A 55,384-nucleotide genomic window follows, 5' to 3' on the forward strand; every position below is an offset into this window, starting at 1 on the left:
TATCCTTGTGTTGTTGATTGTTTTTGTGGAGCGAACCGCCGGCAGGACCTCAGCGCATACTGGCCTGCCAGGCGTCCGCGTCGATCTCGATCAGCAGGGGGCCATCGGTGGGGCGAGTGGCCAGGGCATGCGCCAGCTCGCCGGGCGCGCCGATGCGGGTGGCCAGGCAGCCGAAGCCCTGGGCCACGGTCAGGAAGTCCGGCGCCTTCAGGTCGACACCCAGGCGAGTGACGCCGGCGTCGTCCATGAAGCGGCGGATCTCCTCGTAGCCCCGGTTGTGCCAGAGCAGGATCACCACCGGCAGCCGCTCTTCCACCGCGCAGGCCAGTTCGCTGAGGGTGAACATGATGCCGCCGTCGCCGACCATCGCGACCACCGGCAGGTCGGGCCGGGCGAGGCTGGCGCCCAGGGCCGCCGGCAGGCCGTAGCCGAGGGTGCCGTAGCCGGTGGAGGCGTTGAAGAAGCGCCGCGGGGCCGGCTGGGCGACCAGGTGATTGGCGGCATAGGTGGTGGCACAGGAGTCGCCGACCAGGATCGCCTCGGGCAGGGCCTCACGCAGGGTCGAAAACAGCGGCACATAGGCGGCGAAGGCCGAATCCCGTGCCAGGTCCAGGGCGGCGAGGGTCGCGCGGGTGCGCTCGGCGCCGCCGCGGCTGAGACGCTGCCCGCCGAAGCGCGCCGCCAGGGCCTCGAGGGCCTGGCAGGCGTCGGCCACCAGGGCCAGGTCGGCGGCCTGATTGCGAGCCAGCTGCTGGGGGTCGACGTCCACCCGTATCAGCCGGCCGTCCAGGTGGAAGCCGTCGTCGAACACCACGTCGTAGTCGGTCTCGCCGAGCTCGGTGCCGATGGCCAGCACCACGTCGGCCTCCCGGGCCAGCGCCCGCACCGCGGGCAGCGAGGCGTTGGCGCCCAGGTCCAGAGGGTGGTCGCGGCCGAGCAGGCCCTTGGCGTTGATGGTGGTGACGGTGGGCGCGTCCAGTGCCTCGACCAGGCTGCGGGCGGCCTCGGGGGCCGCGACGCAGCCGCCGCCCAGCAGCACCAGCGGACGCTCGGCGCCGCCGAGCCACTCGCCGGCCCGGTCCAGCGCCGCCGGGTCGGGGGCGGCCTTGGCCAGAGCTGCGCGCTGCCAGTGCCGCGGCGTGCGTACCGGGGCATCGAACAGGTCGATGGGGATCTCGATATGCACCGGTCCCGGGCGGGCCCCCTCGAACACCGCGAAGGCACGGGCCAGGGTCTCCGGCAGCGCGTCAGGGTCGAGCAACGTATGGCTGAAGCGAGCGACCCCGGCGATCAGCTGCTGCTGGCTCGGCAGCTCATGCAGCCGGCCCTGGCCGCGCCCCAGGGTGTCGCGGCGGCTGACGCTGGAGATCACCAGCATCGGCACCGAGTCGGCCAGCGCCTGACCCATGGCGGTGGCGATGTTGGTCATGCCGGGCCCGGTGATGATGAAGCACACCCCGGGCTTGCCGGTGGCCCGGGCATAGCCGTCGGCCATGAAGCCGGCGCCCTGTTCGTGGCGCGGCGTGACGTGGCGGATGCCGCTCGCCTCGCCGCCCGCCAGGCCGCGGTAGAGCTCCACGGTATGCACCCCGGGAATGCCGAACACGGTGTCGGTGGCGTAGGTGTCGCGCAGCAGGCGGATCAGCAGCTCGGCGCAGGTCATCGGCGTCTCTCCATAAAGCGTCATCGCGATTCCCTCAGCCCACCAGCCAGTGGGCCATGAGCACGATGATCGGCAGGGTGATCGCGGTGCGCAGCAGGAAGATGGCCACCAGCTCCCAGAGCTTGAGCGGGATCTTGGATTTCATCAGCAGGGCACCGATCTCGGACATGTAGATCAGCTGGGTCAGCGACAGGCAGGCGATCACGAAGCGCGTCAGCTCGCTTTCGATGTCGCTCGCCAGCACCGCCGGCAGGAACATGTCGGCGAAGCCGACCAGGGTCGCCGGCGCCGCGGCTGCGGCCTCGGGGATCTGCATCCACTCGAGCACCGGCACCATGGGGTAGGAGAGCCAGGTGAACAGCGGCGTGAACTCGGCCAGCACCAGGGCCACGGTGCCGATGGCGATCACCAGCGGCAGCAGGCCGAAGAAGATGTCGGCGACGTTGAAGAGCGCCAGCTTGGCCAGCTTGGCCGGCCCCGGGGCCTTCTCGGCGCGGGCCACGGCGACGCCCAGGCTGTAGCGCAGCAGGTTCTGGTTGCCGGTGTTCTCTTCCTGGATCTGGCAGCCGACCGGTTCGTAGTAGCTGTTCGGCTTGCGCGATAGCGGCGGCAGCCTCGGCACGATGACGGCGGCGACGAGGCCGGCGACCACCACGGTGAGGTAGAAGGGCACGAACAGGTGGTTGATGCCGATGAAGCTGGTGACCAGCAGCGCGAAGGCGATGGAGACGATCGAGAAGTTGGTGGCGATCGCCGAGGCCTCGCGGCGGTTGTAGAAGCCCTGCTCGTACTGCTGGGTGGTGATCAGCACGCCGACGGTACCGGAACCCATCCAGGAGGCCGTGGCGTCGATGGCGCTGCGCCCCGGCAGACCGAAGATGATGCGAAAGGGCGTGCGCACCAGGCTGCCGATGAACTCCATGAAGCCGAAGTCGACCAGGAAGGGCAGCAGGATGGCGGCGAAGAAGAAGAAGGTCAGCAGCACCGGCGCCAGGTCATTGAGCATCACGCCGCCGGTGAAGGAGGCGGTGATGAAGGCCGGGCCGACCTGGAAATAGGTCATCAGCGCGAACAGTGCGCCGAGGGCGCGCATGATCACCCACAGGGGAGCCACGTCGAACAGCTCATGCAGCATGCCCGCGCGGGCCCACGTCGGCCTGGCCAGCTTGACGATGCCGGTCAGCAGGACCGACAGGCAGAGCACCAGGGTGGCGATGGCGGGCAGCGCCTCGCCGAGCAGGGTCTTGAGGCCATCGGCCATCAGGCCCATGCCGATGTTGATGGTGTCGCCGGTGGAGAAGGGCACCAGGAACAGCAGCACGCCCAGGATGGACGGCACGAGGAACTTGATTAGGCCGTGGGTACTGAGCGGCGCGCCCTCGGTGTTGATGTTGTCGGCGGATCGAAGATGGGAGGACATGGGGGTCTCACTGTTGGTGTTGTAGTCGTGGTCGGTGAAGAGCGCCCGTGACCGGGCGCTTGCGGCGTCGGCCCGTCAGTCGCGGCGCCGCACGCCGGGCAGCACGCAGAGCATCTCGTAGAGCAGGGTGGCGCCCATCAGGGCGGTATTGCCGCTGGTGTCGTAGGGCGGCGCGACCTCGACCAGGTCGCCGCCGACCACGTTGAGGCCCCAGGCGCCGCGGACGATCTCCAGGCCCTGCTGGGCGGTGAGACCGCCCATCTCGACGGTGCCGGTGCCGGGCGCCACCGAGGGGTCCAGGCCGTCGATGTCGAAGGAGATGTAGACCGGGGCGTCGCCCATCTGCTCGCGCACCTCGGCCATCAGCGGGGCCAGCGAGGTGTACCAGCACTGCTCGGCGGTGACCACGCGGAAGCCCTGGTCGCGACACCAGTCGAAGTCGTCGGCGGCGTAGCCGGTGCCGCGCAGGCCGATCTGCACCACCCGGTTGCTGTCCAGCAGCCCTTCCTCCTGGGCGCGCCGGAACGGACAGCCGTGGGCGACCTCCTCGCCGAACATCTGCTCGTTGACGTCGGCGTGGGCATCGATATGGATCAGCCCGACCGGGCCGTGCTTCTTGGCGATGGCGCGCAGGATCGGCCAGGTCAGGGTGTGATCGCCGCCGAGGGTCAGCGGCACGCAGTCCTCCGCCAGCACCCTGTCGTAGAACTCGCTGATGATGTCGAGGTTCTTGGGCAGGTTGAAGGTGTTGATCGGCACGTCGCCGATATCCGCGACCTGCAGGCTGTCGAAGGGGGCGGCGCGGGTCGCCATGTTGTAGGGGCGCAGCATGCGCGACTCGTCGCGGATCTGGCGCGGCCCGAGGCGAGTGCCGGGGCGGTTCGAGGTGCCGATGTCCATGGGCACGCCGATGAAGGCGGCGTCCAGGCCGGCGGCACTGGTCTGGGTCGGCAGGCGCATCATGGTGGCGGGGCCGCCGAAACGCGGCATCTCGTTGCCGCCCAAGGGTTGGTTGAAATCGCTCACGAAAGGCTCCGTCTCGGATGGGGGTGTCTGGTATGCCGAAGCAGGAAACGTGCCAAGTTATAACGCGTTGATATGGCGTATATTGCCGAGTCGTTGATGCAGGAGTGAATCATGATGGCCCGGGTGATGATACACTTCTGCATCAATGATCCATTTGTGTATCGAGGGGCCGCATGGGCGACATCGACAGCGATATCCTGCGCACCATCATCGACACGGCGCACGATCACTTCTTCGTGGTCGACGCCGGCGGGCATGTGCGGGATGTCAGTCCCGCGGCGGCGGCGGTCTATGGCATGTCCCGGGAGGACCTGTGCCGAACCACCGTCCAGGCCCTCGAGGCCCAGGGCGTGCTCAGGCCCTCGGTCAGCCTCGAGGTCATCCGCACCGGCAAGCCGGCGCAGCTGATGCAGGTGACGGGGACCGGGCGGCGAGTCATCGCCCAGGCGCATCCGGTCTTCCGCGAGGGCCGGCTGGCCGCCGTGGTCAGCCGCTCCATGGACCTGACCGACCTGCAGCTGCTGCAGGAGGAGTACGCCTTGCTGCAGCGGCGCTTCAGCGATCATCTGCGGCGCAGTGGCATCGCCGACGAGCCCGGCTTCGAGGCCGAGCTGGGCGACCTGGAGGTGCGCAGCGAGGTGATGCGTGAGGTGGCCCTGCTGCTCAAGCGGGTGGCGCCGACCGATGCCACCGTGCTGATGCTCGGCGAGTCCGGCGTCGGCAAGACCGCCTTCGCCCGGCAGCTGCATCGTTGGGGGGCTCGTCATGCCGGTTCCTTCATCGAGGTCAATTGCGGGGCGATTCCCGAGAGCCTGTTCGAGTCCGAAATGTTCGGTTACCGGCACGGCGCCTTCAGCGGCGCCGCGCCGGGCGGCAAGGCGGGGCTGATCGAGCAGGCCGAGGGCGGCACGCTGTTTCTCGACGAGATCGGTGAGCTGCCCCTGGCGGTGCAGGCCAAGCTGCTCAAGGTCATCCAGGACAGCAGTGTCACGCGGCTGGGCGATACGCGCCCACGGCGCGTCGACTTCCGCCTGGTGGTGGCGACCAACCAGGACCTGGCGCGTCGCGTAGAGGCCGGGGAGTTTCGCCTGGACCTCTACTATCGCGTCAATGTCATCCCGGTGACCCTGCCGCCGCTGCGCGAACGCCGCGAGGATATCCCGGGGCTGGTCGAGCGCCAGCTGAGGCGCCTCAATGGCCGCTATGGCCGCGACAAGATCATGGCGCGGGACCTCTGGCAGCAGCTGATGGGCCGGGACTGGCCCGGCAACGTGCGCGAACTGGAGAACTGGCTCGAGCGGGCCTGGCTGTCGGCGGCGGACGATGTCATCCGCAGCGACGTTCCGGCCCGTGAACCCGGGGCAGTGACCGTCACGGCCGGCGACGATGCGGTGCACCCCGCGCCCGACGGCGAGGGGCTGCGCGATGGCGAGTCGCTCAAGGCGGCCCTGGCGCGCACCGAACGCGCGATCCTGGCCGAGATATGCGGCGAGGGGACCTCGACCTACGCCATCGCCGAGCGCCTGGGCATCAGCCAGCCCAGCGTGGTGCGCAAGCTTCGCCGGCACGGGCTGCGGGTCGGCGCGAAGGCTCCGTCGTGAAGAAAGCCCCGTCGTGATGGCGGCTAGCCGTCGGATCGATCCCGTCGCACAACGTAAAACGGCCACCGCTCCGATGAGCTAAGTGGCCGTTTTTACTATGTTCTGTGGTCGGAGTAGCAGGATTCTAACCTACGACCTCTGCCTCCCGAAGGCATGATCTGTGTATTTCAAAAGAAACGGCCAGCAACAAAGAGAAATAAAATAGATAGAAAAAACAGGGGATTATGGTGTGTTTGCGCTGTGCCGCTTGTTGCTGGTTTGAGCTCGTTATATCCTCCGCTTGCTACCTATTTGCTACCTGAATGAGAGCGGGCATGGCAGGCACGATCAAGCGGAAGCTGACAAGCAAGGCGTTGGAGGGGCTAGTTAATACGCCGCCTACAGAGGACGTCTACGACACCGAGCTACCTGGCTTTCACGTCCGGCCCAGCAGACGTGGCCTGACCTTCCGGCTCTACTACCGCACCAGAACAGGCCGTCAGCGTGTCCTGACGCTCGGTCGCTACGGCACCTTGACGGCCGCCCAGGCCCGTAAGGGTGCCACCGAGGCGCTGGCCATCGTCGCTCAAGGGGGGGACCCTCGCGCCGAAATTGAGGGTGCTAGGGCTGATGCAGAGCGTCAGCAGCAGCAGACTATCCGGGCCTATCTGAATGGTCCCTATGCAGTCACCCAGCGCAGGAAGAAGGATGGCGCTGCCACCCTGCGGCGAATCTACAACGCCTTCGCTGACTGGCTTGACAGGCCGATGTACGAGATCAGCCGGGCGGACATCGAGCGCTGGCAGGGCGAGCGTGAGGCAAAGGGCGAGGCCTACACCACCAGCAAGCGTAGCCTTGGAGCGCTCAAGACGATGCTGGCGCACGCGGCCGACCGCAAGGTGATACCCGCCAACCCCCTGGCACGGATCAATCTGCAACGGCCGGCCATGACCGAGGAGGCGATGGCCGAGCAAGGATCACAGCGCCGCTACCTGGAAGACGACGAAGTCAAGGCGCTGTTTAGCGGCCTGGAAGCGTACCAAGAACGTAAGCGAGCTCAGCGCCGTAGCAGCCGTTCTCATGGAAAGCCGTATCTGCCGGACTTAGATGGCGTCGCCTACGTGGATCACGTCATGCCCTGGCTTCTGACCATGTACTACACGGGCCTCAGGCCGGGCGATCTGTTCGGGTTGCGCTGGGAGCATGTCAACCTGGACTTCCGCACGATTCGCAAGGTGGTCGAAAAAACCGCCCACTACCGCCCTGAACCGACGACCTTCCCCCTGTCTACACCGGCTGTGGACGTGCTCAGAGCATGGCACCGGCTGCAAGGCAAGCCCAAGACCGGCCACGTCTTCCCTTCGGGGCGCAACGGCAAGCGCATGAGCGACACTGCAATGCAGAGGCCTTGGGCGACTGTTCGCAAGCTTGCCGGGCTACCCGATGACCTGCAGTTGTACACTCTGCGTCACAATTTCGCATCACAACTTGTCATGGCTGGCATTGACCTGCTGACCGTTTCCAGGCTGATGGGGCACACGGATATCCAGACGACCATCGAGTACTACGCCCACCTTAGACCCGACCATTCCCGGGATGCAGTTGAGGTGTTTGCAAAACGAACTCATTTCGTGGAGGAAGGCTGTCAGCAAGCTGGATGAACGTGGGAGGCATTTTCCGTTATCGGGATGGCAAATTGAGGAATCCAAGCATTTAGACGAACCCTCTTCAATGAGGCCTTGGCGAAGATAGGGCTTGGTTTTAGGGAGGTTCGCCATGGATGCTTCACTGTCAAACGCATTAGTCTTGTTCAAATCTGGATACGATCCAGCTCTGATCGAGTTGCCTGAAAAATCGGTGTTTCCGTTTCTGATTCCTGCAGCGCCAGCCACTGCACGGAAATCTCGCTGCACCGGAATCCTACTAGGGCGTCCCGCCCCGCAGTTTGTTCGTCGAGGGCGCTCCGTTCGCTACAGACTGTCAGATATTCTCAGTTGGGTTTCAGAGGGCGATGGATATCGTTCGACCGCTGAGGCATTTCTGGCTGGAAAAGTGTTCGGTTAAACAAGTCTCACGCCACTTTCGGAGTCGTATTGCCAAATTGGGGGTGTGACGAGATCGAGCAGGCTTACGCATATCCGGCCTCGGCAATGTGGTCGAGGTATGCATGAACTTCGCTGGCGCGGCCTTGTGTTAGCAGCTCTTCGGCGGTGAGACCGCCTAGGGGTGAGATGGGGTACGAACGGTACCAAGACCAAGCTGCTCCGAGGCTGCCTGCCCAAGGCTCAATGTGCTTGAGTATCTCAATGACTTGGTACAGTCGCTGCTGAGCAACCGCGGACTTCAGGTGATGCTTGTGGATGGTTGACTCACAGCGGAGCCCGAGTGCCGCGGCGAACTCTTCCTTCGTGATGTGCAGCTCGTCAACCAGTATATCCGGCACGATGTGTTCGATTGACTTGAACTCGTCATTAATCTTCATCGACATATTCTCTGAGCTAGCACATTTTACGTCAGTATAGATGGTTGTTGGTTGTGCCGCGACTCCCACTTCCGGTGCAGGTAGAACATCGCCTGTTAGGCTTTTCCTCGGTCGGGAGTCGACAGTGGTTTTTGCTGGTGGGTTTTTGCATAAAATAACTTTCTTGTTAGGGGGTTAGGTGCGTGCGCGAAGCGTGAGTCATCGACTTCTGGGCACATAAAAATTAGATAATCAGCCAGTTGCATCTCTAGGATCATGGGATATGTTGATCTTGCCTCATGTGAGGCGGAAAACTAGGGAGTTACGAAGATGACGATTCGTGAGCTGCATGATGCTATCCAAAGCGGTGACCTGTCGGTGATTTCTGAGGTGGCTGATGTACTGGGTGAGTTGGCAGATGTGATTGATCTGCTTAGGGACGCTGACTGGAACGAACAGCAGGAAGCCATTGCGCATGTGAAGCAGTTGGATTTCTGCTGCTACTATAGCTCGAAGGTCAATTTCCCGCTTGCCGATGAAAACGTTTGGTTCTGATTTGATGGCACGCTGCATAATGTTCGCATTATGTGGCGTGCCATCAATCATTTTCTATAATACTTCTTGCTTTTCACTACACGGCTGACCCTGGGGCGACCCCCGGGGCCTTTGGCTCTGATTTTTAATGGGCCGAACCAGTGATCCTTCCTTCCGAGTGCCTCAATCAATAGTTTCAAAGAGTTAATGTAGTCCGCGCGAGTGGCAGGCTTGTAGTTCTGGGATTCTAGCCAGTGGTTAACAACCCAATTCACATGCTTTAGTTTTATTTTTTCAGGACGGTTTGTAGTGGGGAAGCGCTCCTCAATAGCACTTGCAATTCTGCTGATCCTGTTTTGATGCCGAGCAGGATGAGGGGCCTGCATTTCATTAAATTTTATTCTGATGAAAATAGGTTTCAGGTTCATATTTCTATCCAATATACGCGCGCGAGACGTTGGCCCGATAGTGGCCGAGTCGTCGAGCTGTCAATTTCTGTGCCCGAAGGTGTGCCTCGTGATTTGTTGGTGTGCACTTGATAGGTGCTAAATGCCCAGCTTCTGACTCATAGGTGTCAATGGCAAATGCTGCCCGCATCTCCCGATAGGAGATCAAGCCATGCGCTTGAAGTACTAGGCGGCCAGGGGTGACACACTTCCTTAGGAAAGCGATATAAGTTTCATTATTTGCTAGTAGATTTTTGCTATCTTTAGGAGAGTGTTGTAGAGCGTAATTTAGTGCCTCCCATTGTTCTTCGCCCATGGGAATAGTCCGATCATCACTCTTTCTTCCCCCCTTTGTTCCCTCTAGTATTCGGCATTCGCCTTTTTGTAACGCTTCGCTTTTCAATCTCTCCAGATTGGCCAATGACGCTTCTCTCACTCGCATACCGAACGCCCTGGTGAGTAGAAGAACTGCCGCTGCGCGAGGGTTTTGCACTTCTTGCAGCTCCTCAGCGGCATCTTTGACAATTTCTTTCTCGCCCTGTGGAACGGTCTGCCTGACGTGAATACGACGCCCAACCAATTCTGATGGTGAAACTCTGATACGACGGTCATGACGCAGGCAACGCAGAACGATATTCACTGTCGAGAGCAGATTCTGTGCGTACGCGACACTGTATTCCTCGTCCTTGACTGATTCTAACAAGTATTCTCCGTATGCAAGGATATGTTCTTGCTTGATTTCCCGGGCATCTCTTATCTGATAATACTCCCTGATCCACCTCACGAAATTCCCAAATCGTGCATGGTGCGTGAATTTCGTTTGGTGGTGCTCACTGTGGCCATAGTGGTCATGCAACGCCGACAGCGCTGCGTACCCGAGGCGACGGCCGTAGCCGAAGTTGCGCCTCTTTTCTGACCACCCTAAGTGACCCCTTGGTACCGACATAGTTTCCTCTCTGTAGTTTTCATCGATTGAATGCAGCTATGCGTGGCTAGGTCTGCGACTGTTCAGGCAGATCTACCCCCCACGCTGACGACCTGCCCGTAGTCGCAGTCAGTGTTCACCCCTCTAGTCTGGGGCCCTGGTCGTCGGTTGTGCCGCTGCTGTGCACGGTTTTCGCCACTATTCACCTGATAGCCGATGGGGCCCGGGCGGGTGTCGCGTGATCAACGCGTTAATAGTGTCGTTGGTGGCCGGGTAGGCCGTAGTGGTCGGCAACGGACAGTCGAGCATGTCAGGGATGATGCCCTGATGGCGTATTGTTACGCCGCGCGTTGGGTTTTTGTTCCCGTTTTTGTCCGGAATCCCTTGTGTGGTCGATGTAAAGTCATTGATTTCAATGTGTTTTTTATCAACCCTTGGTTTTATCTCATGTTTTATTGGTTTGTGTGTCGCATGGTCTGGACACGTTTTTTCTGCGCTACGTTTGAAGCAGCGTTACTCCGTATTAACCCTTTATACTTCGAGGTGGCTGAAAAGCACTATTATTCGTAGCGGCCCATGGCCGGTATTTGATTTCTGTTTGTTTCTCATCGCCAGCTGCGATGCCACACAGCGTGTGGTTGGCAGGGGCAATATCTCACAAGTGGGTTCGAGTAACAGGCGCCTATTTCGTGAAAAAGTGCAATTACACTATATTCGCGAAACCAAGCAGCCTTGAATGGCCATTTTTCGTTACATGAGGTGGCTAGCTAAAAAGTACACTGAGTGTACTTTTGGTGACCTTCTATAGGCTGTCTAGAGCCTCTCTATGCGCCACAAGTACACTGAGTGTACCTGTGGATACACTCAGTGTATTTGAGAGGTGTAACAGGTATGGGGTAACGTCTGTGGAGCTTTACTCAATTTCCCACGCCTGCTTCAGCCGCTCCACGGTATGGGACCACTTGGGCGTAGTAGGTTTGCAGACGGTGTTCTGGTTGCCGAATAGGCCCACCTCGCTGAAGGCTTCCTTGCGGCTGACAGTGTGCAGCCAGCACACCGGCACCAGGTACTCGGCCTCGTCGTCGTCCCTGGCCGGATCGATCTGCGGGTAGCCTTCGATCAGCGCCATCTCCGGAAGCGCTATGGCCCCCTTGCAGGTGTTGATGTGGTACTCATCGGCTCGGCAGCATTCCCCACTACGTGTCGCCCGCTAGGGCTCTCAGCTGCTGGCGTTGCTCCGCCGCGATGACGTCGAAGTCGAAAGTCTCCAGCGTTTTGCCCACCGGCAACCGAGCCTCCTTGAGATGCCGGGCCAGCCGGCGTCGATCACGCTCGGTCAGCTCGTGCTCGCACAGGGCGGCCAGCGCTAGTAGCAGGCTCCAGTTTGCGCCCCGGGTGCGGGTCTACAACTGTGTCCAGCAGGCGGCCATGGTGGGCAGGCGGAGCTGCCGCAGCAGTAGTGGCCGGGTCTGGGCATCAGGCATGGCAGCGCATCTCCGTGACCGGCACGCTGGGCTCAAGATAGTCGTAGCTGGCGATCTCATGCTGAGTCACCCGGGGGAACGCGATCATGTGGCTCGGGGTGGTGGCGAAGTGGGCCTGACGGTCGGCCAGCGCCAGGGCTCTGACGAAGCGCTTGCAGGCCTCGGCGACCGGCAAGGCGGTGGTGAGCCGAGCGTACAGCTTGCACCAGTCCGCGCTCGGCAACAGTTCGTCGCGGAACGTTAAACCCGCGAGCGCTCGGGGCATGCGGACCAGTCAGCCGATCTCACGGAGGTAGTCGATGGCCCGCAGCAGGCCGCTTTCCGGCGTCGACATCGCCGCAGCGTCAGCAACTCCTGCTGCGCGTGATGTAGCACCAAGCGATCGTCGCAAAGGTGTACACGCATCTGCTCGCCGATCAGCCGGGAGGGCACCGAGTTAGAGAACCTTGCGCACCTGGATGGTGCTGGAGGTGGTGGCGCGCTCCGTCACCTCGCTGTAGTCGGTACCGGGCCGGCTGGGCAGTTGTTGGAGGGCGTCACGCTCGACGATGATAAGGGCCGCGCCCCGGATTGCTGCGAGTGGCTGTCATGCCGTAGTGAATGATCAGAGCGGCATAGCGCTCGGTGAGGTCCACCTAGGCCTCCCCTCATAGGTTACTGAAGACCGTCCACCGGCTGTCCGCTGTGTGCTCCGCGGGGACCACGCCGAGACGCTCCAGCGCACGCTTCAGGTCTTCGGCCAGTTCTAGGTAGCTCTCGACACCGAGCACCACCCGCACGTCGCATCAGCCGCTATCGGCCAGGCGGAAGTAGTCGAGCCGGTGATCCAGTGGCTTATCGGCGAGCGTAATGACTAACCCCTTGAGCTCGATGAAGTCGGAGGGGCCGCGTAGCCCGGGCCATGGGCCTGCTGAAACATCACTTCCTTCTATGGGCGGTGCGCGGTTCGCCAGCCCTTAACCCAGTATTGCAGGTTACGCAGCAGGCTGTCCCGGTACTGGCCGGGGAGCTGCTCATGCAGCCACTCCCGCAGGACCAGTGCCTGCAAGTCCGGGGCTGCGGCCAGTTGTGGGGCTAGAGTGGTCTTCCACACACCGGCGAAGAAGTCGGGTTGGGTTCGCCAGTGCCGTGGTGCATGCTGCTCTGAGGACTCGGCCCTGCGTTCGAGTCGACGAGCGGTTCTGACGGAGAGGTCGGCCTTGGCGGCTGTGACCTCCTGGGTCTGGTCTTGTTGGTGTCGCTACATATAGAGCATGACCTGTTGGTGGTGGCCGCCATACTAGCTCCCCAGTGGGTCGGGACAAGCGGTAAAACTTAGGCAACCAGCCACAATAGTTGTCGTTCGATGGCTAGGGTAATTGTCTCCCTATAGTTCAGTTGGCTACTGAATCTCAGTGAAAGTGTTATCTGTACACAGCCATTTAAATAGTTTCTTCATTGTTAGCTGTTGTTCTTGGAACGATCTGCTGCGAATAGAGCACTCCCATACAATACACACCCTCCATCTTAGATTTATAAGTTCCTCATAATTCCTTTTGTCCCGAAGCATTGTTTCCGTAATTTTGTGTTTCCAAAAGTCTTTACGAGTTTTTGGCCATTTAAATAAGGAGCAGTCGTGGCCATGCCAAAAACAGCCGTTAACATATATGACAGCTCGGTGTTTCGAAAGTACGATATCAGGTTTTCCAGGCAGGTCTCTTCGATGTAACCTGAACCGAAAGCCGCTCGCGTGTAAGGCAGAACGCACGATCTTTTCGGGCTTTGTATTTTTCCCTTTGATTTTCGACATCATCCGAGAACGGGTAGCTTTATCGACAATGTCAGTCATGGACTCCACCCCCTGGTTTTGAGTAGGATTGGTGGTATCCTAAGCACTTTACATCAAAAATTTGGGTCGCAATGAGCTCTAACATATTGATATTTGACCTTTTTGCCGGTCCGGGGGGGTTGGGGGAGGGCTTCTCATCTTTCTCAGAGTCCGGTCGTCGACCCTTCAAGTTGGCAGCCTCCGTTGAACGTGATGCCAGTGCCCATATGACGCTAACTCTTCGCGCCTTCTTTCGCCAATTTGATGAGGCTCCCGATGAGTACTATGAATATGTAAGATCAGGGGAGCCAGAACTTCGACAGGAACTGTTTGGACAATTCAAGGCTGAAAGTGAAGCAGCAATCGCAGAGTCTTTAGGCGGCCCGCGGGTTCTTGGTGATGACAAAGATCATGGTGAAATAATACGTCGAATAAAAGAGGCGGCTGTTGGCCATAATGGGCCAAAAGTCTTGATTGGAGGCCCTCCCTGCCAAGCATACAGTGTTGTGGGCAGGGCTCGCAACAGGGGAATCAACGGCTACACGCCTGAGACTGATGAAAGGCATTTTCTTTACAGAGAGTATCTCGAAATAATTGATGAAGTGAAGCCTGAAGTTTTCGTCATGGAAAACGTTAAGGGTATCCTCACTGCCAAAGTCCATGGCAAGCGAATCTTTGATGCCATTCTTAAAGATTTAAGAAAACCGGGTAAGGTTGTAGGCGGAGTCAACGATACAGAATATGAGATATTTTCATTGGTTGCCCCGCTTCCTGAACCGGACGCACTTGGAGAACGCTCATATTTATCAAGTTATGACTACCTGATAAAGGCTGAGGAGTACGGTGTTCCACAGGCCCGACATCGGGTAATTCTGCTAGGTGTTCGTAGAGACATACTTAAGAGCCGTACGCCATCGGTCGTACAGCCAGAGCCATCGCGGAATCTCACCACTTATGATGTAATTGAGGGTCTTCCCGCGCTTCGTAGTGGCCTCACCAAAATTGCCAATACTCATTCTAGCTGGGCAGAAAACCTCCATCAGGCCGCATATGCAGTTCGAAAAGCGCTTTCTGAGAAGGGATATGAGATGCCTCCTTCATTCCCCCTAGATGGAACTGTTGAGTTGCCTGTATCTCAAGGTGGGAATTTCGTCAATACGCAGGATACAGTGAAAAATCACAGCGTATTAAATGAAGATTTGTTAAAATGGTATGTTGATCCGCGCATTGGAGGTTATCTTAATCATAGTGCACGTAGCCATATGCCAGCGGACATATACCGCTACATGTTTGCCTGTTCTTTCGCTCTTCTTAATTCGGGTGCGTCACCAACTGCAAAGGATTTTCCGGAATTGTTTGTGCCCAAGCATAAGAACTGGAAATCGGGACATTTTGCAGACCGATTTAAGGTTCAAGCGCGGAACCGCACACCCAGTACGGTGACCAGTCATATAGCTAAGGATGGTCATTACTTTATACATTACGACCCTAGGCAATGCCGCAGCCTCACGGTGAGAGAGGCCGCTCGAATTCAGACTTTTCCGGATAATTACTACTTTGAAGGAAACAGAACCCAGCAATACGTTCAAGTTGGTAACGCTGTTCCGCCTTTGCTAGCAAAAAAAATCGCAGGTGTGGTATATGATTTACTGAAACCTTGATCGTTGATAAGGTAACAATTACTGTAAGCTATACTTCGGAGAAGACGTAGGCTGCAGTGTATAGAGGCGTCATAATTGGAAGGCAGCTATATGGACCGTATCAATTTACCTCCACATGCCGGCCCTTTTGTAGATAGTCTGAGAAGTATTGGATATTCGTTGGATGCGGCAACAGCGGATGTTGTCGACAATTCCATTTCTGCTGGAGCTTCTGCAATCGATATTTTCGCTGATTGGGGTAGCGGCGCTCCACGAGTTGCGATCAAAGATGATGGTAAGGGAATGGAACCCAAAGAACTCGAAGAAGCTATGCGTTTGGGTGGCGTGAGTTCGAGCGTTACTAGATCTAAGACCGACCTTGGCCGATTTGGACTGGGCCTGAAAACAGCCTCTTTCTCACAGTGCAAAAGTCTAACTGTTATATCTCGAACCCAAGCTGGGGCTTCATGGTACGGGCTACGGTGGAACCTGGATTTGATTGAAAGAGAAAATATTTGGGCTGTACAAGTTTTACCGATTTCCATATGCGAACAAATATTAAAAAAGATAGATTATGGGCTTGAAACCGGGACTGCAGTTGTTTGGGAAAATCTTGATAGAATCATGGATCAAACTTCCCTTGATGCCCAAGCTTTCTTTGAGAAGCGTATAATACAGTTGAAAGAACACTTGGCATTGACATTTCATCGTTTTATTTCAGGTGTTGAAGTCAAACGAGTAAAAATTTCTGTCAATGATCAAATTATCTCCGCAGTGGACCCTTTCGGTACCCGGCCTCCTCCAGATGCACCTGCTTCAACGCTGCTGTCCGATGAAAATTTACGAGTTGGAAGCCACAGGATAAGAGTGAGAAGTTATCTCCTTCCGCACCCTTCAAAGCTCAGTCATGACCATTTGAACTCAATCTGCAGAAACGGAGACTATCATTCAGCACAGGGACTTTATATCTATCGCGCTGGAAGGCTTATTCTTCACGGCGGTTGGCAAAGGCTTATCCGAGCATCTGAAGCTAACAAGCTTGCCAGAGTCCAGGTAGATTTTGACAATGATTCTGACCACCTCTGGCGTCTAGACGTCAAAAAATCCCGAGTGGAATTGCCAGCGACCCTTAGGGATCAGCTGAAGCGAATTATTCGAAATGTATGTCAGAAGTCTAACTCTACCTTTACTAAGAGAGCGAAGATGCCCTCTTTGGACTCTCAGCCTATTTGGCAAAGAGTTTTCGACAGGGAACGAAGTCAGATTCAGTATCGAATAGACAGGAATCATTCTCTCGTTAAACATTTAATTAATGAAGAAGACGGCTTGGGAAATAAATTTGCACTACTCTCTTTGATCGAAGAATCACTACCTCTAGAGCTTATAAAGAATGATTTTTCTTCTGATGATATTTTCGTAGGCCATTCAGATAACGAGGATGAGTTACAGCAGCTTATACGGAATTTGATCCTTGTTGGCATTGAAGAAGAAATTATAGCAAATACGATTTCTAGCGATAGCAACTTTGGTTTTTCTTTTGAAAAAATTATGGTTTTAATACAACGGATTAAGAGTTCTGAGTATGAACATTAATGATAAAGTAATAGAGATGGTGGCAAATCAGATAGAAAAAGATTCATTTGATGTGCCTGGAGATGTTACAAAGGATTGGCTCGACGAACAGCTGCTAGGCTATGCTGATCAGCTTAATCTTAACAAAGATTCGGTTGATGAAATAGAGGCTAAAGTACGACAAAGAATTGCAATAACAGTTGGTGAAGCATCATTTTTGATTGATCCAGAAGACCAAGAAGAATGGCTTACTGAAGAAAGAATAGACGCTACAGAATGGAAATTCTGGACACGATATGAGGATTACTTCAAGACGAAAGGCATTCCGGGAAACGTTCTGAGGCGTACTCACACAGACACTAATCGTATACTTGGGCTTATTGGTGATCCTTTGTCTGAGAACTCTTTTCGTCGTAGGGGCATGGTCATTGGTGACGTCCAAGCAGGAAAAACCAACAACTACACCGCGTTGATAAATAAAGCAGCGGATGTAGGGTACAAGCTCATCATTGTATTAACTGGCACTGTTGAAGATCTCAGGCAGCAAACACAAGAAAGGCTCGATGAGGACTTTGTTGGAAGTATTTCTCACGCGGGTAGCAGTGGTAATAACTCTCCTACAAGAACCATAGGCGTTGGCCGTTGGGTTGGTGCTGATTTGCCATTCTGCATCACTGATCAAAATGAGGATATAAGGACGAACCCCAGATACAGAATATCTGGAATCAATGGACCTATTCTGGCAGTCACAAAGAAAAATAAATTTATGCTGGAACGATTAGTAAATTGGTTGAGATCAGATGTAAATAGCAATGAAAGAATGGTATCAGAACCTGTTCTCCTAATTGATGACGAGGCTGACAATGCGTCAGTAAACACAGGTGAAGCTGAGGAGAATCCGAAAACGATAAACCGCCTGATTAGAGAGGTGATTCATTCGTGTAAAAAAATCAGTTATGTTGCCTATACCGCGACTCCGTTTGCTAATATTTTTATTCATCCGGATTCAGAAGGCGATGTTGCTGAAACGGATGATCTTTTCCCCAAAGATTTCCTTGTAGCATTAGAGCCGCCGAACAACTATTGTGGCGCGAGATTCTTTTTCAGAAATGATGCCCGCTCAAAGAGCATCTGCGAAGTAATTAACGATGCAGATCAGCACTTACCATTAGTTCACAGGCCAGGGACAGCTGTTGAGTCAATCCCTGAGTCCCTGAAAGAGGCTGTTCGTGTATTTCTCCTTGCTTGCGCAGTAAAAGATCTAAGGCGAAAGAAAGGAGTCATAAAAAAGGCTCATGACTCTATGCTAATCAATATGTCGCGGTTGACATCTGTTCAGTCAGATATAGCTCCCCATGTTGAGGCTTATCTGGATGATATATGGAGCGCAATTGAGCTTTATATATGCAAATCGACACCGCAAGAGCGGTCTAATAAACTAAGTAGACTGTTTGGTGATTGGAATAAACACTATTCGGAACTCGATGGTCAAGAGTCTTGGTCCGACGTATGCCAAGCGCTGGCAGATATGAAAAGGCCAGTCGTAGTAACCGTGCATAGCAGGTCGGGTGACTCTCTCACATATAAAGATGGAGGACCTGAAAAACAAATTGCTGTCGGTGGTTTGAAACTTAGTCGAGGTCTTACTTTGGAGGGGCTGGTTGTCAGTTACTTTTATCGAAGGTCTGTGATGTATGACAGTCTGATGCAAATGGGGCGATGGTACGGATACAGAGATGGGTATCAAGATCTCTTGAAGCTCTGGATAACCGGAGAGTCATTAGATTGGTATGCTCATATCTCAGAAGCATCGGACAACCTCCGAGAACAAGCAGCTGAAATGCAAAAAAAGAAAATGACGCCGAGCGAGTTTGGTCTTCGTGTTCAGGCCTCACCGGACGCATTAATGGTTACGGCACCCAATAAAATGAGAACAGCAAGGACCATGAAGACAAGAATGCGTTTCGATGATCGGTTATTGCAGACTGATTGTGTGTATTCTGAGCAAGAGATAATTGATGCCAACCTACACGTTTTTTTGGATTTCATTGATGCAGTATCTGAAAAAGCTATCGACAGAATGAAACTGGTCGATGATCACCAGCATCACTTAGGTTTTGAAAATATCTCATCTGCCGAGATAATTGAATGTTTGTCCAAGTTGGCAAACCATCCAAGCTGTGGTTTCTGGTCCGAAAATGACCTTTTTCTGAAGTTTCTCAAAGAAGGAGCTGTTGATGAGTTCCCCAATTGGGACGTGTTCGTATACCAGCCTAAGAACAATCGAGAAGGCTCTTGGGATGGCTTTGGTAGAGGGGACTATCGAAAGATTATGCGTTCCGTGCATGATGAGCCTAAAAATCCCAAAAATTCCAATGAGCTGAGGCTTAGCCGCAGGCAGAATATTGTAGATCCAGGTGTTGAGGCTCTTGGTTTAGGGAGTCAGGAGTATATGAATGCTCTTGATGAGAATGGCAAGCTCCCTGACAAGAAAGCGAGGCGCTTTCGTAAAAAGCCTTCGTTAATATTTCATATTATTAATGCATGTGAGTTTGACGATGAAGGTAAGCGGGCGAATGAAACTACTGTCCTTGGGTGGGCGATTTCGATTCCTCCACTCAAAAACCCCCAGCCAGATGTTTTGTGGAGCGTGACCATTGATTGGTTCGAGAAGTATGGCACCGAGATTACGGAAGAAGCAGAGTCATGAGTGTTATCAATACGCCTTGGGATCGGCTGGGTAGGCCACAGTCAGCGATACTCAGTACTCTCGCTGTTAGTTCGGATAGTAATAATAATTGGTTCTGGGTGAAAAATGCTCTAGGTGAATACGGGCTTGGTTTTCGAGTTTCTAATACAGATAGATACAAACTTAAAGACACTGATCTCAGTGCTACCAAAAGACTGAAAGAAGTCAAGGTAGAGGATAAAGGATCTATCTATATTGGAGTGGTCATTAGCGAGTCTGAGCTTGCAACTGTGTTTTACAGGCTGTGCCTAGACCTCATAGATAGTTGTTATGGCCTTAAAGAGCCCAATGAAATTGTTGGAATTCTAAAGCGACGCGTCAGATCCTGGCAGAGGCTTTTTGAGTCTGGAGTCAGGCGACTGTCCCTACAACAATGTTTGGGGTTGGTTGCAGAATTAGCTTTTTTGAGGGATTGCTGGTTAAATAGGAGTGATGGGAATGGGGTTCTCGGTTGGTTAGGGCCTTTGGACCGTCCGCAGGACTTCTTGTGCGAGAATGAGGGTTTGGCGGTCGAGGTCAAGGCATACAGCCCAGAAGCGAGAACCATAAGAATCTCTTCCATTCATCAGCTTGAGTCACCTCAAAGTCTATATCTTGCCTGTTATCCGTGCTCGCTTAGTACAGAAATGGAAGGTAAGAGTATCTCTGAATTCATTCAGAGCGTGTATGATAAGCTAAGTGAGAGGGACTGTCCTATCCTTGATGACCTGCTTTTGGCATACGGGTATGTGCATGATCCCTATTATGAGTCGTTGAGTTTTGTGGTGGGAGAGCCTTCGTTCTATTCGGTGCATTCAACATTCCCGCGAATAACACCGACAACAGTCTCACCAGCAATCACTCAAGCCAAATATATGATTGATCTCGAACAAATATCGGGTTTTCAGTGTGACCCTAGTTCTTTCTGAGGTGGCTTTTATGGATGAGCTGACAGAGTATTACGTTTCTCTTGTGGAGCATCTGCATGCGTCCGCAGATGTAGAAGGCAGCGTGATTACCTATGAATACCTATCTTATATTTTGGAGCTCCTTTCTGACGCAGGTGAGTTTGAGGATTTCTCCATAATAGAGGACGGCATCGACGGTGCTGGGCGGTGGGCATTCGATGGCTATTCCTATGATGAAATCAACTTCTGCCTTTCACTATTCATATCGGTTTTGGATATATCAGACGAGCCTAAGCGCTTAGTTAAAGCTGATATTGAGTCGGCAGTTAAGAAGCTTTCTAATTTCTCCGTTCGGGCTGTCAGCTCACATCTGTTGGATTATTTTGAGCCTAGCAGCAACTGTTATCTTGCAGCAAAACATATCAGGGATATCTGGCCGAAAGTTGCGCGCGTTAAGCTTGTGGTTCTTTCAAACAGGCCTCTTGCGGAGAGAGCGTCAGTACCGACATTTGACGATTTGGATGGTAGGCCTTGCACAGTTGATCTCTGGGATTTAAGGCGGATCTACAAGCTGGAGTCGTCACGTAGGGAGCGCGAAGAGATGGTGGTTGATTTTTCTGACGCTCCGCTACCATGTATTGTCTCAAGTCCCCCCGCCAGTGGTGATAGAAGTTTGTCAGTTCTCACAGTATTTCCCGCAGAGTTGCTTGTTGAATTGTATGGAAAATGGGGTAGTCGTCTTCTTGAGCAGAACGTAAGGAGCTTTCTCCAGCACCGCGGCAAGGTGAATAAAGGGATCAGGAATACAATAATCTATGACCCTAAAAACTTTTTTGCATTCAACAATGGGATCACTGCGACTGCAAAGGCTGCAACTGTTCGTGAAGTAGGAACCGGCCAGGTCATTGAGAAAATCGAGGATCTCCAAATCGTAAACGGTGGGCAAACTACTGCGTCTATCTACAGCGCTGCAATTCGTGATAAAGCTGATATGGCGGAAATATCGGTTCAAGTTAAACTGACAGTATTGCCTGAAGAGGATTCTTCATATCTTGTGGCAAAGATTGCCAGATTTGCGAATTCTCAGAATAAGGTTTCTGAAGCAGACCTCTTTTCTAATCACCCGTTCCATGTTCGGTTGGAAGAAATATCCAGACGGGTTTGGGTTCCAATAAAGGCTGGACAAGCATCTCAAACCCATTGGTTTTATGAGCGTGCAAGAGGTCAGTACCTTGATGCCCAGGCTTATCTCACTCCTGCCAAAAAGAAACAGTTCCAAATCGTTAACCCCCGCTCCCAGCTTTTAACTAAAACTGATGTCGCGAAGATTATGAATTCTTGGGATGAGAAACCTCATGAGGTCAGTAAAGGAGCTCAAAAGAACTTTGCCATATTCGCCGACTTTGTGGATATTCAGTGGGAAGCGGATGATACAAAATTCAACGAATTTTTCTTCCGAAAATTGGTCACTAGGGCTAGCATATTTCGTGCCCTTGAGAAAGCAATCCTGCAGGAACCTTGGTACGCTGGATACCGTGCGAACCTTGTGACATACTCCATCGCACGTTTGGCATATGAAATAAGAATACAGGGTCAGGAACTTGATGTGGACGCGATCTGGCGTGGGCAGGTTATTCCCGGCACTATAATCAGGCAGCTACTTAAAGTCGCCTATTCTGTCAACGATTTACTTCTGGACGAAAACAGACCAGTCGGTAACCCCAGCGAATTAGCCAAGAGAAAGGCTTTTTGGGAATCGGTCAAGCAGCTCGATTGTCGCACGGATGATCTCGACGCTATTTTGATCTCTCAAGAGTCAGCCAAGGACAGTGAGAAAGCGGCTCGAAAAAATCAGAGCATCGACAAAGGCATTCAGGCCCAAAGTGAAGTTCTGGCTACATCTAAGGACGTTTGGAGTAGGCTGGAAGCTATACTGTTGGAAGAGGGTGAAGCCACACCCGCATTAGTTGGAATATTGAATGTTGCAAAAACCCCGGGGAAACTGCCTTCTGAAAAACAGGCAAATGTCCTGTTGAAGTTGAAGAAAAAGTACCGAGATTATCTTGATTTATGAGTATTTATAAGCATCACGTTAGGTTTGTTAAGAATCTATATGCACAGAAAACTTGCTAAGCTTAGCTCTCCAAGAGCCCCGGGTAATGGCGAAACATCGAATAGGCTATGGTATCTTTTGATGATTTGCATGCTGATGGTCGCTATTATATTTTGTCATTCCGGCTGGCCTGATTCTAGTATCAATATATAGTGGACAAGACGAATAAGTTGAGAAGGAGGTATAAAAGAATAACTTCATGGAAACGTCGAGCTCTTCCAGTCTATTGCCCCTAGTTACCTTCCTTGATGTCGAGGCATCAGGACTCTATAAGCCGGATAGCTTTCCCATCGAAATCGGTTGGGCCGATACGCTGGGCAACAGTGATGATTTCCTGATCTACCCGATAGATACCTGGTTCCATTGGGACAAACATGCCGAGGCTCTGCATGGCATCACGCATGCCCAGCTTCTCGAAGAAGGCATCAGCGTCATCGATGCAGCCTGTCGACTGAATGACATGCTGGGTGTCGAGAGAGTCTACTGCGACGCATGGTCGTTCGACGGCTTTTGGCTAGATCGGCTTTTCAAGGCAGCAGGAATGTCGCCCTCTTTTTTGCTTGCCGATGTTTTTGAGTTGTACGGTGTGTTGGGTGCCGAGCTGGCAGGAGAGATGGTGAGAAAACTGAGGGAGGTCCCGGCCACGCATCGTGCGCAGGAAGATGCTGAACGGTATGCGACGGCATATTGTGAGGTCATCGCAGGCCACCGCAAGTAGCCGACAGAGACGGGAATCAACGCCATCGCGCGTGCCGTGGTTGGCCAGTTAAGCACAATACCCATGCTGCAGCTGACCGAGTAGCTCCTCTGCGGCCAAGAAACCTGGGGTCGTGAAGGCTGCGCGTATCGCACTTTGGCCACCCAAGGTGTTGCGAGGCTTACGCAACCAAGAAAGCGCCTTCTGACGGCTGCCAAATATCGCTTCGGCCTGCAGGGCGAGCCTGACCACACGATATAGGTGGTCGCCTTCGCGCAAAGTGAGTGTCTTCCCTTGGATACGCCGCTGTCGGAGTGCACGTGAGCTAACGATGCCGATCTCGGTCGGGTCAAGACCGAAATCGCTGAGCCTGTCGAGAGCGGACAGTGGGATGCCATCACGGATCAGAGCATCTGTACTGACGCCGTAGCCTCCGCCCAGGAGTTCCAGCAGCGCACGCTCGATGTCATTTCTATCCGCGATTGAGGTCATGGCTCCCGGTATCCTCGGTGATCCATGGGTCGGAATCAGACCGCCAGCCTTGGTCTGACACTGATGCTCAGCTTACAGCGGTAGATTGGCTTGGGGCATCCTCACGGTAGCTCGCGGGGGAAGGGGCCTTCCAGTCGATCCATGCCGCTAAGAGGCGCCTTGGGTCGGCGGGGGAGGGCTTTCGGCCCGGTCGAGGGGGCTTTGAGTCGTGTCGCATGGGTTGGTCTGGTCAGAAGGCAGGCTTCGCAGCCTGCTACCTATTTGCTACCTGGAATCTCAGCAACGAAAAACGGCCACTGCGATGATTCGCTAAGTGGCCGTTTTTACTGATATTCTTGGTCGGAGTAGCAGGATTCGAACCTACGACCTCTGCCTCCCGAAGGCAGCGCTCTACCAAGCTGAGCTATACTCCGATGTTCGCCGTAACTGCTGGCGACGGATCGGCATTATACGCAAACCGCGGCGACGTGCAAGCCCCTCGCGCGGCTTTCCGTCGCGGCCGTCGCTTCAGCTCTGGCGATCCACCGCCAGGCGGGCCAGCCGCGCCATGCTGTCGCGATAAGGGCTGTCGGGCAGCGCGTCGAGCTGTTCCAGGGCCTTGTCGGCCATCTCCTCGGCGCGAGCCCGGGTGTACTCCAGTGCGCCGGTGTCGCGCACGATCGCGAGCACCTCGTCCAGGTGGTCGAGGCCGCCCTGGCGAATCGCCCGCCGGACCAGCTGTCGCTGCTCCGGCGTGCCGACGACCATGGCCTGGATCAGCGGCAGGGTCGGCTTGCCCTCGGCCAGGTCGTCGCCGACGTTCTTGCCCATGGCCTCGGCGTCGCCCTGGTAGTCGAGCAGATCGTCGATCAGCTGGAAGGCCAGGCCCAGGTAGCGGCCGTAGTGCTGCAGGGCGGCCTCCTGCTCCGGGGTGGCGCCGGCGAGGAGGGCGCCGCTGTGCGAGGCCGCCTCGAAGAGCATGGCGGTCTTGCCCTGGATGGTCTCGAAGTAGGCGGCCTCGTCGGTGTCCGGGTTGCCGACGTTGGTCAGCTGCTGCACCTCGCCCTCGGCGATGGTGCAGGTGGCCTGGGAGAGCACCTCCATGACGCGCATGGAGCCGACCTCGACCATCATCTGGAACGACCGTGAATAGAGGAAGTCACCTACCAGCACCGAGGGGGCGTTGCCCCAGGAGTCGTTGGCCGTGGCCTTGCCGCGGCGCATGTGCGACTCGTCGACCACGTCGTCGTGGAGCAGGGTCGAGGTGTGCATGAACTCGACCAGGGTGGCGAGGGTCACGTGCTTGCCGCCCTCATAGCCCAGCGAGCGCGCCGCCAGCAGCACCAGCAGCGGGCGCAGCCGCTTGCCGCCGCTCTCGATGATGTACTGGCCGATGGTCTCCACCAGAGGGACGCGCGAGGCGAGCTGGTCCAGGATGGTCCGGTTCACGGCGGCGAAGTCGTCGGCGACGACTGCGTGGAGCGACGAGTTGGCGGTGGCGCTGGACGACGGGGGCGGGGCGTTGGCTGGCATGGAGGCGGTATCGACGAGTAGGTGGGGCCGGGGCGCGAGGGCCCGGGTGGCCTTGGGTTGCCGGCCATGCTATGAGCCCCCCATGGGGGCGTCAAGGCGCGCCGTAGGCGTGGGCCGAGTGGTTCCCGGCGGCGCGGCGAGGCACGCGCGGTGCGGGTTGTATGCGATCTCGCGCGCGGTTATAATCCGCGACCCCACTCATCATGCTCCCTGTCAGATGGCTGCCAAGAGCGGCGCCACTCGCAGCAGGTCGATGAAGAGCCAACACCCGATGAGTCCTGGAGAGAAAAGCATGTACGCAGTGATCAAGAGCGGTGGCAAGCAGTACCGCGTTCAGGAAGGCCAGACTCTCAAGCTCGAGAAGCTGGAAGTGCCGACCGGCGACACCATCGAGTTCGATGAGGTCCTGCTGGTGGGCAACGACGAGGACGTCAAGATCGGCGCTCCGCTGGTCGAGGGCGCCAAGGTGGCGGCCGAGATCGTGTCCCACGGCCGTGGCGACAAGGTGACCATCCTCAAGTTCCGTCGCCGTAAGCACAGCATGAAGCGTCAGGGCCACCGTCAGTGGTTCACTGAAGTCAAGATCACCGGGATCTCCGCGTAAGCGGCTGACCCCCTGAACGAGCGAGGTATTTGCAATGGCTCATAAGAAGGCAGCGGGCTCCACACGTAACGGTCGCGATTCCGAATCCAAACGCCTTGGCGTGAAGCTCTTCGGCGGCCAGGTCGTCAACCCGGGCAACATCATCGTGCGTCAGCGTGGCACCAAGTTCCACGCCGGCACCGGCGTCGGTATCGGCAAGGACCATACCCTGTTCGCCCTGGACGAAGGCGTGGTCAAGTTCGAGACCAAGGGCCCGAAGAACCGCAAGTTCGTCAGCGTCGTCTCTGCCTGAGATCGCCGGCACTTGCAGTGAGAAGGCCCCGCCCAGGCGGGGCCTTCTTGTATCATGGCGGCACAGGCCGCCTGGAGAGTGACAGATGCAGTTCGTCGACGAAGCCTCGATCATCGTGGAAGCCGGCAAGGGCGGCAATGGCTGCCTGAGCTTCCGCCGCGAGAAGTACGTGCCCAAGGGTGGCCCCGACGGGGGCGATGGCGGTCACGGCGGCAGCGTCTACCTGATCGGTGACGACGCCCTCAACACCCTCATCGACTTCAAGTACCAGCGCTTCTACAAGGCGCAGAACGGTCAGCCCGGCCAGGGTCGGCAGATGAGCGGGCGCGCCGGCGAGGACCTGCACGTCAAGGTGCCGGTGGGCACCACGGTGATCGACGAGGACACCCTCGAGGTGATCGCCGACGTCACCGAGATCGGCCAGGTGGTGATGGTGGCCCAGGCGGGACGCCGCGGGCTCGGTAACATCCACTTCAAGTCCTCCACCAATCGCGCGCCGCGGCGCACTACGCCGGGCACCGAGGGTGAGCGGCGCAACCTGCGCCTGGAGATGAAGGTGATGGCCGACGTGGGCCTCTTGGGCCTGCCCAATGCCGGCAAGTCGACGCTGATTCGCTCGGTGTCGGCGGCCAAGCCCAAGGTCGCCAACTACCCCTTCACTACCCTGGTGCCGAACCTCGGCGTGGTGAAGCTCGGCCTGCACGAACACTTCGTGATGGCCGACGTGCCCGGCCTGATCGAGGGCGCCTCCGACGGCGCCGGCCTCGGGCTGCGCTTCCTCAAGCACCTGACCCGCACCCGGCTGCTGTTCCACGTGGTGGACGTCGCGCCCTTCGACGAGTCCGACCCGGTCCAGGCCGCCGAGGCGATCATCCACGAGCTGGGCGAGTTCTCGCCGGCGCTGGCCGAGCTGCCGCGCTGGCTGGTGCTCAACAAGCTCGACCTGCTGCCGGCCGAGGAGCGCGAGGCGACGGTCGACGAGATCGTGCGCCGGCTTGGCTGGCAGGGGCCGGTGTTTCGTATCTCGGCGATCTCCAGCGACAATACCGATGCCCTGGTGCAGGCCGCCTACCGCTGGCTCACCGAGCAGCGCCGGCTGGAGCACGAGGACGAGGAGGCCGCCGAGCGGGCGCGCGAGATGCGCGAGCGCATGGAGGAAGAGGCCGTGGCGCGCACCGAGGCCCGCCTGGGTCGCAAGCGCCCGCGCGCCGACGAGGACGACGACTTCGATGACGACGACGATCACGACGTCGAGATCGAGTACGCGCCCTGAGGGTGGCAGGCGGGCCAGCGCCCGCCGACGGTGAACCGAGGGTCGGATGGAACGCAACGAGCAGGTGATCGGTCGCGAGGCGCTCAAGCGCGCCCGCCGGGTGGTGGTGAAGATCGGCAGCGCGCTGCTGACCAACGACGGTCGCGGCCTCGACGAGGCGGCCATCGGCGGCTGGGTCGACCAGATCGCCGAGCTGCACCGCCGCGGCATCGAGGTGGTGCTGGTCTCGTCCGGCGCCGTGGCGGCCGGCATGGTGCGCCTGGGCTGGCAGGTGCGCCCCTCGGCAGTGCACGAGCTGCAGGCCGCGGCGGCGGTGGGGCAGAACGGCCTCACCGAGTGCTATGAGGGCCACTTCGCCCGCCATGACCTGCTGACCGCCCAGGTGCTGCTCACCCACGACGACCTCTCCAACCGCAAGCGCTACCTCAATGCGCGCTCGGCGCTGCGAACCCTGGTGGGCCTGCGGGTGGTGCCGGTGGTCAACGAGAACGACACCGTGGTCACCGACGAGATCCGCTTCGGCGACAACGACACCCTCGGTGCCCTGGTCGCCAACCTGCTCGAGGCGGATGCCCTGGTGATCCTCACCGACCAGGAGGGGCTCTTCGATGCTGACCCGCGCAGCAACCCCGCGGCGACGCTGATCGCCGAAGGGCGCGCCGACGATCCGAGCCTGGCCGCGGTGGCCGGCGGCGGCGGTGCGCTCGGGCGCGGCGGCATGACCACCAAGGTGCGGGCGGCCCGGCTGGCGGCCCGCTCCGGGGCGGTCACGGTGATCGCCAGCGGGCGCCAGCCGACGGTGCTCACGCGGCTGGCCGAGGGCGAGCGGCTGGGCACCCTGCTGCTGCCGGAGCAGGCGCCGATGGCGGCGCGCAAGCGCTGGCTGGCGGGGCAGCTGCAGGTGCGCGGCAGCCTGGTCCTGGACGCCGGGGCGGTCAAGGTGCTCCAGGGCAGCGGCTCCAGCCTGTTGGCAGTGGGTGTGACCGGCGTCAGCGGCGAGTTCCGCCGTGGCGACATGGTGCTCTGCGTCGATGAGCGTGGTCATCGCGTGGCCAAGGGGCTGGTCAACTACGGCGCCGACGAGGCCCGCCTGCTGGTCGGCAAGCCGAGCCACCAGATCGAGGCCATCCTCGGCTACATGGAGGCGCCGGAGCTGATCCACCGCGACAACCTGGTGGTGCTCTAGGGGAGCTCCAGGGCGCCGCCGGGTAACCCGATGCTTCGCCTGGGCCGCGCGCGGCGCGGGCTGGCGGCATTTGGGCTGCCGGCGTTCAGGGCTGGCAAGCCCTGGGGGCGCGTGATAGGATACGCCATCCTCTCAGACACGGCCCGTAGACGATGGCGCACCAGCGCGCCGTCGGGAAAGATGGCCAGGCCGGCGGGGATTTTTTTATTTCCCTGTTGGATCAAAACGTTATCAAATGCCACCCGCAGTCGGTGGCAACAACTTTCTCCAAGGAGACAGTCAGTGGCTAACAGCAAGCAAGCCCGTAAGCGTGCCCGTCAGGCAGAAGGTCGTCGTGTACTGAAGGCGAGCCAGCGCAGCATGGTTCGTACCTACGTCAAGCGCGTCATCAAGGCCATCCAGAGCGGTGACCACGGCCAGGCGATGGACGCCTTCAAGGCGGCGCAGCCGGTCATCGACCGCATCGCCGACAAGGACGTGATGTCCAAGCGCAAGGCCGCTCGCATGAAGAGCCGTCTGAACAAGCGCATCAAGGCACTCGCGGCGTAAGCCGGTCGAGCGCCAGCAGAAAAACCGGCTGCGGCCGGTTTTTTTGTGTCCGCTATTCTTGTCGAGCGCGCCGCATGAGGAGCAGACGGTGATGGATCACGAGCCACCCCCCGAGTCCCGGGACGACAAGCCCACCGCGCCCGGCGCCGCCACCCCGGCGGTCGCCGACGACGACCGCGCCGTGGCGCCCAAGGCGGGCGGCCTGATGCGCTCGGGCCTGGTCGTCAGCGTGATGACCATGCTCTCGCGGGTCATGGGGTTGGTGCGCGACGTGGTGATCGCGACCCTGTTCGGGGCCGGCGACGGCGCGGACGCCTTCTTCGTCGCCTTCAAGATCCCCAACTTCCTGCGCCGGCTGTTCGCCGAGGGCGCCTTCAACCAAGCCTTCGTGCCGGTGCTCTCGGAATACGCCACCCGGGGCAGCAAGCGCGAGGTGAAGGAGCTGCTCGACGCCGTGGCCGGCAGCCTCACGGCGGTGCTGGCGCTGATCACGGCGCTGGCGATGCTGGCCGCCCCCTGGCTGGTGTGGGCCTTCGCGCCCGGTTTCGGCCGCGACCCGGAAAAGCTGGCGCTGACCGCCGACATGCTGCGCCTGACCTTTCCCTACCTGCTGCTGATCTCGCTGACGGCCTTCGCCGGCAGCACGCTCAATACCTGGAACCGCTTCGCCGTGCCGGCCTTCACGCCGGTACTGCTCAACCTGTCGCTGATCGGGGCCGCGCTGCTGCTGACGCCGCTGTTCGCCGAGCCGGCGATGGCGCTTGCCTGGGGCGTGCTGATCGCCGGCGGCGCCCAGCTCGCCTTCCAGGTGCCCTTCCTGGCGCGGCTGGGGTTGCTGCCGCGGCCCTGGCCCGACTTCGCCCACAGCGGGGTGCGGCGCATCCTCAGGCTGATGGCGCCGGCGCTGTTCGGGGTCTCGGTGTCGCAGATCAACCTGCTGCTCGACACGGTGCTGGCCTCGCTCTTGGCCGCGGGCAGCGTCTCCTGGCTCTACTACTCGGATCGCCTGGTGGAGCTGCCGCTCGGCGTGTTCGGCATCGCCATCGGCACGGTGATCCTGCCGGCGCTCTCGAGGCGCCACGCCGAGCAGTCCGGCGAGCACTTCGCGGCGATGCTCGACTGGGCGCTGCGCACCGTGCTGCTGCTCGGCCTGCCCGCCGCCCTGGCGCTGTCCGTGCTGGCCGAGCCGCTGCTGATCTCGCTGTTCCACTACGGTGCCATGACCGAGCGCGACATCACCATGGCCGCCATGAGCCTGCGCGCTTATGCCGTCGGCCTGGTGGCATTCATGCTGATCAAGGTGCTGGCGCCGGGGTTCTTCGCTCGCCAGGACACCAAGACCCCGGTCAAGGTCGGCATCGTCGCCATGGTCGCCAACATGGTCTTCAACCTGATCCTGATCTGGCCGCTGGCCCACGCCGGCCTGGCGCTCGCCACGGCGCTCTCGGCCTTCCTCAACGCCGGACTGCTCGGCTGGCTGCTCAGAAAGCAGGGCGTGCTGGTCTTCCAGCCGGGCTGGGGGCGCTACGCGGTGCAGCTGCTCGGTGGCTGCGCGGTGATGGGCCTGGCGCTCTGGTGGCTGGCCCCGGACTGGCAGGCCTGGCTCGAGTGGAGTGTCTGGAGCCGTGCCGCCTGGATGGCAGCGCTGGTGGCGGCCGGCGCGGCGGTCTACTTCGCCTGGCTGGCGGCCTTCGGGATGCGCCTTCACCACTTCCGGATGAAGGGGTAGCGGTTCGAGCCGGGCCGGGAGCGCCGTCAATCGGCGTGCCGGCACCGATCCCCGAGTGATCGCGGGGAAAGACCAAGCCGCGCCGGCTGTCAAGGGGCCCTCGGTCCGTTATAATCGGACACTTTATTTCCCAGCGTGATGACGCCCATGCGAGTGATTCGAGGTCTGCACAACCTGCGCGACGAGGGTCGCGGCTGCGTGGCCACCATCGGCAACTTCGATGGCGTCCATCGCGGGCACCGGGCGATCCTCGAGCAGTGCCGCGAGCAGGCCGCCCGGCTCGGCCTGCCGGTGACCGTGGTGGTCTTCGAGCCCCAGCCGCGGGAGTTCTTCGCCGGCGCCCAGGCGCCGCCCCGGCTGACCCGGCTGCGCGACAAGGTGGCGCTGCTCGGCGAGTGCGGCGTCGACCGCATCCTCTGCCTGCCCTTCAACGACGCCCTGCGCAGCCTCACCGCCGGCGAGTTCATCGACCGCGTGTTGATCGACGGGCTCGGCGTGCGCCACCTGGTGGTGGGCGACGATTTCCGCTTCGGCTGCGACCGGCGCGGCGACTTCCACCTGCTGACCGAGGTGGGGCAGGCGCGGGGCTTCGGCGTCGAGCACACCCGCACCTTCACCATCGCCGACGAGCGCGTCTCCAGCACCCGGGTGCGCACCCTGCTGGCCAGCGGCAATTTCGCCGCCGCCGCGCGCCTGCTGGGCCGCCCCTATCGGCTGGGCGGCCGGGTGGTGCCGGACCGCCAGCTAGGTCGCACCATCGGCGTGCCCACCGCCAACCTGCCCCAGCCGACCCACGCGTTGGCCCTGCAGGGCGTCTATGCGGTGGTCACCGAGCTGTCCGATGGCCGGAGACGCAATGGCGTGGCCAACATCGGCTGGCGTCCCACGGTGGGAAGCGAGCGGCCGGTGCTCGAGGTGCACCTGTTCGACTTCGAGGGTGACCTCTACGGCGAGCGCCTGACGGTGCTGCCCTGCGCCAAGCTGCGCGGCGAGGTGAAGTTCGCGCACTTCGAGGCGTTGAAGGCGCAGATTCGCGCCGACCTCGCGCGGGCCCGGGACTACTTTCGACGGCACCCCACTGACGGTGCGGACGGTCTACAGCACCCCGCTGCCGGTGCCGATTTTCTACAGCACCCCGCTGCCGGTGCCCAATTGGCGGCTGCCTCGGTGGGCGACACGCACGACGATTCTCTTCCTCTGGCATCGGCGCCGCTGGCGCGCGAGGCCGTGACTTCCGATTCCTCGGCGGGTGAGCCCGCCGACCACGACGACGGCTGACCCCCAGGATATGAGCGACTACAAGCACACTCTGAACCTGCCAGAAACCGACTTCCCCATGCGCGGCATGCTGCCCAAGCGCGAGCCCGCCCGGGTGGAACAGTGGAAGGAGATGGATCTCTACCATCGCCTGCGCGAGGAGCGCCAGGGCAGGGAACTCTTCGTGCTCCACGACGGCCCTCCCTACGCCAACGGCAGCATCCACCTGGGGCATGCGCTCAACAAGATCCTCAAGGACATCATCGTCAAGTCGAAGAACCTGGCCGGCTTCGATGCGCCCTACGTACCCGGTTGGGACTGCCACGGCCTGCCCATCGAGCACAAGGTCGAGACCACCCACGGCAAGCACCTCGAGCCCGAGCAGGCCCGCGCACTGTGCCGCGAGTACGCCGCCGAGCAGATCGAGGACCAGCGTCAGGGCTTCATCCGCCTGGGCGTGATCGGCGACTGGGACAACCCCTACCGCTCCATGGACTTCGTCAACGAGGCGGGCGAGATCCGGGCGCTGGCCGACATGGTCGAGGCGGGCTACGTCTTCAAGGGCCTCAAGCCCGTCAACTGGTGCTTCGACTGCGGCTCGGCCCTGGCCGAGGCCGAGGTGGAGTATCAGGACAAGAAGTCCGACGCCATCGACGTCGCCTTCCCGATCGAGGACGCCGACCGCCTGGCCGCCGCCTTCGGCCTCGAGGCGCTGCCCAAGGCCGCCGCGGTGGTGATCTGGACCACCACGCCCTGGACCATCCCGGCCAACCAGGCGCTGAACATGCACCCGGACTTCACCTACGCCCTGGTGGATACCGGCGAGCGGCTGCTGGTGCTGGCCGAGGAGCTGGTCGAATCCTGCCTGTCGCGCTACGGCCTGGAGGGCGAGGTACTCGCCACGGCCAAGGGCGAGGCCTTCGACGGTATCCGCTTCCGCCACCCCTTCTATGATCGCCTGTCGCCGGTCTACCTGGCCGATTACGTGGAGAGCGAGGTGGGCAGCACCGGCATCGTCCACTCGGCCCCGGCCTACGGCGTCGACGACTTCGTCACCTGCCGCGCCCACGGCATGAGCTTCGACGAGATCGAGAGCCCGGTGCAGGGCAACGGCGTCTACGTCGATGACCTGCCGTTCTTCGGCGGCCAGATGATCTGGAAAGCCAACCCGCAGATCGTCGCCAAGCTCGAGGAAGTCGGCGCGCTGATGGTCCACACGCCGATCGTGCACAGCTACATGCACTGCTGGCGCCACAAGACGCCGGTGATCTACCGCGCCACCGCCCAGTGGTTCGTGGGCATGGACGTGGCGGGCAAGGACGGCCGCACCCTGCGCGAGCGGGCGCTGGACGGCATCGAGTCCACCGCCTTCACCCCCGCCTGGGGCAAGGCGCGCCTGCACAGCATGATCGCCAACCGCCCGGACTGGTGCATCTCGCGCCAGCGCAACTGGGGTGTGCCGATCCCGTTCTTCCTGCACAAGGCCACCGGCGAGCTGCATCCGCGCACCGTCGAACTGATGGAGGAGGCCGCCCAGCGCGTCGAGGCCGAGGGCATCGACGCCTGGTTCCGCCTCGACCCCGCCGAGCTGCTGGGCGAGGAGGCCGCCGACTACGAAAAGGTCACCGACACCCTGGACGTCTGGTTCGACTCCGGCACCACCCACAAGCACGTGCTGCGCGGCTCGCACCCCCACGGCCACGCCGAGGGGCCGATCGCCGATCTCTACCTGGAGGGCTCCGACCAGCACCGCGGCTGGTTCCACTCCTCACTGCTCACCGGCGCCGCCATCGACGGTCACGCCCCCTACCGGCAGCTGCTCACCCACGGCTTCACCGTGGACGAGAAGGGCCGCAAGCAGTCCAAGTCGCTGGGCAACGTGGTCGCCCCCCAGGCGGTGATGGACAAGCTGGGGGCCGACATCCTGCGCCTGTGGGTCGCCTCCACCGACTACTCCGGCGAGATGGCGGTCTCCGACGAGATCCTCAAGCGCACCGCCGACGTCTACCGGCGCATCCGCAACACCTCGCGCTTCCTGCTGGCCAACCTCAACGGCTTCGCGCCCGAGCGTGACGTGCTGCCCTTCGACGAAATGCTGGCCCTGGACCAGTGGGTGGTCGATCGCGCCGCCCAGCTGCAGGCGCGCATCGAGGTCGCCTATAAGGAGTACCGCTTCCTCGACGTCTATCAGCAGGTGCACGGCTTCTGCGCCCGGGAGCTCGGCGGCTTCTACCTGGACGTGATCAAGGATCGCCAGTACACCACCCAGGCCGATTCCGTGGCGCGTCGCAGCGCCCAGACAGCGCTCTACCACGTGGTCGAGGCGCTCTCGCGCTGGGTGGCGCCGATCCTCTCCTTCACCGCCGAGGAGATCTTCGAGAACATCCCCGGCACGCGCGGCGACAGCGTGCTGCTCGAGGAGTACTACACCGGGCTCGACACCCTGGCGGATGACGCCGCCATGGGGCGCGACTTCTGGGAGCGGGTGCTCGAGGTCAAGCAGGCCGTCAACAAGTGCCTGGAGGACGCCCGCAACGCCAAGGCGATCAAGGGCAGCCTGGCCGCCGAGGTCACCCTTTATGTTGACGACACCCTGCGCCAGACCCTGACCCGGCTGGGCGACGAGCTGCGCTTCGTGATGCTGACCAGCGAGGTGCGACTGGCGCCGCTCGCCGAGGCGAGTGAGGCGGCCGAGGCCACCGAACTCGCGGGGCTGAAGGTGTCCGTGGCCGAGAGCGCCAATGGCAAGTGCGAGCGCTGCTGGCACCATCGCGAGGACGTAGGTGCTCACGCCGAGCATCCGGACCTCTGCGGTCGCTGCATCAGCAACCTGCCGGACGGCCCCGGCGAGACGCGCCACTTTGCCTAAGGTCCAGCGAGGAGAGAGTCGATGTCCCAGCAAGGCGAGGCGCGCATGAGTGAGCAACAGTCTGGTCAGGATCACACGGCGCCCATGCGCCAGCCGCTGCGCTGGCTGTGGCTGGCCGTGGCGGTGATCGTGCTGGATCTCGGCACCAAGTACCTGGCCAGTGGGCTGCTCGACTATGCCCGGCCGGTGGAGGTGCTGCCGTTCTTCAACCTGACGCTGCTGCACAATACCGGCGCGGCCTTCAGCTTCCTCGCCGGCCACCCCGGCTGGCAGCGCTGGCTGTTCGCCGCCATCGCCGTGGGGGCGAGCATCGGCCTGACGCTGTGGATGCGCCGCCTGAAGGCCGACGAGACGCTGCTCGGCGTGTCGCTCGGGCTGATCATCGGCGGCGCGCTGGGCAACCTCTACGACCGGCTGGTGCACGGCTATGTGGTGGATTTCCTCTCCTTCCACGTGGCCGGCTGGTACTACCCGGCCTTCAACGTGGCGGACATCGGTATCACCCTTGGCGCCATCGGGTTGATCTGGGAGTCGCTCTTCGCCGAGCGCCGCCGGGCTCGGCGGCGCGGTTGAGAAGCCGGCCCGGTGCCCCGATATCCCGATCATCGACACGCAGATGACCGTGACCCTTGACCACGCTTCGCCCGCACCTAGTGCACGCACCCCAGCGAGAGACACGCCATGAGTAACCAGGAATCCCCGGAACTTCGCATCGACGAGGGCATGGAAGTGACCCTTCACTTCACCCTCAGCCTGGAAGACGGCACCGTGGTGGACTCCACCCGCGACAAGGCACCCGCGACGTTCCAGATGGGCGACGGCAACTTGCCGCCCGGCTTCGAACACCCGCTCAAGGGGCTCTCCGCCGGAGAGAGCGGCACCTTCGAGATCACGCCGGAACACGCCTTCGGCCAGCACAATCCGCAGAACATCCAGCTGCTCAAGCGTGAGGACTTCGAGAGCCACGCGCCGGAAGTGGGCATGGTGATGTCCTTCGCCGATGCCGCCGGCGGCGAGTTGCCCGGCGTGATCAAGCGCATCGAGGGCGAGCAGGTCGAGGTGGATTTCAATCATCCGCTGGCAGGGCGTACCCTGACCTTCGAGGTGGAAGTGCTGGACGTGAAGCCCGCCACTACCCACTGACGTTTCACCGAAGCGATGCGCACGCATCAAGGCAAGGCCCCATGCAACCCAATCCCATCCAGATCAAGCTGGCCAATCCGCGCGGCTTCTGTGCCGGCGTCGACCGCGCCATCGAGATCGTCAACGGCGCGCTGGACGTCTTCGGTCCGCCGATCTACGTGCGTCACGAGGTGGTGCATAACCGCTTCGTGGTGGATAGCCTGCGCGAGCGGGGCGCGGTGTTCGTCGAGGAGCTTCACGAGGTGCCCGACGACGTCATCGTGATCTTCTCCGCCCACGGCGTCTCCCGCGCCGTGCAGCAGGAGGCCGAGGAACGCGGCCTCAAGGTGTTCGACGCCACCTGCCCGCTGGTCACCAAGGTGCACATGGAGGTGCTGCGCTACGCCCGTCGCGGCCAGGAGTGCATCCTGATCGGCCACGAGGGCCACCCCGAGGTGGAGGGCACCATGGGGCGCTACGACACCTCCTATGGTGGCCAGATCTACCTGGTCGAGGACGAGGCCGACGTCGCCAGACTCGAGGTCAAGGATCCCAGCCGGCTCGCCTTCGTCACCCAGACCACGCTCTCCATGGACGATACCGCCCGGGTGATCGACGCCCTGCGCGCCAAGTTCCCCGAGATCGAGGGGCCGCGCAAGGACGACATCTGCTACGCCACCCAGAACCGTCAGGATGCGGTGCGCGAGCTGGCCGCCGGCAGCGACCTGGTGCTGGTGGTGGGCAGCCCCAACAGCTCCAACTCCAACCGCCTGCGCGAGCTCTCCGAGCGGGTCGGCACCCAGGCCTACCTGATCGACAGCGCCGACCAGGTCGACCCAGCTTGGCTCGAGGCCGTGAGCGCGATCGGCGTGACCGCCGGCGCCAGCGCCCCCGAGGTGCTCGTCGAGGGTGTGATCGAGCGGCTGCAGGCGCTGGGCGCCACCGCCCCCGAGGAACTCGCCGGCCGCGAGGAGACCATCACCTTCTCCATGCCGCGGGAGTTGCGCGAGCGAGTGATCGCCAGCGAGTAGCAACTCCTACCCGCGCCTCAACAGAAACGCCGCCGTCATGTGAGTGACGGCGGCGTTTCTGCATTCTAGGGTAGGAGCCTGGGAGGCTCCGCTTGCCGAGCGCTCATCGCGCCGTGACGATGGCGCTCAACAGCCAGCGGCTTCCCGGCGCGCACTCCTTTAGTGGCGGGTATGCAGGAGGCGGCTCAGCCCGGCCGCATGGCATTTTTGGTCCCGTACCCTACCGGAGACTCACGTCTTGATACATACTGAAACAAATGCATCGTCCCGCAGGGATACGTCACGCATGACCTTCGACACCCCCCAACGCAGGCCCCAGCGCCCGACAGGCACCGCCCGGCCAGGCGACGGCTTCACGCTTATCGAATTGCTGATCGCGGTCGCCGTGATCGGGATTCTGGCTGCTGTTGCCTACCCCAGTTATACCCAGTATGTGGAGCGGGCCAAGCGGACAGATGCCCATGCGGGCCTGAATCAAGCCGCAGGCACACTGGAACGCTGTTACACGGTTTACAGCGCATATAACAATGCCGGATGTGCCTTGGTCAATGGAGATACTCTGGATTCACCGGAGGAATATTACACAATCACGGTCACTAGTAGTGCGTCGGCTTATACTTTAACGGCTTCTCTTGATTCTGGGAGTGATGGTTGTAGCGCCGATATCACGTTAGATAATACTGGCAGTAAACTGCCTGCGGCATGCTGGTAAAGCAATGAAAAAAAAAGGTTTTACTCTCATCGAGCTCTTGGTCGCCTTGGCGGTGGCGGTGATCCTGGCGACGGTGGCTGTTCCAAATTTTCAGGGTCTCATTTCAAGAAATCGCCTGGCGGCTGATTTCAACCATGTTCTGGCAGGGTTGAATTATGCCAGAAGTGAGGCTGTAAAGCGTCGGGAAGATGTCACAGTCAGTATTTCGGGAGCCTGGCAGGTGCAAGTCACACATTTGGTTAGTGGAGCAGCTACGACCTTGAAGACGTTATCGTCAGATGATGGAGATGTGGTAATCAGTTCTGCTACGCCAGATCCTTTTATCATCACTTTTAATGAGTTGGGAAGAGCTAGCTGCCCTATAGGAACACCATGCACTATGACGCTTAAATATCAAGGTGGAGATAGTGAGACATTGCAGGTGAATTCGGCAGGCATGGTTATCAGACCATAATTAAAACTTCTTGAGTATGCGCGCGGAGAGATGAATGTGAGTGCTAAGATAAGTGAGGGTTTTACCCTGATCGAAGCCCTGATCGCCATCCTGGTGCTGTCCCTAGGTCTCTTGGGAGTTGCCGCTATGCAACTCAATGCGATGCAAAGCTCTCATGTTTCTTATCAGCGATCAATTGCGACGCTTGCGGCACAAGATGCAGTGGAACGGCTTTGGGCCGAGTTGGGCGATGCTTCAAACCCAGGGGTATGTCCAGATGCGGCATCCGTGACAACTATCAATGCTGACTGGAATGCTCAGTGGAGCACTCTGCTCCCTATTTCTGATGCGACGCCTATCTCTGCTACGGACTGCGAGTATGTCATTAGTATTCAATGGAATGACGCACGATTCGATGAGAATCAGGATGGAACTTCTGATTCAGTCTCGAGTCTTGCCTACGTCGTAGAACTCCCGGGTAGGATGGTGTCACCATGAAGATGAAAATAGTTTGTTATTATCAGCGTGGCTTTAGCTTGGTAGAGCTCATGATCGCGCTAGTGATAGGGTTGTTGGTGGTGTTTGGGGCGACGCAAATATTCACCTCAGGGAAGCGATCCTACGAACAGGCTAGTTTATTAAATCAGCGCCAAGAGACCTTGCGATATCTGGTTGATGTTATGGCCCAAGATATTAGAACTGCCGATCCCTTGTCGGCGGCATCCAGTGATGGCTCCAGCTTGACGCTAGATTATTCTGAGTCTCGCGAAAGTGATGCATATTGCAGTGGTGACGATCTAGATCAATTGGTTTATTCGCAGCAGAACGGCAGTTTGGATCTTGAAGTCAGCTGCATAGATGCCGGCGGTGCAGTGACAACCGTAGAGCAATCCATAATCAATGGCATTGTGGATGCGTCATTTAATTTGAGTTTAGACTCAGGGGTTGTGAACAATAAGGTTTATGTGGATATCGGCTTGTCGCTGGTTCCTATTGATGGTCAGCCGGATGCTTTTACGTTTCGAGTCACAAACCGAGCTTCAGCAGTGTCGAGGTTTGAGTGATGGCATGTGGCTGCAGGCCATGATGTGAGGGTCGAAAAATGAAGAAGATAAATAGGCAAAGTGGTGCGGCACTGATTGTTAGCTTGGTGCTGATGGTCATAGCATTGCTATTAAGTTTGTCGAGTTTTCAGTCCTCACGCCTGGAAGAGCAGATGGCTGGCAATTACCGTGCATCGGCTTCGGCCTTGATGGCGGCTGAATACGGCGGTTCAGAGGCATGGAAGCTGTTTCTTAATGGTGCCCCAAACTGCGGAGTCTCTGGATGGCCTGCGGGGTATCAGGATATCGCGACTTCAGAAGTGGATGCAGCCTATAATATCAGTTGTTCTCAGAAAACGGATGCAGCGGGAAATGCATTGTATGGTCGGTACGTGATCGCCAGTACTGGCCGCGTCAACTCTAATGACTCCATTTTTCGCAATTTGCAATTCGAAACCCACTTGGGGATAGGGCCGGGGGCGCCTATCGTGGCTGCGGAAGACGAAGGAGAGTGCGATCCTGATAGCCTGATATTCGAGCCCCCAAGCTCCAATGCTGAAATAACGGGTGAAGAAGATATTGACGGCAACAACAGAGCTGCGATTCAAGTCGCTTGCACTCAGATTGCTGAAAATGTTGTAGACGAAATCATACCTAATAATGCGACAGTAGAAGAAAGTTCAGAGTATGATGCTGCGACTGATACCTACACCTGCGTGGACGATAATGGGAACAACCGGCTTTGTAACTATCAAGGCGGCGTGCAAGGCGGTATAGATGTCGAAGCGCTGACCGATGCCAATCTCCTTGCGACATTCCTTAGTGCGCTGAAGTCAAATGCAGGTACATCAGCGCAGGACTATTTCCCTTCCTCGGATGAGTTTTCGGAAACGGGTAGTGTTTACTTTATCAGCCATGGTGACGATCTGACTGGCATAGATACTGATGCGAATGGACGTCCGACATTTAATCATTCAGGTGATCTCGATGGAAGTGGCGTTTTAGTGATTGATGGAAATGTTGACTTCAGAGGCGTGCCAAGTTTTGATGGCCTGATCATTGTTCTGGGAGATTATGTTGTTTCTGGAGGCGGCGGTGGAGAGTTTAACGGTTCAGTGGTGTCGGCGCCAATCGATCTTAAGAACCAAGATGTGTATCAAGTAGATTCCGATGGAGATGTGGTGCTTGACGGTAATGGGGAATCTATAGTTGAAAGCACTACCACCACCGAGTCTGAAGGAGGGAATGAGCTTGATTGCGGGTCTAGCTGTGTCTTTGCAGACAAGACGATCGCCATCGGTGGGGGCGGGACCTCGTTGTATAACTTCGATGATGACGTCTTGCTGGATGCGTTTTCCTTGATATCTGATGTGACTATTCAGTACGATACAGACGATGATGGCTCTGATGAGACGCTGAGTATCGTTGATCTCTGGGGGGTGGACGGTGTCGGTCTGGGAGATAATTACTATATAGCGTCTTGGCTGGAAAGTATCTAGTCCCGGTTTGCAATATAATATACTGTTAAGCCGTTCTCATTTGGGGCGGTATTTAGTTCTGGCAAGAAGTGCTTTGCTCTGTTCTCGTTCTGCCCATGTTGTTGAGGATTATCTTCAATCCATTACCTTCGTGTCCGCAGATCTCGAAGGTGCCGTTATGTCCTCGTGCCCAACCAGTGGCCTGGTATCGGACGGGATAACTACGGTTGAAGGTTACTGTTGAACCTGAACTTCCCTCCAGCACTTTGAGCAACTCGCCATCTGTCAGGTCTCCGCTGGTCGCCTGACCCATCACTATGACGAGCGGATGTGACCAGTCCCTGAAATCGCAGTTTGTACTGCTGGGCGTCGGCCGAGAGCATACGGAGATCGTCGTTCGCCTCGTCACCGCCGTGCTCCTCGCTAGTGCCAGCGCCGTCCTGATGCGCATCACCTCGGCGGCGACCTCGTTGCGGGCGGTGAAGTTTTGGAAGCTGGGCACGCCCATGGTCGCGATGACGGCAAGCACGGCGATAGTGACGAGCAGCTCGATCAGCGTGAGGCCGTCGTGGCGGGAAGGGGAAGAACGACGCGAAGCAAAGCGGGTAGCAGGGCGCATGGAGCCTCCCGGCGATGGCCTGATCGATGAGGTCACTCTTCAGGCTAGCCGGGCGGTCTATCTCCGCCGTAGGCGATATCGTACAGGCGCTGTGCGCTAAGAAGACAAGGACGGCGACGTGTTCCTCTATAAGTAACGCGCTTCTCGTCGCCGTGAGAAGTGCCGGTCGTGAGGGGAGGACATGAGCCAGCGACTGGCTTGGCTTGTCCCTAGTCGTCCTTGCTCTGTTCTTCCGTCTGCTCCGAGAGGTACTTGTCCCGATGGTCGCCGGAGCAGAACCACTCACCGCGCTCACGCAGGGCGTCGTCCTCGGGCAGGTGCACCTGGCACCAGCGACAGCGAACCATGCGGTTGCCCGAAGCGTCGCCCTCCTGCTGCGGGCCTTCGCGGTCCAGTTTCCACTCGCGGTACATGCGGTAGAGCTTGAGGCCGGCGACGAACAGCACGGCGAAGATGATCAGGCGAATCAGCAACAGGTTCATTCCTTGTGCGTCTCCCAGGTGGGGGTGGCCGGCTTTGCCACTCGGCCGCCCTTGCGGGACAATGGCGACTGTCCATCGATTCTCGAGAGATTTCCAAGCCCATGCAAGACCTGACCCTGGTGATGGCTCAGCTCGACCCGCTGGTCGGTGATGTTCCCGGCAACGCCGACCGCGCCATCGAGACGGTACGCGAGGCACGCATCGAGCATGGTGCCGACATCGTGGTGCTGCCCGAGCTCTTCCTGACCGGCTACCCGCCGGAGGACCTGCTGCTGCGCCCCTCCATGGAGACCCGCCTGCGCCACGCCCGCGCCCGCATGGCCGAGAAGATGGCCCGCGACGTCATGGTCATCGTCGGCTACCCGGGGCGCCGGGAGGGCGAGAACTGGAACCTGGCCGGCGTGCTCTACAACGGCGAGTGGCTCGGCGAATACGCCAAGCAGGCGCTGCCCAACTACGAGGTGTTCGACGAGCAGCGCTACTTCGCCACCGGCAGCCAGCCGCTGGTGATCGAGCACAAGGGGGCCAAACTCGGCATCCTGATCTGCGAGGACATCTGGAGCGAGACGCCGGTGCGCCAGGCGCGCGACGCCGGCGCCGAGATTCTCGTCACCCTCAACGCCTCGCCCTTCCACCAGGACAAGCCCGCCGAACGCCTGGCGCTGCTCGAGGCGCGGGCCCGCGAGGTGGCGCGGCCCATCGTCTACGTCAACCAGATCGGCGGGCAGGACGAGCTGGTCTTCGACGGCGGCTCGGCCTGTGTGAATGCCCAGGGCGAGCTGATGGTCCAGGCGCCCCACTGGGCGGTGGGCCTGATGCCGGTCGCCTTCGTGCGCGAGCAGGGGCGTTGGGTGCCGCGCGCCGGCGAGACCGAGCCCGAGGTAGCGCCGGAGGAGAACCTCTACTGCGCGCTGGTCACTGGGCTTCGCGACTACGTCAACAAGAGCGGCTTCGAGGGCGTGGTGCTGGGGCTCTCCGGCGGCATCGACTCGGCGCTGTCGCTGGCCATCGCGGTCGATGCCCTGGGGCCGCAGCGGGTCCACGCGGTGATGATGCCCTACCACTACACGGCGGACATCTCCAAGCAGGACGCCGCCGAGCAGGCGAAGCTGCTCGGCGTGGAGTACGAAGTGATGCCCATCGAGCCGATGGTCGAGGCCTTCATGTCGACGCTGGCCGAGAGCTTCGCCGGTACCGAGCGCGACACCACCGAGGAGAACCTGCAGTCGCGCTGCCGCGGCGTGCTGCTGATGGCGATCTCCAACAAGAAGGGCCTGATGGTGCTGACCACCGGCAACAAGAGCGAGATGGCGGTCGGCTACGCCACCCTCTACGGCGACATGGTCGGCGGCTACAACGCCATCAAGGACGTCTACAAGACCTGGGTCTACCGCCTGGCCCGCTGGCGCAACACCGAGTCGCCGGCGATCCCGGAGCGGGTCATCGAACGGCCGCCCTCCGCGGAGCTCGCCCCCGACCAGCAGGATAGCGATAGCCTGCCGGACTACGACGTGCTCGATGCCATCCTGGTGCGCTACATCGAGGGTGACATGAGCGCCGAGGCGATCATCGCGGCGGGCTTCGATCGCGAAGACGTCTACAAGGTGGTCAAGCTGGTGGATCGCTGCGAGTACAAGCGCCGCCAGGCGCCGGTGGGGGTGCGCGTCACCCGCCGCGGCTTCGGCCGCGATCGTCGCTACCCCATCGTCAACGGCTGGCAGCCCGGCGACTAGAGCAAGCCCCACCCGCCCACGAAAACGCCGCTACCCGAGAGGGTGGCGGCGTTGTGGTGTTCGGCGAGCGACGGCGTGTGCCGTTGCCGGGCGGCGCGGCTCAGGCCGAGAGCGACTCGGCCTTGACGTGCTGCGGCCGGAAGGTGCGGCCGCGCAGCCGGTCGTGGTTCGGGGCGTTGTCGATCAGTACCTGCAGGGTCTCGCGGGCCCGGTCACGCATCTCGAGGCCGAGGTAGCCCTCGACCATCGTCGCCAGGGCGTCGCGGCTGGCTTCCGTCTGCGGATAGTTCTCCAGCACCCAGCGCCCCCGCTCCACGGCGGCGAGATAGGCGCCCTTGCGCAGGTAGAAGTCGGCCACGTGCAGTTCGTGGCGCGCCAGAACGTTGCGCAGGTAGACGATGCGCTGCTGGGCGTCCGGGGCGTACTGGCTGCTCGGGTAGCGCTGGATCAGCTCGCTGAAGTCGGCGTAGGCATCGCGGGTAGCGCCCACGTCGCGCTTGGAGATGTCGATGAGGCGCAGGCGCTCGAGGCTGAAGCGGCCCGCCTGCCAGGCGGCCAGGCCGCGCATGTAGTAGGCATAGTCGACCTGGGGATGATCCGGATGCAGGCGGATGAAGCGGCTCGCCGCGGCCCGGGCGTTCTCCCAGTCGTCGGTCTGGTAGTAGGCGTAGATCAGCTCCAGCTGGGCCTGCTCGGCGTGCTCGCCGAAGGGGAAGCGGGTGTCGATGGCCTCGAGCCGGTTGATCGCCGTGGTGTAGCTGCTCTCTTCGAGGGCCTCGCGTCCCTCCTCGTAGAGCTGGCGTTCGGCGACGCCGTCGAGTTCCTCTTCCTCGGGGGTGCCGGCACAGCCGGCCAGCAGGGCGCCGGCCAGTATCAGAACGGCCAGGCGAGCGGGGGAGGTGATAACGCGCATCGTGATCCTCGTGTCTAACAACCCGGGCGGCCGTGATAGAATCGGCCGATATCCGCCCACTATAAAGCACCTTGCGGCGAAACGCAGTCATCGCACCCGGTGCGCACGGAGCCCCGTTCCGACCCATGTCCCAGACCCTCGAAGCCCAGCACCGTGTTCCCGAACGCATGGCGGGCCTACGCCTCGATCAGGCCGCCGCCGAGCTCTTCGCCGACTTTTCCCGGGAGCGGCTCAAGTCCTGGATCAAGAACGGCGCCCTGACCCTCGATGGCCAGCCGGCCAAGCCCAAGGACAAGGTCTACGGCGGCGAGGCCCTGGTACTCGCCGCCGAGATCGAGGACGACACCCGCTTCGAGCCCGAGGACATCCCGCTGACGGTGGTGTACGAGGACGAGGCGGTGCTGGTGATCGACAAGCCGCCCGGCCTCGTGGTCCATCCCGCGGCCGGCAACCCCGACGGCACCCTGCTCAACGCGCTGCTGCACCACGATCCCGGGCTGGCGGCGATTCCCCGGGCGGGCATCGTGCACCGCCTGGACAAGGACACCAGCGGCCTGATGGTGGTGGCCAAGACCCTGGCCGCCCAGACGGCGCTGGTCGAGCAGCTGCAGGCGCGCAGCGTGTCGCGGGAGTACGATGCCGTGGTGGTCGGCGTGATGACCGCCGGCGGCACCGTGGATGCGCCCATCGGCCGCCACCCCCGCGACCGCAAGCGCCAGGCGGTGAACGCCTCGGGCAAGCCCGCGGTGACCCACTACCGGGTGGTGGAGCGTTTTCGCGCCCACACCCATGTGCGCTGCAAGCTCGAGACCGGCCGCACCCACCAGATCCGCGTCCACATGGCCCACATCCGCTATCCGCTGATCGGCGATCCCGTCTATGGGGGGCGCCTCAAGCTGCCGGCCGGCGCGGACGACCAGCTCAAGGAGATCCTGCGCGAATTCCCGCGTCAGGCGCTGCATGCCCGTAAGCTGGCCTTCGTGCATCCGGAAAGCGGCGAGCGGATGGCCTTCCGCGCGGCGTTGCCGGACGACCTGCTGATGCTGCTCGACTTCCTGCGCGAAGACGGCGAGACCATGCGCTAAGGCCTCCGTGCCAAGGACCCCGTGATGAGCGATACCTTCGACCTGCGCCCGACGCCGATCCTGCCCGACTGGCCCGCTCCGGAGAATGTCGCGGCCTTCGTCACCACCCGCGAGACCGGCCCCAGTCAGGGCGCCTTCGCCGCCTTCAATGCGGCCGATCACGTGGGCGATAACCCCGATCACGTGGCGCTGTGCCGTCGTCAGCTGGAGAAGGAGGTCGGCGACGACCGTCCGCTGCTGTGGCTCGATCAGGTGCACGGCGCCCGGGTGCAGCAGGCCTACTCCGATGCCAGGCCCGAGGCGGATGCCGCCGTGGCCATGAGCAGCGATTACGCCTGCGTGGTGCTTACCGCCGACTGCCTGCCGATCTTTCTCTGCGACCGGAACGGATCCCGCGTGGCGGCCATCCATGCGGGCTGGCGCGGGCTCGCCGGCGGCGTGATCGAGGCGACCGTCGGGGCGATGGGCCTGCCCCCGGAGGCGCTGATGGCCTGGCTGGGCCCGGCCATCTCCAACGCCCAGTTCGAGGTCGGGCCCGAGGTGCAGCAGGCCTTCGTCGGGGTGCACCCCGAGGCCGAGGCGGCCTTCGACCCGAGTCCCTATCGGCTCGGTCACTACATGGCCGACCTCTACAAGCTCGCCCGCCTGCGCCTGGAACGCCTCGGCGTGTCGCACATCAGCGGCGGTCACTTCTGCACCGCCTGCGAGCCGCGCTTCTACTCCCATCGCCGCGACGACGGCGTCACCGGCCGCATGGCCAGCGTGATCTGGCTGCGCTGACCGGCGGGCGTCGCGGTCTTGATCACCGTCAACTCCCGCCGTTCTTTCCCTGGCCGGCGACTTGAAAGCCGACCACGCTGACTCCATTGAAGCCCTCAAGACACATTGACAGGGCCACGCGGCGCGTCCGAACGCGCCGCCACCCCGATGGAGGAACTCCCATGCGATTCGACAAGTTCACCGCCAAGCTGCAGAACGCCGTGGCCGATGCCCAGTCCCTGGCCGTGGGCCGCGGTCACAACCAGCTGGAGCCCGGCCACCTGCTGCTGGCGCTGCTGGACGCCACCGATACCGGCGTCAAGGCGCTGGTGCAGAAGGCCGGTGCCGATGCCGCGCGGCTGCGCGACGGCCTGGTGGGCCATCTCGACGACCTGCCCAAGGTCGCCAACTTCGACGGCGAGGTGCAGCCCTCGCGCGACCTGATCAAGCTCTTCAACCTCACCGACCGCGAGGCCCAGAAGCGCGGCGATCAGTACATCGCAAGCGAATTGGTGCTGCTCGCCGCCCTGGAGATGGGCGGCGCGGTGACCAAGCTGCTGACCCAGGCCGGCATCACCCGCAAGACGCTGGAGGCCGCCGTCAACGGCGTGCGCGGCGGTGAAACGGTGGATGATCCCAACGCCGAGGACCAGCGCGAGGCGCTGGCCAAGTACACCCTGGACCTCAACGAGCGCGCCGCGAGCGGCAAGATCGACCCGGTGATCGGGCGCGACGACGAGATCCGCCGCACCATCCAGGTGCTGCAGCGGCGCACCAAGAACAACCCGGTGCTGATCGGCGAGCCCGGCGTCGGCAAGACCGCCATCGTCGAGGGACTCGCGCAGCGCATCGTCGACGGCGAGGTGCCGGAAGGCCTCAAGGACAAGCGCGTGCTCTCCCTGGACATGGGTGCGCTGCTGGCCGGCGCCAAGTTCCGCGGCGAGTTCGAGGAGCGCCTGAAGTCGGTGCTCAAGGAGCTGGCCCAGGAGGAGGGGCGGGTGATCCTGTTCATCGACGAGCTGCACACCATGGTCGGCGCCGGCAAGGCCGAGGGCTCCATGGACGCCGGCAACATGCTGAAGCCCGCCCTGGCCCGCGGTGAGCTGCACTGTGTGGGTGCCACCACCCTCGACGAGTATCGCAAGTACATCGAGAAGGACGCGGCGCTGGAGCGTCGCTTCCAGAAGGTGCTGGTCGACGAGCCCTCCGAGGAGGACACCGTGGCGATCCTGCGCGGCCTCAAGGAGCGCTACGAGGTGCACCACGGCGTCGACATCACCGACGGCGCAATCATCGCCGCGGCGAAGCTCTCGACCCGCTACATCACCGATCGCCAGCTGCCCGACAAGGCCATCGACCTGATCGACGAGGCCTCCTCGCGTATCCGCATGGAACTTGACTCCAAGCCCGAGGAGATGGATCGCCTCGATCGCCGGCTGATCCAGCTGAAGATGGAGCGCGAGCACCTCAAGAAGGAGACCGACGAGGCGTCGAAGAAGCGTCTCGAGGGGCTGGAGGAGCAGATCGAGGAGCTCGAGCGCGAGTACGCCGACCTCGACGAGATCTGGAAGGCCGAGAAGGCCAGCATCCAGGGGACGGCCCAGTTCAAGGACGAACTCGATCGCGCCCGCGTCGATCTGGAACAGGCCCGCCGCCAGGGCGACCTGGCGCGCATGTCCGAGATCCAGTACGGGGTGATTCCCGGCCTGGAGAAGAAGATCGCCGAGAGCGCGGAGGCCGAGGCCGATACCGCCAGGCACCAGCTGCTGCGCTCCAACGTCACCGAGGAGGAGATCGCCGAGGTGGTGTCGCGCTGGACCGGCATCCCGGTGGCCAAGATGCTCGAGGGCGAGCGCGACAAGCTGCTGCGCATGGAGGAGGCGCTGCACGAGCGGGTGATCGGCCAGGACGAGGCGGTCACCGCCGTGGCCAACGCCGTGCGCCGCTCCCGGGCCGGGCTCGCCGACCCCAACCGGCCGAACGGCTCCTTCCTGTTCCTCGGCCCGACCGGGGTGGGCAAGACCGAGCTGTGCAAGTCGCTGGCGAACTTCCTCTTCGACACCGAGGAGGCGATGGTGCGCATCGACATGTCCGAGTTCATGGAGAAGCACTCCGTGGCCCGGCTCATCGGCGCGCCTCCCGGCTACGTCGGCTACGAGGAGGGCGGCTACCTGACCGAGGCGGTGCGTCGCAAACCCTACTCGGTGCTGCTGCTCGATGAGGTGGAGAAGGCGCATGCCGACGTCTTCAACATCCTGCTGCAGGTGCTGGAGGATGGCCGCCTCACCGACGGCCAGGGGCGTACCGTGGACTTCCGCAACACGGTGATCGTGATGACCTCCAACATGGGCTCGGACATCATCCAGCGCATGGGGGGCGACGAAAGCGGCGATGCGGAGGCCAACTACGCCCAGATGAAGGAGATGGTGATGGCCGTGGTGGGCGATCACTTCCGCCCCGAGCTGATCAACCGCATCGACGAGGTGGTGGTGTTCCATGCCCTCGGCCAGGAGCAGATCCAGGCCATCGCCGGCATCCAGCTCGAGCGCCTGCGCGCACGCCTCGCCGAGCACGAGCTGTCGCTCGAGGTCAGCGACGCGGCCCTGGCACAGCTGGCGGTGGCCGGCTTCGACCCGGTGTTCGGCGCGCGACCGCTCAAGCGGGCGATCCAGAGCCGCATCGAGAACCCGCTGGCCCAGGACCTGCTGGCCGGCAAGTTTTCGCCCGGCGATGTGATCCGCGTCGAGGCGGAGGGCGACCAGCTGGTGTTCCAGAGCTGAGGGCCGGGCCGCCCTGGCCCCGCTCTCATCGAGCGCACAAAGCGCCACAAACCGCCACAAAGCGTTACCGTTACCGCCCGGCGCTCGGGCGGTAACGAACTAGAATGAAATTCAGGTTGCGTCCTGTAACCCCATTGCCCGTCGCTCCCCGTGAGCCGACGGGCTCTTTTATGGGCGCCATGCAATGGGCGCCATGCAAGGGGGCCATCCCGGCCCAACGTGATCTCCCCGACTTGCCGAATGCCCCGTCATGGGCTACCCACGCGGTTTCCGCGGTTGACACGCCAACAACGCTAATGGAATCTTGAGCGTTCCTGATACGGGCGCGGATGCCAGCGGGCCACCCCCCATCCCCCGCGCGAAGGGTAGGCCGAGTGCCTCTACCCGCCGAAGGACTTCCGGGTCCGGGCCAACCGCCCGGCCTGGCCAACGCCCCGACGCGGCAATCCGCCGTGATGAGAGTGCAGGCCCCAACAGGGCCCTTACTGCCAGGGTTTGGCATCAGGTGCCGGCATGGCCGGCAGCGGCATACCGCCGCACTCGACTTCGTGTCCCGACGGCGGACACGGATCGCACTCGAGACCTCCAGGGGAGATACATCTGTGGAACTGCTTTCCGGCGCAGACATGATTGCCCGCTTCCTCCAGGATGAGGGCGTCGAATATATCTATGGGTATCCCGGCGGGGCGGCGCTGCACATCTACGACGCGCTGTTTCGTCAGGACAAGGTCAAGCACATCCTGGTGCGCCACGAACAGGCCGCCACGCATGCCGCCGACGGCTACGCTCGAGCCTCCGGCAAGCCCGGCACGGTGCTGGTGACCTCCGGGCCCGGGGCGACCAATGCCGTCACCGGCATCGCCACCGCCTACATGGACTCGATTCCCATGGTGGTGTTGTGTGGCCAGGTGATGAGCCACCTGATCGGCGACGACGCCTTCCAGGAGACCGACATCGTCGGCGTGACACGCCCGATCGTGAAGCACAGCTTCTCGATCCGGCACCCGAGCGAGATTCCCGAAGTCCTCAAGAAGGCCTATTACCTGGCCGCGACCGGGCGCCCCGGTCCGGTGGTGGTGGACATTCCCAAGGACATGACCGCGCCCACCGAACGCTACGAGTACATCTACCCCAAGAAGGTCAAGATGCGCTCGTACAACCCGGTCACCCGCGGCCATACCGGCCAGATCAAGAAGGCCGTGGAGCTGATGCTCAAGGCCCGTCGCCCGGTCTTCTACACCGGCGGCGGCGTGGTCACCGGCAACGCCTGCGAGGGGCTGACCGATCTCGTGCGGCGGCTGGGCTATCCGATCACCACCACGCTGATGGGCATCGGCGCCTATCCGCAGAGCGATCGGCAGTGCCTGGGATGGCTGGGCATGCACGGCTCCTATGAGTCGAACATGGCCATGCACCATGCCGACCTGATCATCGCCATCGGCGCCCGCTTCGATGATCGCGTCACCAACAACACCTCCAAGTTCTGCCCCACCGCCAAGATCGTCCACGTCGACATCGATCCGAGCTCGGTCTCCAAGACGGTGCGTGCCGACGTGCCCATCGTCGGGCCGGCGGGTAGCGTGATCAACGAGATGATCAGCCTGATCCAGGGCCAGGAGATCGCTCATCCCGAGGCACTGGCCGACTGGTGGACGCAGATCGACGGCTGGCGCGAGGAGCGCCAGGGCCGGCTCTACGAGCCCTCCAAGCCCGACGAGCCGATCAAGCCTCAGGAGGTCATCGAGGCGGTCTGTCGGGCGACCCGCGGCGAGGCCTACGTGACCACCGACGTGGGCCAGCACCAGATGTTCGCGGCCCAGTACTACAAGTTCGACAAGCCCAACCGTTTCATCACCTCCGGCGGGCTCGGCACCATGGGCTTCGGCTTCCCGGCGGCCATGGGCATCAAGCACAACTTCCCCGAGGAGCAGGTGATCTGCGTGACCGGGGAGGGCAGCTTCCAGATGATGATGCAGGAGCTGTCGACCTGTAAGCAGTTCGGGGGCGGCGTGAAGATCGTCAACCTCAACAACGCCTCGCTGGGCATGGTGCGCCAGTGGCAGGACCTGAACTACAAGTCCCGCCATGCGCACTCCTACATGGAGTCGCTGCCCGACTTCCAGCAGTTGATCGAAGCATATGGCTTCACCGCGCTGCGGGTGGAGACACTGGCGGATCTCGAGCCGGCACTGGAAAGGACCTTTGCCGACAAGCACGAGCTGGTGTTCCTCGACGTTCTCGTCGACCCGCACGAGCACGTCTATCCGATGCAGGTGCCCCTGGGCTCCATGCGTGACATGCTGCTTTCCAAGACGGAGCGGACCTGATGCGCCATATCATCTCGATTCTGATGGAAAACGAACCGGGCGCCCTGTCTCGCGTGGTGGGGCTGTTCTCGCAGCGCAACTTCAACATCGAAACGCTGAACGTGGCGCCCACCGAGGACCCCAGCCTGTCGCGGCTGACCGTGACCACCGTGGGGGACGACCGGGTGATCGAGCAGATCACCAAGCACCTCAACAAGCTGATCGACGTGGTCAAGCTGGTGGACCTGACCGAGGGCAACCATATCGAGCGCGAGCTGATGCTGGTCAAGGTCAAGGCCCTGGGCGCGGCCCGCGACGAGGTGAAGCGCACGGTGGACATCTTCCGCGCGCAGATCGTCGACGTGACGCCGAGCCTCTACACGGTGCAGATCACCGGCGATGCCGGAAAGCTGGACGCCTTCCTGCAGGCCATGGCGCCGGTGGGGCTGCTCGAGGTGGCGCGCACCGGGGTCTCGGGCATCGCCCGGGGCGACAAGGTGCTCTCCCTCTAGCGCCGAACGACCGCGAGGCGAGTGGCGAAAGCCGCCCGCCCCGACGCGCACAGCGCCGCCCCGAGGGGCGGCGCTGTTGCGTTCAGGGGCAGGCTACGGCTTTGTGTTCGGGGCAGGCCGCGGCTCAGAAGCGCTCCGCGACCTCGTTCCAGAGCGCGGCGATCAGCGGGCTCTTCAGTCGGCGCTCGAGCACGCAGAGGCCGACGTCGTAGTGGGGCAGCTCCGGCTTGACCGGCAGGATCCGCACCCGCTCCGCCAGGGGGCTCGTGTCGAGCACGATCCGCGGCACCACGCCGAGGCCGAAGCCCAGCCCCACCATGCTGACGATCGCCTCGTGACCCGCCACCTGGGCGTAGATGCGCGGGGCCACGCCCAGTGCCCGGAACCAGGTGTCGCTGTACTGGCGGGACAGCCCGGCCTCGGAGAGGATCATCGGCACTTCGCGCCACTGCTCGGCCGAGGGCGACTCGGGCGTGGTCGGGATCCAGTCGTGGGCGGCGTGGGGCGCGATGAACACCAGCGGCGAGCGGGTCAGCGACTTGAAGCCCAGGGCATCGGGAGACTGGCGCGGCCGCGGGGTGATCGCCATGTCCTCGTTGCCGGCCAGCACCCGCTGCAGCGACTGGGCCGGGTCGCCGGTGTGCAGCTTGAGCTCGATGCCCGGGTGGCGGGTGCGAAACTCGCTCAGAAGCTCATAGAGGAAGCTGTAGCTGGCGGTCACCGAGCAGTAGATGCTGATCTCGCCGGTCAGGGTGCGTGCCTCGCTCATCAGCGACTGGCGCAGGGCCTCCCACTCTTCCAGGGCCTCCCGGGCATAGGCCTGGAAGGTGCGACCCTGGCGGGTCAGCGCCACGTGGCGATTGTCGCGCTCGAAGAGGGCGACGCCGAGGCTCTCCTCGAGCTGGCGAATCGTTCTCGACAGGGTCGAGGGGCTGACGTGGCAGGCCTCGCTGGCGCGGCCGAAGTGCAGGGTCTCGGCCAGGGCGAGGAAGTGCTTGAGGGGGCGCATGTCCATGGCCAGCATTGTTGCACAAATCGGCATGTGACATTGCAAATATCGCGTTTTACGCAACGCGGACGCTGGCGTAAGGTGAGCCCATCGGCTGCATCGAATCCCAGTGCCGCGTCAGACGGCACGGGTGGCCATCAACGCTGAACGTTAACTCGAACATCGAACGACACCACTTTTTGCTTCAGGAGCACGTCATGCGCGTCTACTACGACAAGGATTGCGATCTCTCCCTCATCCAGGGCAAGCAGGTCGCCATCGTGGGCTATGGCTCACAGGGCCACGCCCACGCCAACAACCTCAAGGAGTCCGGCGTCGACGTCACCGTCGCCCTGCGCGCCGGCTCCTCCTCCGCCGCCAAGGCCGAGGCCGCCGGCCTCAAGGTCGCCTCCGTCGAGGACGCCAGCAAGAGCGCCGACGTGGTGATGATCCTGGCCCCGGACGAGAACCAGAAGGCGATCTACGAGAGCCAGATCGAGCCGAACCTGAAGCAGGGCGCCACCCTGGCCTTCGCCCACGGCTTCAACATCCACTACAACCAGATCGAACCGCGCAAGGATCTGGACGTGGTGATGATTGCACCCAAGGCCCCGGGCCACACCGTGCGTTCCGAGTTCGTGCGCGGCGGCGGCATTCCGGACCTGATCGCCATCCACCAGGACGCCTCCGGCAATGCCAAGGAGCTCTCGCTCTCCTATGCGGCGGCCATCGGCGGCGGGCGCAGCGGCATCATCGAGACCTCCTTCAAGGACGAGACCGAGACCGATCTGTTCGGCGAGCAGGCCGTGCTGTGCGGCGGCGCCGTGGAACTGGTCAAGGCCGGCTTCGAGACCCTGACCGAGGCGGGCTACGAGCCGGAGATGGCCTACTTCGAGTGCCTGCACGAGCTCAAGCTGATCGTCGACCTGATGTACGAGGGCGGCATCGCCAACATGAACTACTCCATCTCCAACAATGCGGAGTATGGCGAGTACGTGACCGGCACCGAGGTGATCAACGAGCAGTCCCGCGAGGCCATGCGCAACGCGCTCAAGCGCATCCAGACCGGCGAGTACGCCAAGATGTTCATCAACGAGGGCAACACCAACTATCCCTCGATGACCGCGCGTCGCCGCCTCAACGCCGAGCACCCGATCGAGCAGGTCGGCGAGAAGCTGCGCGGCATGATGCCGTGGATCGCCGCCAACCAGCTGGTCGACAAGTCGAAGAACTGATCACTGCGATCCGTCTCGACCGACACGAGGGCGCGGACATCCGCGCCCTCGTTGCGTTCTCCTCCCCCGTGAGTGTTTCGTCACGGTGTGTGTAGAATGGAATGACACCCAAGGCGATGGAAGAGACAGATGAGTCGGGATCCGCACAGCAGTGAGCATGAGCCAGGCCAGTCGGGCGAGGAGGACCTGGCGAGCACCTTCGTGCGTGAATCGGAGGTCATCGAGGAGGCCGAGGAGGGCGGCAAGAAGATTCGTCGCAAGGGCGTCTATCTGTTGCCCAACCTCTTTACCACCTCGGCGCTGTTCTCCGGCTTCTTCGCCATGGTGGCCGCCGTCAACGGCGACTTCACCACCGCGTCGATCGCCATCTTCATCGCCATGGTGCTGGATGGCCTGGACGGCCGGGTGGCCCGGCTGACCAATACCCAGAGCGACTTCGGTGCCGAGTACGACAGTCTCTCCGACATGCTCTCCTTCGGGGTGGCGCCGGGCCTGGTGGCCTTCATCTGGATCCTGCAGGATATCGGCAAGACTGGCTGGGTGGTCGCCTTCCTCTACGTGGCCTGCGCCGCCCTGCGCCTGGCGCGCTTCAACGTGCAGATCGGCAGCGTCGACAAGAAATGGTTCATCGGCCTGCCGAGCCCCTCGGCGGCGGCTCTGGTGGCGGCCAGCGTCTGGACCTTCCACAGCTTCGATGCCGATGCCTTCGGCTTCAAGCTGCTGATGCTCTTCGTGGTGGGCGCCGCCGGTGTGCTGATGGTCAGCAACATCCGCTACTACAGCTTCAAGGACGTGGATCTCAAGGGGCCGGTGCCCTTCGTCTTCCTGCTGGCCATCGTGCTGGGCTTCGTGGTGATCTCCATCGAGCCCTCGGTGATGCTGCTGCTGCTGTTCGGTGCCTACGTGGCCTCCGGGCCGGTGATGGCGCTGATGCGCAAACTGAAGCACTCGCCCTCCGCCGGCTGAGTCGTTAGACTCGCCCCGCCACGAACGCCCGCCTCGCGCGGGCGTTCGTGTCTCCGGAGGGCGAAAAAACTATCCACACCCGGTCGTCACGCCGAGCGCTCGAAGGCGTTGTGGATAAGCTTTCGGTCATCGCCTCGTCACGGCCGGGACACCCGCCGGACATTTTTCTTCCGCGAGGCCTTGCACGGTCCCCGGGAAATCCGTAAAGTACGCATCCGCTGCCGGCAACGGGCAAACGTTGCAGGCGGTGATGGTGGCAGAAGTGCTTGTTTCCATTTGGGTTTTTCGAAGATGCTTTGAAAATTCCCGCTTGACGAACTCGCCGCATTCGGTAGAATGCACGCCACTCGATCGGCACTCGCTTCGCTCTAGCGAAATGAGGTTTCGGTCACCCGCTTCGCTTCTTCGGGACGCCTCGCA

At 60.8% G+C, this 55,384-nt stretch carries 50 protein-coding genes, 1 tRNA gene and 1 pseudogene; 33 read left to right on the top strand and 19 right to left on the bottom strand.

Going from position 1 to position 55,384, the window contains the following annotated elements:
* Positions 1-49: 49 nt before the first annotated feature.
* From ACGTNG_RS17740 to speB, 3 genes are all read right to left on the bottom strand, one after another.
* Positions 50-1,687, bottom strand: coding sequence for a 5-guanidino-2-oxopentanoate decarboxylase (locus tag ACGTNG_RS17740; protein ID WP_394797821.1), 1,638 nt, complete (start codon positions 1,685-1,687; stop codon positions 50-52).
* 10 nt (positions 1,688-1,697) lie between these two features.
* On the bottom strand, positions 1,698-3,083 hold the full coding sequence (locus ACGTNG_RS17745) for a YjiH family protein (protein ID WP_394797822.1): 1,386 nt from the start codon (positions 3,081-3,083) through the stop codon (positions 1,698-1,700).
* Positions 3,084-3,158: 75 nt separating this feature from the next.
* The gene (gene speB, locus ACGTNG_RS17750) at positions 3,159-4,109 is read right to left on the bottom strand and encodes an agmatinase (protein WP_394797823.1); all 951 of its coding nucleotides are present in this window, start codon (positions 4,107-4,109) and stop codon (positions 3,159-3,161) included.
* Positions 4,110-4,282: 173 nt separating this feature from the next.
* Here speB and ACGTNG_RS17755 point away from each other — a divergent pair, with 173 nt between their 5' ends.
* Together ACGTNG_RS17755 and ACGTNG_RS17760 are read left to right on the top strand one after the other, a co-directional pair.
* A complete protein-coding gene (locus tag ACGTNG_RS17755) occupies positions 4,283-5,710 on the top strand; it encodes a sigma-54 interaction domain-containing protein (protein ID WP_394797824.1) in 1,428 nt (475 codons plus the stop codon).
* 314 nt (positions 5,711-6,024) lie between these two features.
* A complete protein-coding gene (locus tag ACGTNG_RS17760) occupies positions 6,025-7,350 on the top strand; it encodes a site-specific integrase (protein ID WP_394797825.1) in 1,326 nt (441 codons plus the stop codon).
* 467 nt (positions 7,351-7,817) lie between these two features.
* On the opposite strand, the gene ACGTNG_RS17765 is transcribed toward ACGTNG_RS17760, so the two are convergent.
* Positions 7,818-8,171, bottom strand: a complete 354-nt coding sequence (locus ACGTNG_RS17765; RefSeq protein WP_394797826.1) for an XRE family transcriptional regulator — start codon at positions 8,169-8,171, stop codon at positions 7,818-7,820.
* A gap of 309 nt (positions 8,172-8,480) precedes the next feature.
* Here ACGTNG_RS17765 and ACGTNG_RS17770 point away from each other — a divergent pair, with 309 nt between their 5' ends.
* On the top strand, positions 8,481-8,705 hold the full coding sequence (locus tag ACGTNG_RS17770; protein ID WP_394797827.1) for a hypothetical protein: 225 nt from the start codon (positions 8,481-8,483) through the stop codon (positions 8,703-8,705).
* A 47-nt stretch (positions 8,706-8,752) separates the two neighbouring features.
* On the opposite strand, the gene ACGTNG_RS17775 is transcribed toward ACGTNG_RS17770, so the two are convergent.
* The 7 genes and pseudogenes from ACGTNG_RS17775 to ACGTNG_RS17800 form a co-directional block, all read right to left on the bottom strand.
* The gene (locus ACGTNG_RS17775) at positions 8,753-9,112 is read right to left on the bottom strand and encodes a hypothetical protein (RefSeq protein ID WP_394797828.1); all 360 of its coding nucleotides are present in this window, start codon (positions 9,110-9,112) and stop codon (positions 8,753-8,755) included.
* Positions 9,113-9,116: 4 nt separating this feature from the next.
* Positions 9,117-9,833, bottom strand: a complete 717-nt coding sequence (locus tag ACGTNG_RS17780) for an integrase domain-containing protein (RefSeq protein WP_394797829.1) — start codon at positions 9,831-9,833, stop codon at positions 9,117-9,119.
* Positions 9,834-10,968: 1,135 nt separating this feature from the next.
* Complete coding sequence (locus ACGTNG_RS17785) at positions 10,969-11,184, bottom strand: hypothetical protein (RefSeq protein WP_394797830.1); 216 nt, start codon at positions 11,182-11,184, stop codon at positions 10,969-10,971.
* Positions 11,185-11,251: 67 nt separating this feature from the next.
* Positions 11,252-11,443, bottom strand: a pseudogene (locus tag ACGTNG_RS17790) (ATP-binding protein); the annotation flags it as partial.
* A gap of 88 nt (positions 11,444-11,531) precedes the next feature.
* On the bottom strand, positions 11,532-11,804 hold the full coding sequence (locus tag ACGTNG_RS17795) for a hypothetical protein (protein ID WP_394797831.1): 273 nt from the start codon (positions 11,802-11,804) through the stop codon (positions 11,532-11,534).
* 663 nt (positions 11,805-12,467) lie between these two features.
* Positions 12,468-12,632 carry a hypothetical protein gene (locus tag ACGTNG_RS18130; protein ID WP_507161323.1) on the bottom strand — a complete coding sequence of 55 codons (165 nt, stop codon included), beginning with the start codon at positions 12,630-12,632 and terminating at the stop codon, positions 12,468-12,470.
* A 288-nt stretch (positions 12,633-12,920) separates the two neighbouring features.
* Positions 12,921-13,367 (bottom strand): very short patch repair endonuclease, encoded by a 447-nt coding sequence (locus ACGTNG_RS17800; RefSeq protein ID WP_394797832.1) that lies wholly within the window; start codon positions 13,365-13,367, stop codon positions 12,921-12,923.
* Positions 13,368-13,537: 170 nt separating this feature from the next.
* Here ACGTNG_RS17800 and ACGTNG_RS17805 point away from each other — a divergent pair, with 170 nt between their 5' ends.
* The 6 genes from ACGTNG_RS17805 to ACGTNG_RS17830 all read left to right on the top strand — a co-directional run bounded on the left by ACGTNG_RS17805 (position 13,538) and on the right by ACGTNG_RS17830 (position 23,025).
* Complete coding sequence (locus ACGTNG_RS17805; protein WP_394797833.1) at positions 13,538-15,007, top strand: DNA cytosine methyltransferase; 1,470 nt, start codon at positions 13,538-13,540, stop codon at positions 15,005-15,007.
* A gap of 90 nt (positions 15,008-15,097) precedes the next feature.
* The gene (locus ACGTNG_RS17810) at positions 15,098-16,579 is read left to right on the top strand and encodes an ATP-binding protein (protein ID WP_394797834.1); all 1,482 of its coding nucleotides are present in this window, start codon (positions 15,098-15,100) and stop codon (positions 16,577-16,579) included.
* The gene (locus ACGTNG_RS17815; RefSeq protein ID WP_394797835.1) at positions 16,569-19,268 is read left to right on the top strand and encodes a Z1 domain-containing protein; all 2,700 of its coding nucleotides are present in this window, start codon (positions 16,569-16,571) and stop codon (positions 19,266-19,268) included. The genes ACGTNG_RS17810 and ACGTNG_RS17815 overlap by 11 nt, the downstream gene beginning before the upstream one ends.
* Positions 19,265-20,215, top strand: a complete 951-nt coding sequence (locus ACGTNG_RS17820) for a PD-(D/E)XK motif protein (RefSeq protein WP_394797836.1) — start codon at positions 19,265-19,267, stop codon at positions 20,213-20,215. The genes ACGTNG_RS17815 and ACGTNG_RS17820 overlap by 4 nt, the downstream gene beginning before the upstream one ends.
* A 10-nt stretch (positions 20,216-20,225) precedes the next feature.
* Positions 20,226-22,268: an AIPR family protein gene (locus ACGTNG_RS17825; RefSeq protein ID WP_394797837.1), complete on the top strand. Its 2,043-nt coding sequence runs from the start codon at positions 20,226-20,228 to the stop codon at positions 22,266-22,268.
* A 238-nt stretch (positions 22,269-22,506) separates the two neighbouring features.
* A complete protein-coding gene (locus ACGTNG_RS17830; RefSeq protein WP_394797838.1) occupies positions 22,507-23,025 on the top strand; it encodes a hypothetical protein in 519 nt (172 codons plus the stop codon).
* 48 nt (positions 23,026-23,073) lie between these two features.
* On the opposite strand, the gene ACGTNG_RS17835 is transcribed toward ACGTNG_RS17830, so the two are convergent.
* The 3 genes from ACGTNG_RS17835 to ispB all read right to left on the bottom strand — a co-directional run bounded on the left by ACGTNG_RS17835 (position 23,074) and on the right by ispB (position 25,008).
* Entirely contained in the window at positions 23,074-23,496 is a 423-nt protein-coding gene (locus ACGTNG_RS17835; protein WP_394797839.1) for an Xre family toxin-antitoxin system antitoxin, read from the bottom strand.
* A gap of 336 nt (positions 23,497-23,832) precedes the next feature.
* Positions 23,833-23,909: transfer RNA gene (locus ACGTNG_RS17840), tRNA-Pro, on the bottom strand.
* Positions 23,910-24,003: 94 nt separating this feature from the next.
* Complete coding sequence (gene ispB, locus ACGTNG_RS17845; protein WP_394797840.1) at positions 24,004-25,008, bottom strand: octaprenyl diphosphate synthase; 1,005 nt, start codon at positions 25,006-25,008, stop codon at positions 24,004-24,006.
* 292 nt (positions 25,009-25,300) lie between these two features.
* Here ispB and rplU point away from each other — a divergent pair, with 292 nt between their 5' ends.
* The 16 genes from rplU to ACGTNG_RS17925 all read left to right on the top strand — a co-directional run bounded on the left by rplU (position 25,301) and on the right by ACGTNG_RS17925 (position 40,607).
* Positions 25,301-25,612, top strand: coding sequence for a 50S ribosomal protein L21 (gene rplU, locus ACGTNG_RS17850; RefSeq protein ID WP_394797841.1), 312 nt, complete (start codon positions 25,301-25,303; stop codon positions 25,610-25,612).
* A gap of 34 nt (positions 25,613-25,646) precedes the next feature.
* Complete coding sequence (rpmA, locus tag ACGTNG_RS17855) at positions 25,647-25,904, top strand: 50S ribosomal protein L27 (RefSeq protein WP_040183062.1); 258 nt, start codon at positions 25,647-25,649, stop codon at positions 25,902-25,904.
* 85 nt (positions 25,905-25,989) lie between these two features.
* Positions 25,990-27,177 (top strand): Obg family GTPase CgtA, encoded by a 1,188-nt coding sequence (gene cgtA / locus ACGTNG_RS17860; protein WP_394797842.1) that lies wholly within the window; start codon positions 25,990-25,992, stop codon positions 27,175-27,177.
* A gap of 46 nt (positions 27,178-27,223) precedes the next feature.
* Complete coding sequence (proB, locus tag ACGTNG_RS17865; protein WP_394797843.1) at positions 27,224-28,363, top strand: glutamate 5-kinase; 1,140 nt, start codon at positions 27,224-27,226, stop codon at positions 28,361-28,363.
* 282 nt (positions 28,364-28,645) lie between these two features.
* Entirely contained in the window at positions 28,646-28,912 is a 267-nt protein-coding gene (gene rpsT / locus ACGTNG_RS17870) for a 30S ribosomal protein S20 (protein ID WP_152484961.1), read from the top strand.
* Between the two features lie 205 nt (positions 28,913-29,117).
* Positions 29,118-30,641, top strand: a complete 1,524-nt coding sequence (murJ, locus tag ACGTNG_RS17875) for a murein biosynthesis integral membrane protein MurJ (protein WP_394797866.1) — start codon at positions 29,118-29,120, stop codon at positions 30,639-30,641.
* A gap of 147 nt (positions 30,642-30,788) precedes the next feature.
* Positions 30,789-31,919, top strand: a complete 1,131-nt coding sequence (gene ribF, locus ACGTNG_RS17880; protein ID WP_394797844.1) for a bifunctional riboflavin kinase/FAD synthetase — start codon at positions 30,789-30,791, stop codon at positions 31,917-31,919.
* Between the two features lie 10 nt (positions 31,920-31,929).
* A complete protein-coding gene (gene ileS, locus ACGTNG_RS17885; protein WP_394797845.1) occupies positions 31,930-34,767 on the top strand; it encodes an isoleucine--tRNA ligase in 2,838 nt (945 codons plus the stop codon).
* Positions 34,768-34,788: 21 nt separating this feature from the next.
* Positions 34,789-35,340 carry a signal peptidase II gene (gene lspA / locus ACGTNG_RS17890; protein WP_394797846.1) on the top strand — a complete coding sequence of 184 codons (552 nt, stop codon included), beginning with the start codon at positions 34,789-34,791 and terminating at the stop codon, positions 35,338-35,340.
* 108 nt (positions 35,341-35,448) lie between these two features.
* Positions 35,449-35,910, top strand: coding sequence for an FKBP-type peptidyl-prolyl cis-trans isomerase (fkpB, locus tag ACGTNG_RS17895; RefSeq protein WP_394797847.1), 462 nt, complete (start codon positions 35,449-35,451; stop codon positions 35,908-35,910).
* 41 nt (positions 35,911-35,951) lie between these two features.
* Positions 35,952-36,920, top strand: coding sequence for a 4-hydroxy-3-methylbut-2-enyl diphosphate reductase (ispH, locus tag ACGTNG_RS17900; protein ID WP_394797848.1), 969 nt, complete (start codon positions 35,952-35,954; stop codon positions 36,918-36,920).
* A 286-nt stretch (positions 36,921-37,206) separates the two neighbouring features.
* Positions 37,207-37,632 carry a type IV pilin protein gene (locus tag ACGTNG_RS17905; RefSeq protein ID WP_394797849.1) on the top strand — a complete coding sequence of 142 codons (426 nt, stop codon included), beginning with the start codon at positions 37,207-37,209 and terminating at the stop codon, positions 37,630-37,632.
* 4 nt (positions 37,633-37,636) lie between these two features.
* The gene (locus ACGTNG_RS17910; protein WP_394797850.1) at positions 37,637-38,086 is read left to right on the top strand and encodes a GspH/FimT family pseudopilin; all 450 of its coding nucleotides are present in this window, start codon (positions 37,637-37,639) and stop codon (positions 38,084-38,086) included.
* A gap of 36 nt (positions 38,087-38,122) precedes the next feature.
* Positions 38,123-38,563, top strand: a complete 441-nt coding sequence (gene pilV / locus ACGTNG_RS17915) for a type IV pilus modification protein PilV (RefSeq protein ID WP_394797851.1) — start codon at positions 38,123-38,125, stop codon at positions 38,561-38,563.
* Positions 38,560-39,129, top strand: coding sequence for a PilW family protein (locus tag ACGTNG_RS17920; protein ID WP_394797852.1), 570 nt, complete (start codon positions 38,560-38,562; stop codon positions 39,127-39,129). The genes pilV and ACGTNG_RS17920 overlap by 4 nt, the downstream gene beginning before the upstream one ends.
* 38 nt (positions 39,130-39,167) lie before the next feature.
* Positions 39,168-40,607: a pilus assembly PilX family protein gene (locus ACGTNG_RS17925; RefSeq protein ID WP_394797853.1), complete on the top strand. Its 1,440-nt coding sequence runs from the start codon at positions 39,168-39,170 to the stop codon at positions 40,605-40,607.
* A 52-nt stretch (positions 40,608-40,659) separates the two neighbouring features.
* Here the strand turns inward: ACGTNG_RS17925 and ACGTNG_RS17930 are convergent, their stop codons facing one another.
* Positions 40,660-41,205 (bottom strand): GspH/FimT family pseudopilin, encoded by a 546-nt coding sequence (locus ACGTNG_RS17930; protein WP_394797854.1) that lies wholly within the window; start codon positions 41,203-41,205, stop codon positions 40,660-40,662.
* A 209-nt stretch (positions 41,206-41,414) separates the two neighbouring features.
* The gene (locus ACGTNG_RS17935; protein ID WP_394797855.1) at positions 41,415-41,687 is read right to left on the bottom strand and encodes a PP0621 family protein; all 273 of its coding nucleotides are present in this window, start codon (positions 41,685-41,687) and stop codon (positions 41,415-41,417) included.
* Positions 41,688-41,788: 101 nt separating this feature from the next.
* Here ACGTNG_RS17935 and ACGTNG_RS17940 point away from each other — a divergent pair, with 101 nt between their 5' ends.
* Entirely contained in the window at positions 41,789-43,420 is a 1,632-nt protein-coding gene (locus ACGTNG_RS17940) for an NAD+ synthase (protein WP_394797856.1), read from the top strand.
* Between the two features lie 100 nt (positions 43,421-43,520).
* Here the strand turns inward: ACGTNG_RS17940 and ACGTNG_RS17945 are convergent, their stop codons facing one another.
* The gene (locus ACGTNG_RS17945) at positions 43,521-44,333 is read right to left on the bottom strand and encodes an outer membrane protein assembly factor BamD (RefSeq protein ID WP_394797857.1); all 813 of its coding nucleotides are present in this window, start codon (positions 44,331-44,333) and stop codon (positions 43,521-43,523) included.
* A 125-nt stretch (positions 44,334-44,458) separates the two neighbouring features.
* On the opposite strand from ACGTNG_RS17945, the gene rluD reads away from it, so the two are divergent.
* The 5 genes from rluD to ilvN all read left to right on the top strand — a co-directional run bounded on the left by rluD (position 44,459) and on the right by ilvN (position 51,775).
* Positions 44,459-45,418: a 23S rRNA pseudouridine(1911/1915/1917) synthase RluD gene (gene rluD / locus ACGTNG_RS17950; protein ID WP_394797858.1), complete on the top strand. Its 960-nt coding sequence runs from the start codon at positions 44,459-44,461 to the stop codon at positions 45,416-45,418.
* A 24-nt stretch (positions 45,419-45,442) separates the two neighbouring features.
* On the top strand, positions 45,443-46,198 hold the full coding sequence (gene pgeF / locus ACGTNG_RS17955; protein WP_394797859.1) for a peptidoglycan editing factor PgeF: 756 nt from the start codon (positions 45,443-45,445) through the stop codon (positions 46,196-46,198).
* Positions 46,199-46,359: 161 nt separating this feature from the next.
* Positions 46,360-48,957 (top strand): ATP-dependent chaperone ClpB, encoded by a 2,598-nt coding sequence (clpB, locus tag ACGTNG_RS17960; protein ID WP_394797860.1) that lies wholly within the window; start codon positions 46,360-46,362, stop codon positions 48,955-48,957.
* Between the two features lie 602 nt (positions 48,958-49,559).
* Entirely contained in the window at positions 49,560-51,284 is a 1,725-nt protein-coding gene (locus ACGTNG_RS17965; protein WP_394797861.1) for an acetolactate synthase 3 large subunit, read from the top strand.
* On the top strand, positions 51,284-51,775 hold the full coding sequence (ilvN, locus tag ACGTNG_RS17970; protein ID WP_089852090.1) for an acetolactate synthase small subunit: 492 nt from the start codon (positions 51,284-51,286) through the stop codon (positions 51,773-51,775). Before ACGTNG_RS17965 ends, ilvN begins: the two co-directional genes overlap by 1 nt.
* A 124-nt stretch (positions 51,776-51,899) precedes the next feature.
* Here the strand turns inward: ilvN and ilvY are convergent, their stop codons facing one another.
* Positions 51,900-52,790 (bottom strand): HTH-type transcriptional activator IlvY, encoded by an 891-nt coding sequence (ilvY, locus tag ACGTNG_RS17975; RefSeq protein ID WP_108446948.1) that lies wholly within the window; start codon positions 52,788-52,790, stop codon positions 51,900-51,902.
* Positions 52,791-52,945: 155 nt separating this feature from the next.
* Here ilvY and ilvC point away from each other — a divergent pair, with 155 nt between their 5' ends.
* Together ilvC and pssA are read left to right on the top strand one after the other, a co-directional pair.
* Complete coding sequence (gene ilvC / locus ACGTNG_RS17980) at positions 52,946-53,998, top strand: ketol-acid reductoisomerase (RefSeq protein WP_394797867.1); 1,053 nt, start codon at positions 52,946-52,948, stop codon at positions 53,996-53,998.
* A 129-nt stretch (positions 53,999-54,127) separates the two neighbouring features.
* Positions 54,128-54,964, top strand: a complete 837-nt coding sequence (gene pssA / locus ACGTNG_RS17985) for a CDP-diacylglycerol--serine O-phosphatidyltransferase (protein WP_394797862.1) — start codon at positions 54,128-54,130, stop codon at positions 54,962-54,964.
* Positions 54,965-55,090: 126 nt separating this feature from the next.
* Here the strand turns inward: pssA and ACGTNG_RS17990 are convergent.
* On the bottom strand, positions 55,091-55,384 hold a 294-nt coding region (locus tag ACGTNG_RS17990; protein WP_394797863.1), incomplete at its 5' end, for a hypothetical protein.

Source organism: Halomonas sp. B23F22_3 (genome assembly GCF_043496965.1).
GTDB lineage: Bacteria > Pseudomonadota > Gammaproteobacteria > Pseudomonadales > Halomonadaceae > Halomonas.

What these genes read in the sequence shown, in the direction of transcription:
- ACGTNG_RS17740 (WP_394797821.1), bottom strand. Translation starts at nt 1,687, where the DNA reads ATGACGCTTTATGGAGAGACGCCGATGACCTGCGCCGAGCTGCTGATC.
- ACGTNG_RS17745 (WP_394797822.1), bottom strand. Translation starts at nt 3,083, where the DNA reads ATGTCCTCCCATCTTCGATCCGCCGACAACATCAACACCGAGGGCGCG.
- ACGTNG_RS17755 (WP_394797824.1), top strand. Translation starts at nt 4,283, where the DNA reads ATGGGCGACATCGACAGCGATATCCTGCGCACCATCATCGACACGGCG.
- ACGTNG_RS17760 (WP_394797825.1), top strand. Translation starts at nt 6,025, where the DNA reads ATGGCAGGCACGATCAAGCGGAAGCTGACAAGCAAGGCGTTGGAGGGG.
- ACGTNG_RS17765 (WP_394797826.1), bottom strand. Translation starts at nt 8,171, where the DNA reads ATGAAGATTAATGACGAGTTCAAGTCAATCGAACACATCGTGCCGGAT.
- ACGTNG_RS17770 (WP_394797827.1), top strand. Translation starts at nt 8,481, where the DNA reads ATGACGATTCGTGAGCTGCATGATGCTATCCAAAGCGGTGACCTGTCG.
- ACGTNG_RS17775 (WP_394797828.1), bottom strand. Translation starts at nt 9,112, where the DNA reads ATGAACCTGAAACCTATTTTCATCAGAATAAAATTTAATGAAATGCAG.
- ACGTNG_RS17785 (WP_394797830.1), bottom strand. Translation starts at nt 11,184, where the DNA reads ATGGCGCTGATCGAAGGCTACCCGCAGATCGATCCGGCCAGGGACGAC.
- ACGTNG_RS17795 (WP_394797831.1), bottom strand. Translation starts at nt 11,804, where the DNA reads ATGCCCCGAGCGCTCGCGGGTTTAACGTTCCGCGACGAACTGTTGCCG.
- ACGTNG_RS17800 (WP_394797832.1), bottom strand. Translation starts at nt 13,367, where the DNA reads ATGACTGACATTGTCGATAAAGCTACCCGTTCTCGGATGATGTCGAAA.
- ACGTNG_RS17810 (WP_394797834.1), top strand. Translation starts at nt 15,098, where the DNA reads ATGGACCGTATCAATTTACCTCCACATGCCGGCCCTTTTGTAGATAGT.
- ACGTNG_RS17815 (WP_394797835.1), top strand. Translation starts at nt 16,569, where the DNA reads ATGAACATTAATGATAAAGTAATAGAGATGGTGGCAAATCAGATAGAA.
- ACGTNG_RS17820 (WP_394797836.1), top strand. Translation starts at nt 19,265, where the DNA reads ATGAGTGTTATCAATACGCCTTGGGATCGGCTGGGTAGGCCACAGTCA.
- ACGTNG_RS17825 (WP_394797837.1), top strand. Translation starts at nt 20,226, where the DNA reads ATGGATGAGCTGACAGAGTATTACGTTTCTCTTGTGGAGCATCTGCAT.
- ACGTNG_RS17830 (WP_394797838.1), top strand. Translation starts at nt 22,507, where the DNA reads ATGGAAACGTCGAGCTCTTCCAGTCTATTGCCCCTAGTTACCTTCCTT.
- ACGTNG_RS17835 (WP_394797839.1), bottom strand. Translation starts at nt 23,496, where the DNA reads ATGACCTCAATCGCGGATAGAAATGACATCGAGCGTGCGCTGCTGGAA.
- ispB (WP_394797840.1), bottom strand. Translation starts at nt 25,008, where the DNA reads ATGCCAGCCAACGCCCCGCCCCCGTCGTCCAGCGCCACCGCCAACTCG.
- rplU (WP_394797841.1), top strand. Translation starts at nt 25,301, where the DNA reads ATGTACGCAGTGATCAAGAGCGGTGGCAAGCAGTACCGCGTTCAGGAA.
- rpmA (WP_040183062.1), top strand. Translation starts at nt 25,647, where the DNA reads ATGGCTCATAAGAAGGCAGCGGGCTCCACACGTAACGGTCGCGATTCC.
- cgtA (WP_394797842.1), top strand. Translation starts at nt 25,990, where the DNA reads ATGCAGTTCGTCGACGAAGCCTCGATCATCGTGGAAGCCGGCAAGGGC.
- proB (WP_394797843.1), top strand. Translation starts at nt 27,224, where the DNA reads ATGGAACGCAACGAGCAGGTGATCGGTCGCGAGGCGCTCAAGCGCGCC.
- murJ (WP_394797866.1), top strand. Translation starts at nt 29,118, where the DNA reads ATGCGCTCGGGCCTGGTCGTCAGCGTGATGACCATGCTCTCGCGGGTC.
- ribF (WP_394797844.1), top strand. Translation starts at nt 30,789, where the DNA reads ATGCGAGTGATTCGAGGTCTGCACAACCTGCGCGACGAGGGTCGCGGC.
- ileS (WP_394797845.1), top strand. Translation starts at nt 31,930, where the DNA reads ATGAGCGACTACAAGCACACTCTGAACCTGCCAGAAACCGACTTCCCC.
- lspA (WP_394797846.1), top strand. Translation starts at nt 34,789, where the DNA reads ATGTCCCAGCAAGGCGAGGCGCGCATGAGTGAGCAACAGTCTGGTCAG.
- fkpB (WP_394797847.1), top strand. Translation starts at nt 35,449, where the DNA reads ATGAGTAACCAGGAATCCCCGGAACTTCGCATCGACGAGGGCATGGAA.
- ispH (WP_394797848.1), top strand. Translation starts at nt 35,952, where the DNA reads ATGCAACCCAATCCCATCCAGATCAAGCTGGCCAATCCGCGCGGCTTC.
- ACGTNG_RS17905 (WP_394797849.1), top strand. Translation starts at nt 37,207, where the DNA reads ATGACCTTCGACACCCCCCAACGCAGGCCCCAGCGCCCGACAGGCACC.
- ACGTNG_RS17910 (WP_394797850.1), top strand. Translation starts at nt 37,637, where the DNA reads ATGAAAAAAAAAGGTTTTACTCTCATCGAGCTCTTGGTCGCCTTGGCG.
- ACGTNG_RS17920 (WP_394797852.1), top strand. Translation starts at nt 38,560, where the DNA reads ATGAAGATGAAAATAGTTTGTTATTATCAGCGTGGCTTTAGCTTGGTA.
- ACGTNG_RS17925 (WP_394797853.1), top strand. Translation starts at nt 39,168, where the DNA reads ATGAAGAAGATAAATAGGCAAAGTGGTGCGGCACTGATTGTTAGCTTG.
- ACGTNG_RS17930 (WP_394797854.1), bottom strand. Translation starts at nt 41,205, where the DNA reads ATGCGCCCTGCTACCCGCTTTGCTTCGCGTCGTTCTTCCCCTTCCCGC.
- ACGTNG_RS17935 (WP_394797855.1), bottom strand. Translation starts at nt 41,687, where the DNA reads ATGAACCTGTTGCTGATTCGCCTGATCATCTTCGCCGTGCTGTTCGTC.
- ACGTNG_RS17940 (WP_394797856.1), top strand. Translation starts at nt 41,789, where the DNA reads ATGCAAGACCTGACCCTGGTGATGGCTCAGCTCGACCCGCTGGTCGGT.
- ACGTNG_RS17945 (WP_394797857.1), bottom strand. Translation starts at nt 44,333, where the DNA reads ATGCGCGTTATCACCTCCCCCGCTCGCCTGGCCGTTCTGATACTGGCC.
- rluD (WP_394797858.1), top strand. Translation starts at nt 44,459, where the DNA reads ATGTCCCAGACCCTCGAAGCCCAGCACCGTGTTCCCGAACGCATGGCG.
- pgeF (WP_394797859.1), top strand. Translation starts at nt 45,443, where the DNA reads ATGAGCGATACCTTCGACCTGCGCCCGACGCCGATCCTGCCCGACTGG.
- clpB (WP_394797860.1), top strand. Translation starts at nt 46,360, where the DNA reads ATGCGATTCGACAAGTTCACCGCCAAGCTGCAGAACGCCGTGGCCGAT.
- ilvN (WP_089852090.1), top strand. Translation starts at nt 51,284, where the DNA reads ATGCGCCATATCATCTCGATTCTGATGGAAAACGAACCGGGCGCCCTG.
- ilvY (WP_108446948.1), bottom strand. Translation starts at nt 52,790, where the DNA reads ATGGACATGCGCCCCCTCAAGCACTTCCTCGCCCTGGCCGAGACCCTG.
- pssA (WP_394797862.1), top strand. Translation starts at nt 54,128, where the DNA reads ATGAGTCGGGATCCGCACAGCAGTGAGCATGAGCCAGGCCAGTCGGGC.